Origin of the sequence: Enterobacter cloacae complex sp. 277I4, assembly GCF_050031465.1 — a bacterium.
In the GTDB taxonomy this organism is placed as follows: domain Bacteria; phylum Pseudomonadota; class Gammaproteobacteria; order Enterobacterales; family Enterobacteriaceae; genus Enterobacter; species Enterobacter cloacae.
The window spans coordinates 517,714-575,384 of the sequence record NZ_JBLGWC010000001.1 but is presented as its reverse complement, the minus strand read 5'-3'; the positions used below and the strand labels follow the sequence as shown (position 1 = coordinate 575,384).

The following is a 57,671-nucleotide window of genomic DNA, read 5'->3' as shown; positions in this document are numbered from 1 at the left end:
CTGCTATGGCTGGCGTGAACAAAACGCTCCTGACTGAAACGGATATCATTAGCAAATTTATCCTGCCTGCAGTGAAAGATGCTGGCTGGGATGATTTGGCGCAGATTCGTCAGGAAGTAAAACTGCGCGATGGCAAAATTGTAGTCCGTGGCAAACTGGCCTCACGTATCAAAGTGAAATCTGCCGATATCGTGCTGTACCACAAGCCGAACTTGCCGTTGGCAGTCATCGAAGCCAAGGCCAATAAGCACGCCATCAGCAAAGGAATGCAGCAGGGCCTGGACTACGCCAGCTTGCTTGATGTGCCTTTTGTGTTTGCCTCCAATGGTGATGGTTTTATCTTCCACGATAAAACCAATCCGCAGCAGCTCGAATCCGAAATTGCCCTCAGCGACTTCCCTACACCTGAGCAGCTCTGGCAAAAATACTGTACCTGGAAAGGGTTCACTCAGGAGCAATTGCCCGTTATTAGTCAGGATTATTACGATGACGGTAGCGGCAAATCTCCTCGTTACTATCAGATGCAGGCGATCAACCGAACGGTAGATGCCGTGTCGGCAGGAAAGAATCGCATTCTACTGGTGATGGCAACCGGTACGGGTAAAACCTATACCGCGTTCCAGATTATCTGGCGGCTGTGGAAGGCAAAAAATAAAAAACGCATCCTGTTCCTTGCGGACCGCAATATTCTGGTCGATCAAACGAAAAACAACGATTTCCAGCCTTTCGGTACGGCAATGACCAAAGTTACCGGACGTACCATTGATCCGGCGTACGAGGTCCATCTTGCGTTATACCAGGCTATTACCGGACCGGAAGAACATCAGAAAGCCTATAAACAGGTAGATCCAAATTTCTTCGACCTAATTGTGATTGACGAATGCCACCGTGGCAGCGCGTCTGAAGATTCAGCCTGGCGAGAGATTCTGGAATATTTCGGCAGTGCCACACAGGTTGGCCTGACGGCGACGCCAAAAGAAACGGAAGACGTCTCCAATATCGATTACTTCGGTGAGCCGGTTTACACCTATTCTCTCAAAGAGGGTATTGAAGACGGTTTTCTCGCCCCCTATAAAGTCGTGCGCGTTGACATCGATGTTGATGTTCAGGGCTGGCGGCCCGTCAAAGGCCAGCTGGATAAATACGGCGAAGAGATTGAAGACCGCATCTATAACCTGAAAGATTTTGATCGCAAACTGGTCATTGATGAACGCACCATGCTGGTTGCGCAGACCATCACCGATTACCTGAAGCGCACCAATCCGATGGATAAAACCATTGTTTTCTGCAACGACATCGATCACGCCGACCGCATGCGCCACGCGCTGGTGTTACTCAACCCTGAGCAGGTGTTGAAGAATGAAAAGTACGTGATGAAAATCACCGGCGACGATGACATCGGCAAGGCGCAACTCGATAACTTTATTAATCCTAAGAAAGCCTACCCCGTTATCGCGACAACATCAGAGCTGATGACAACCGGCGTTGATGCGCAGACCTGCAAGCTGGTCGTACTGGATCAGAACATCCAGTCGATGACTAAATTTAAACAGATCATCGGGCGCGGCACACGTATCAACGAAAGGCACGGCAAGCTGTGGTTCACCATTCTCGATTTCAAAAAGGCGACCGAGCTGTTTGCCGACCCACGCTTTGACGGTTTGCCGGAAAAAGTACTGGTGGTTAAACCCGACGATATCTCCGATGAAAGTTCCGACTTCAATGAGCGGCTGGAAGAAGAAACCCTTAATGATGATGTCGATAAACCTGCCAGTGAAGTGCGAGAAGACGCTGCTGAGTATCACGTTAACCGCGACAACCATTCCGGAAACGGTGAATTTCATAGCGATGATGCAGACAAAGTCCGCAAATTCTATGTGAATGGCGTGGCAGTGAAAGTACTGGCGAAGCGCGTTCAGTATTACGATTCTGACGGCAAGTTGGTCACTGAATCCTTCCAGGATTACACCCGCAAAACGATGCTGAAAAACAGCGAGTACGCCTCGCTGGATAGCTTCGTGCGCAAATGGCAGGAGGCGCCTCGCAAGCAGGCGATTATTGAAGAACTGGCACAGCTGGGAATTCTGTGGGATGTGCTGGCCGAAGAGGTGGGTAAAGATCTCGACCCGTTTGATTTGCTCTGCCATGTGGTGTACGGTCAGCCACCGTTAACCCGTCAGGAGCGCGCGGCCAACGTACGTAAGCGTAACTATTTTACGAAATACGCCGAACCGGCTCAGCAGGTTCTCAATACCCTGCTGGACAAATACGCCGATGAAGGCGTGCAGGAAATCGAGGATGTTCAGGTGCTAAAACTGAAGCCGTTCGATGCACTGGGTCGCCCAATTGAGATCATCAAAACCCGCTTTGGCGACAAAAAGGCGTATGAGCAAGCCGTTAACGAACTGGAAAACGAAATCTACCAGCTTCCGCCGCGCTCAGCCTGATAACACGTAAATTTATTGCCACTGGCCGCAACTGCGACCGGTGGCATCCTTTTTAAGTATGGAAAGAAAACATGTCGATTAGTTCAGTCATTAAATCTCTTCAGGACATTATGCGTAAAGACGCCGGTGTGGACGGCGATGCCCAGCGTCTGGGGCAGCTTTCATGGCTGCTATTTTTGAAGATTTTTGATACCCAGGAAGAAGAGCTGGAACTGGAGCAGGACGACTACCAGTTCCCGATTCCTCAGCGCTACTTATGGCGTAGCTGGGCGGCGAACAGCGAAGGTATCACCGGTGATGCGTTACTGGAATTTGTGAACGACGACCTCTTCCCAACGTTGAAAAACCTCACCGCGCCGATCGATAAAAACCCGCGTGGTTTTGTGGTCAAACAGGCGTTCAGCGATGCCTACAACTACATGAAAAACGGTACGCTGCTGCGTCAGGTGATCAACAAGCTCAACGAAATCGACTTCAGCAGCAGCCAGGAGCGCCACCTGTTTGGCGATATCTACGAGCAGATCCTGCGCGACCTGCAAAGCGCCGGAAATGCGGGTGAGTTCTATACCCCGCGTGCGGTGACGCGTTTTATGGTCAACCGTATTGATCCGAAACTGGGCGAGTCGATTATGGACCCGGCATGTGGTACCGGCGGCTTCCTTGCCTGCGCGTTCGACCATGTGAAAGAGCATTACGTTAAAACGACCGAAGACCATAAAACGCTGCAAAAACAGATTCACGGCGTAGAGAAAAAGCAGCTCCCGCACCTGCTGTGTACTACCAACATGCTGCTGCACGGCATTGAAGTGCCGGTGCAAATCCGTCATGACAACACGCTCAACAAGCCTCTCTCTTCCTGGGATGAGCAGGTTGATGTGATTGTCACCAACCCGCCGTTTGGCGGCACCGAAGAAGACGGTATTGAGAAAAACTTCCCGGCAGAGATGCAGACTCGTGAAACCGCCGATCTGTTCCTGCAGCTGATTATCGAAGTGCTGGCAGACAAAGGCCGCGCGGCGGTAGTGTTACCGGACGGCACGCTGTTTGGTGAAGGTGTCAAAACCAAAATCAAAAAGCTGCTCACCGAAGAGTGCAACCTGCACACCATCGTGCGTTTGCCGAACGGCGTGTTTAACCCCTACACCGGCATCAAAACCAATATTCTGTTCTTCACCAAAGGCCAGCCAACCAAAGACGTCTGGTTCTACGAGCATCCGTACCCGGACGGCGTGAAGAACTACAGCAAAACCAAACCGATGAAGTTTGAAGAGTTCCAGGCGGAAATCGACTGGTGGGGTAATGAAGCCGACGGTTTTGCCAGCCGCGAAGAGAACAATCAGGCGTGGAAAGTGGGCATCGGCGACATCATCGCCCGTAACTTCAACCTTGATATCAAGAACCCGTACCAGGGTGAAACCATCAGCCACGATCCGGATGAGCTGCTGACGAAGTACCAGAAACAGCAGGCAGATATCAGCGAGCTGCGTAACCAGTTGCGCGATATTCTTGGTGCAGCTCTGGCGGGCAACAAGGGGGCGAACTGATGACCGTAGAGAAGCTGATCACCGACCATATCGATATCTGGTCCTCTGCGCTGCAAACCCGCTCCACGGCCGGGCGTGGCAGTAACGGCAAAATCGACCTTTATGGCATTAAGAAACTGCGCGAGCTGATTCTTGAGCTGGCGGTGCGCGGCAAACTGGTGCCGCAGGATCCGAGTGATGAACCGGCGTCTGAGTTGTTAAAGCGTATTGCTGCTGAGAAAGCGGAACTGGTGAAGCTGGGTAAAATTAAAAAGCAGAAGCCTTTGCCTGAGATTAGCGAAGATGAAAAGCCGTTTGAGCTGCCGGTGGGATGGGAGTGGGTACGACTGGGGGATCTTACAAGTAAAATAACAGATGGGGTTCATCACACTCCCAAATATCTTAATGAAGGTGTTGCATTTATTTCTGTTAAGGATATTGATGGAAATAAAATTTCATTTAATAATTGTAAGTTTATATCCCGAGAACAACATGAGGAAATAAACCAAAGATGTAATCCAGAGAAAGGTGATTTACTAATTTGCAGGATTGGCACTCTGGGGCGTGTAACAATTGTTGATACAGATCGACCATTTAGTTTGTTTGTTAGCGTTGGGTTAATTAAGACTTTGTTAAATGCATTTAGTGTTGATTATTTGCATAAAGCTTTTTATAGTCCTTGTCTATTATCACAAATGGAAGAAATTAAAGTTGGTGGTAGCCATACAAATAAATTAAATTTAGGTGATATCCCTAATTTATTGATTCCATTTCCTGCGGAGAAAGAACAGGAAAAAATTGTAGTAAAGATTGCAAAACTAATGTCCCTCTGCGACAAACTGGAACAGCAATCCCTGACCAGTCTGGAAGCCCATCAGCAACTGGTGGAAACTCTGCTTACAACGCTGACCGAAAGTCAGAATGCCGAAGAACTTGCAGAAAACTGGGCGCGAATTAGCCAGCATTTCGACACACTGTTTACCACTGAAGCGAGTATCGACACGTTTAAGCAAACAATTCTGCAACTGGCGGTAATGGGTAAACTGGTGCCGCAAGACCCTAACGACGAACCTGCGTCTGAACTGCTTAAACGTATTGAGCAGGAAAAAGCGCAATTGGTGAAAGAAGGTAAAATTAAAAAACAAAAACCGTTGCCGCCTGTGAGTGATGAGGAAAAACCGTTTGAGTTGCCACAGGGATGGGAATGGTGCCGTATAATCGAAATAGCTCAAGTCGGTACTGGGGCAACACCATCCAGAGATAATCCTGATTATTGGCAGTATCCTGAGCTCAATTGGGTTACAAGTGGTGAAACTTCTTTACCATTTATATTCAATACTGCTGAGAAAATTTCTCTAAAAGCGGTAAAAGAAACAAATGTATCCATTTACTCTCCAGGCACACTTATTATTGCAATGTATGGCCAAGGCAAAACTCGCGGCCAGATAACGGAGTTGTGTATTTCGGCGGGCACAAACCAAGCTTGTGCAGCAATTCAGCTTTTTAATACAAATGAATATCATCGTCGCTATATAAAATTGTTTTTCGAGAAATCTTATAAAGACTTAAGAAATTTGGCGGCAGGTGGAGCACAGCCAAATTTAAATTTGGCAAAAGTATCGAATACGTTAATTCCGATGCCACCTTTCAGTGAGCAAATAAAAATAGCCACTAAGATTGAGGAGCTATATAAGGTTTGCGACACACTCAAATCACGCCTCCAAGGTGTTCAACAAACTCAACTCCACCTTGCGGATGCGCTCACAAACGCAGCATTAAACTAAGGAACAGATGATGCCGGTTCATCATGCAATCTGGCGGATAGGGGAGAATCCCCAGCCGCTAACCATCAGCAAACTCCCCAGCGAGCAACTGCTGGAGAAGATGATTTTAAACGATCCCACCATCCTCTCCGATCAATGGATGATCATCGGTCATCAGGAAAATACGCTCGATAAAGGGCGTATCGATCTGCTGGCTATCGCGCCCGATGCCTCGCTGATCCTGATTGAGCTTAAGCGCGATCGCACACCGCGTGAGGTAGTCGCGCAGGCGCTGGATTACGCCTCCTGGGTGGATGACTTAACCGCCGACCGCCTGTCGCAGATTTATGAAAAATTTTCTGGTGGCGGAAATCTAGGTGAGGCATTTAAGCAACGCTTTAATGCCGAACTGGAAGAGGAGTCGCTTAACCAGTCGCATCAAATCATTATTGTGGCAGCAGAGCTGGATCCCTCCACTGAGCGGATCGTCGACTATCTGAGTAAGAATGGTATTTCGATTAACGTCCTCTTCTTCAAAGTATTCCAGCACGGTAACGAGCAGTTCCTGAGTCGTGCCTGGCTTATCGACCCGAGCGAAACGCAAACCAATGCCGCGCAGGCCACTGCCGGAACGAGTGCCAATGCGAAGGAGCCCTGGAATGGCGAGTTTTATGTCTCGTTCGGCGATCCGCAAAGTCGCGTCTGGGAAGAGGCACGTCGATATGGATTTATCAGTGCGGGTGGTGGGAGCTGGTATAGTCAGACGTTAAAACAGCTTCAGCCGGGCAACCGCGTTTGGGTAAAAATCCCAGCAACGGGTTACGTTGGAGTCGGTATTGTTCAGAGCGCAGTTGAACCAGCCAGCAGCTTTACGATCAAAACGGAACACGGCGAAATGCCGGCAATAGATATTCTTAAATACAGCGATCTGTATCGCCAGAATGCAGACGATCCCGACAAATCAGAATATTTTGTTCCTGTGAAATGGCTGGAAACCCGATCCGAACTCGAAGCAGTGAATGAGGTAGGTTTCTTTGGCAACCAAAACACCGTGTGTAAGCCTACAACGCCGAAATGGCGCTTTACTGTTGAGAAATTGAAGCGCTATTTCATTCAATGGGACACAGAGAAGTAAATACTAAGAGAGCAATAATTTAGAGTACAAAATTCCTTTCGGTACTAATATGGTAGAAAAGTAAGGTGCATTCAGTTCCTTACTTTTCTAATGAAATCATCAAATATTTCACAATACATGTCATATTATATTTAACTTTGCAATACGCTATGCTATATGAGTTCACAGTAATGTCGGAGCATGAAGCAATAATGCTCGGGTTCAATAATGACCTCAAAACAGTTTAAGACAGGGGACAGAAAAAATCTTCCAGAGAGCGGAAGTTAAACAATTAAATGTTAATAGAGTCGCTTTTGCAATCACACAAATATTTATCAACCTGATGTATCAGCCAGTTAACGCGATCTCCTTGGGTCGGACACTTCATCTAACCAACACATAATGCGACAAAAGCATTGTCGCAGCCTTTTCAGGATATTCTAGCTTAATGCTAGTTAGTATAAATATATACATAGCTCGCAATATGTAATCAATAGAATAATAAACACTTCAAATAATTCAAAAAGCAAGTAATATAAAATATATCATTGACTTGCCTTTGAACATTTCAATAACAGAATGCAATTAATTTGACAATGATCACATATATATTCTATGCATCATTATAAAAATGAGTGGACTTATTTATAGAATACGTCTATCAATATCTATGCATACAGCAAAAAACTAACTTATTAGAATAAAGGAGTTGAAATGACTAATGCTTTTTCTTCGAAAACCGTAAATATTCACGGCAATGATAAAATCAGGACACCCCAAATAGAAGCTTTTCAAGCGCTTGAATCCCATTACCAAGACCCTAATAAAACGCAGAAAGAGGTAGGGGTAATTCTCCCGGTAGGATGTGGTAAATCGGGGTGTATAACAATCACCCCTTTTGCATTTAAATCCAAACGCACGCTAGTAATCGCACCTGGTTTAAATATATCTTCACAACTACTTAAAGATTTTGATCCAAGTAATCAATCAATGTTTTATCGGAAATGTAAGGTTATATCTGATAATAACTTTCCCGAACCAGTTGAAATTAGAGGCGATGATGCAAATTTTTCTGATTTAGAAGAATCAGAAGTTGTTATAACAAATATACAGCAACTACAAGGTGGAAGTGAAAATAGATGGTTAAAAGATCTACCAAATGATTTCTTCGACTTAATTTTGTTCGATGAAGGGCATCATAGCATAGCAAGCAGTTTTATGTCGTTAAAACAACATTTTCCTAAAGCATATATAGTTAATTACAGTGCCACACCTTTACGTTCTGATGGCCAATTAATGGCAGGCGAAATTGTATATACATATCCCATATTCAAAGCAATAAAAAATGGATATGTTAAAAGGCTCAAAGCTGTTCAATTAAATCCAAAGACATTAAAATTTGTAAGAGATGATAGTGGCCTAGAAGTAGAAATAACCTTAGAAGAAGTAAAACGATTAGGAGAGGAAGACCCTAAATTTAGAAGGGGTATAGTAACATCAAAAGAAACATTAACGACTATAATTGATGCTTCTATCCATGAGCTTACACGTCTAAGAGAAGAAACCAGTGAGAGCAGGATAAAGATAATCGCATCGGCATTAAATTATGATCATTGCCGTCAAGTTGTTGAAGCTTATAGAGCAAGAGGTTTAAGAGCTGATTACGTTCACTCCAGAGAAGATAGTGCATTTAACCAAAGAGTAATGAATAAACTCAATCAACACGAACTAGATGTAATCGTTCAAGTCAGGAAGCTTGGAGAAGGATTTGATCATCCATATCTTTCTGTTGCAGCTATATTCAGTATATTTAATAACCTATCACCCTTCGTTCAGTTTGTAGGACGGATAATGAGAGTTATTGAGCAAAATAATCCTCAAAGTATGCTAAACCAAGGAGTTGTAGTCTTCCATGCCGGAGCTAACATTGCTAAACAATGGGGCGACTTTCAGCAATTTAGTGAAGCAGACAAAGAATTTTTTGACCAATTATTACCTCTTGAAGATTTTACACCTGATGCAGGTGGAGATACAAAAACAATAGAGCCTATACTTCGAGACGAAACAGATAAAATCGAAGTAAAATCACAAACTGAAGTGACACTTGAAGAAATTAGTCTATATGAAGATAAGGAAGCTCTTGAAGCCTTAAAGACTTTACAAAGAAAAGGATATTCTGAAGATGAAGTAAGTAAAGCATTTAAATCTCTAGAGCCAATTTATGTAACAAAACAAAGAGAGAGACAAGCTAAACGGAGCAGTTTAGATACTCTTGCAATGAATGAAGCCAGAAAATTATTGGCCAAATACAATATCAATCCTGCTGCAAAAGGATTAGATCCTACATTCCAGAAATCAAACTTAATTTTTATAAAAAGTCAGATAGATAAAAAAATAAACACCTTTGTAAGCATGCCTGCCGGAAGTCGCTCCGATTTTAGCCGACAGCAACTGGAATTAATTGACTCACATATTGAGAAAATCATTGCAGAGGTTAGCGAGGATATTAAAAATGGGAAGAATTAAATCTTTAATAATATCATCATCTTTTGACATGGCAAAGAAAAGCCATAAATGTCAAAGTAATGCTGGCCACATCCTGATACAAGGTAGCCCGCGTTTAAAAGTTAAAAATGGGATGGGTTGGGATTATTATTGCAATGAGTGTGCAAAAAAAATAATTGATAGTGATATTCAAAGATTATTTGATTTAAGAAAAAAATTCCAATAAACCCCATAGGGTAAAGAATTTGTTCCTTTACCCTATTCAATTATTTTTCAGAAAATATAGAGTCATAGTAATGACTTCCAACCATTAAGTTAAAATGAATAGACTTAGACTTAGACTTAGGCTTAGGCTTAGGCTTAGGCTTAGGCTTAGGCTTAGGCTTAGGCTTAGGCTTAGGCTTAGGCTTAGAAAGTTGCTTATCCTAAGAATGCAAGACTCAGACACAAAAAAGCCGCCCTTAAGCGACTTTGATTTGCATCTTATGGTGCCGAAGGCCGGACTCGAACCGGCACGTATTTCTACGGTTGATTTTGAATCAACTGCGTCTACCGATTTCGCCACTTCGGCACTGAAGGGGATGCGGAAACGTTGTGGATTATACCTGTCGCGCGCCGCCATGCAAGCGACGACGCGCGAAACCCGCGCTAAGTGCCCAAAAAACCAGCGCTACCGTCACTCCAGCTCAGACACCGCAAGCCGAATCACCCTTGCCGCCTTCTGCTCCGGCAGCGCCAGCACCTTGGCCCACATCTCCTGCACCATATCGCAGGAGAGCTTCTCTTTGCCCACCGCCTTCTCCGGCATCTGCAGCAGCTGGATGTCCTCGCCGTACTTATCGGCAAGTGCCTTCATAATCGGCCGCACATCTTCGACAGCCGCCTCGCGCTCGGCCTGGGTCACGATGTGGCGGTTTTTGCCGTAGGCTGCGCGCATCATGTCGGCGTCGGCCTGCATGCGACGCGCCATCAGGTCTTTATCCAGCATGCGCATCGGGTTGATGCCGCCCTTGACCATCGGGTAGAGGAAGCGGAAGCAGGCGTCGTCGCTCACCTTCTGGATGGCGGCGGTCTGCTCCATGTTGATGGTCATGTAGTTCACCACGTTGGCGTCCGGGGCGTTTTGCAGGCGCGTCATCTGCAGATGCAGGATCTGCGGCTGGATGGTGTCGATAATCTGCTGCTCCGGCTCGCCCGCTTTTTGCAGGGCGGCCATCTGGTCGAGGATACGCTGATGCAGCGCGGGCTCCTGCTCCTTAATCACCTGCCAGGCGGGCATCGCGTTGAGGGCGTTATCCATCTGCCGTTCCGGGGCGCGCTGCCTGTCGAAAAACACCCAGAACGCCACGGCGGCAGCCGCAATGACGACAATCACAATACGGGTCCACGTTTTATTCATCTCGCATCCTTATCCTTGAATTATGCCGGTTTACACCGGCACGCCGCTGTGGAAGCGAAACTCGTTGTCCGGTGTCGAGATAAGTGTGGCTTCAATTTCGCCAAAAAGCTTTATGCGCGGTGAGATATCGTCGTCGCTCACCTGCTGGGCCAGCGTCAGGTAGTCCTGATAATGGCGCGCTTCCGAGCGCAGCAGCGAGAGATAGAACTTCTGCAGGTCGTCGTCGAGGAACGGGGCCAGCGCGGCGAAGCGTTCGCAGGAGCGGGCTTCGATGTAGGCGCCGCAGATGAGCTTGTCGATCAGCGTCAGCGGCTCGTGGGTGCGCACTTCCTTCAGCATCCCTTTGGCATAGCGGCTGGCGGTGATTTTGACGTACGGAATGTCGCGGACCAGCATCGCCTCGCGCACCTGCCAGAAGTGGTGCAGCTCCTCTTTAATCAGCAGCACCATGCTGTCGATGAGCGCCTGGCCCCACGGGTCGTCGGTTTTGGGCATCACGCTTTTGCCAATCTGCCTGTGCAGGGCGATGAAGTCCGGCTCCGGGCCGTCGCGGAAGGTGAACAGCTCGTAGGGTTTGAGCCAGTCGAGCAACGCGTCGGCACCGCTTTCGTCGGCGACGTATTTACGCACCAGCAGCAGCGCGGTCTGGGCGGCCTTGAGCTCGCACACCATGTGGTCGGTGAGCAGCAGCGGCAGGTTCGCCGGGTCGCGGGCTTTATCAATCCATGCTTGCGGGGTCGGGCACTGGAGGAAGTTAAGTACAGGGGCGAGTATCTGCGGGTAATCCATGGTTCTGCCTTGAAAAAGCGGTGGCGTGCGCCACCGCCTGAAACGCTTAGTGACGCACGCCGTCGTCGTCTTCGTCGACGTAATCTTCGTCGTCGCCTTCTTCGCCGTCTTCACCGTTCGGATCTTCGAAGTAGGTTCCCCAGCCGTCGTACTCCACGTCAAACTTCTCGGCCAGGTTCATCAGCTGTTCTACCTGCGCGTCGATAAGCTCCGCCTTCAGCGCGCCCTCGCTCAGGATGTCGCAGCAGATGACGGTGTCGCCCTCTTCCACTTCCAGCTCTTCCGGCTCGGTCACTTCGTAACCCAGTTTAAAAGCTTCCACCGCCAGTTTTTCCAGCGCGTCGAAATCATCCGCAGAGAAATGATGCTCGATGGTGTACAGCGCGTCCGGATCGCTACCGTCTTCCAGCAGCTCTTCAATAATCAGACGCGTCTCTTCGCGTTGTTCTTCCAGGTGTTCCGGGTTTGCCATGGCTCATTCCTCTTTAAAGTGCGGCAGATACTTCTATTTTCACACACGGACGTGTTTGCCTCCACCTTTGTGAGAAAGATTTGTTAAACGGGGTTGCAAATGAATAATTACACATATAAAGTGAATTTTAATTCAATAAGTGGCGTTCGCCATGTGAGGATAAAATGTCTGATCTATACAAGAAACACTTTCTGAAATTGCTCGACTTTACCCCTGCACAGTTCACTTCTCTGCTGACTCTTGCCGCACAGCTCAAAGCCGATAAAAAAAATGGCAAGGAAGTACAAAAGCTTACTGGCAAAAACATCGCGCTCATCTTCGAAAAAGACTCAACCCGTACACGATGCTCTTTCGAAGTTGCCGCATTTGACCAGGGCGCGCGCGTTACCTATTTAGGGCCGAGCGGCAGCCAGATTGGGCATAAAGAGTCAATTAAGGACACCGCGCGCGTGCTCGGGCGGATGTACGACGGCATTCAGTATCGCGGCCACGGGCAGGAAGTGGTCGAGACGCTGGCGCAGTACGCGGGCGTGCCGGTGTGGAACGGGCTGACCAACGAGTTCCACCCAACGCAGCTGCTGGCGGACCTGCTGACCATGCAGGAGCACCTGCCGGGCAAGGCGTTTAACGAGATGACGCTGGTCTACGCGGGCGACGCGCGCAACAACATGGGCAACTCAATGCTGGAAGCGGCAGCGCTGACCGGGCTGGATCTGCGTCTGGTAGCCCCGAAGGCCTGCTGGCCGGAAGAGAGCCTGGTGGCAGAGTGCAGCGCGCTGGCGGAGAAGCACGGCGGCAAAATCACCCTGACGGAAGACGTGGCGGCGGGCGTGAAGGGTGCGGACTTTATCTATACCGACGTGTGGGTGTCGATGGGCGAAGCCAAAGAGAAGTGGGCGGAGCGGATTGCGCTGCTGCGTGGGTATCAGGTGAACGCGCAGATGATGGCGCTGACCGGCAACCCGAACGTGAAGTTCCTGCACTGTCTGCCCGCGTTCCATGACGACCAGACCACGCTCGGCAAGCAGATGGCGAAGGAGTTCGATCTGCACGGCGGGATGGAAGTGACGGACGAGGTGTTTGAGTCGGCGGCGAGCATCGTGTTTGACCAGGCGGAAAACCGGATGCATACGATTAAGGCGGTGATGGTGGCGACGCTTGGGGGTTGATTGGATCCTCTGCGCGCTGGTGCCCTCACCCCGGCCCTCTCCCACAGGGAGAGGGGGAAAACACTAAAAAACGACAACCTTGTTGTCGTTTTTGCTTTTACCTCCATTTCATTGATTTTTCACCCCGAAAAAGGTACGTTTTCGCCTTAATTCCAGCGTGGACATACCAGCATTATGCCGATTATTCAGTCTGTTGAACGTGCGTTGCAGATCCTCGACCTGTTCAACGAGCAGGCCACCGAGCTTAAGATCACCGACATCAGCAAACTGATGGGGCTGAGCAAGAGTACCCTCCACTCACTGCTGAAAACCCTGCAGCTTCATGGCTATATCGATCAGAACCCGGAGAACGGCAAATATCGCCTCGGCATGAAGCTGGTTGAGCGCGGTCATTTCGTTGTGGGCTCCATCGATATTCGTCAGAAGGCGAAAGGCTGGCTGACGGAGCTGTCCCAACGGACCGGGCAGACCACCCATCTGGGGATCCTCGACGGGCGTGAAGGGGTTTATATCGAGAAGATTGAAGGCAAGCTGGCCGCCATCGCCTATTCGCGCATTGGCCGCCGCCTGCCGGTTCACGCCACCGCCATCGGCAAGGTGTTGATTGCCTGGCTGGGCGAGACCGAGCTGAACGCCCTGCTTGAGGGCTATCAGTACACCACCTACACCCCTTCCACCCTCGCCTCTCGCGAAGCATTAATGGCCGCTCTGGCGCAGACCCGCGAGCAGGGCTATGCCCTGGATAGCGAAGAGAACGAGCAGGGCGTGCGCTGCGTGGCGGTGCCGGTGTGGAACCATGAATCCCGCGTGATTGCCGCCCTGAGCCTGTCGACGCTGACCTCGCGCGTGGACGATGCCGGGCTGGCTGATTTCCGCGAACAGCTTCAGCAGGCCGGGCTCCAGCTTTCACGCGCGCTGGGCTACCCGGCCTGAGCCGTTATGCCAGCTCGTAGGTGAAGTAGTCGAAGTCCGCGTGGCAGCCGTCGCCGCTGATGTCCTCGCAGTGCAGCCCCACAAACGCGCCGGTGAAGAAGCCGCGCCCGCCGATGTAGTCATCCGACAGTTTCCACGCCTCATACGTTACCGGCACGGTGTGCCACGTCTCGCCGTCGAACGAGTAGCTGTAGCGGTAGGCCAGCGTATCCACATCCACCCGCAGCCAGATGTTCTCCGCACTCTCCGGCACCGGAATCGGCTGCTCGTGCAGCGGCCATGACGGCACGTTGTGGTCGAGTTGAATAACCTTGATGGTTCTCCCCTGCCCCTCCTCGTAGTCCACAAAGCAGTAGCTCCAGTTTTTACTGTTGTAGTAGCAGGTCAGTCCGGCGCTTTGCTGGAAGTGAACCGGCGAGAACTGCATCCGCGTTTCTGAGCGGAAGACGAAGTGCTGCCAGCGGCGCGCCACGGTCGACTGGGTGAAGGTCGAGTTGAGCGAGTCGTTGCCGTAGAGCCGTAAATAGCCGGGGCGCGTGGTGAGCGAGCCGAGGGTGTCGTCGAACGGGATGCGCAGAGTCTGCAGTTCCGGGTCAAGCGTGCTGCCGTCAAAGTCCTCCCGCCAGTTGCCCTGAACGGATGCAGGCTGTTCCGCCATCTGCGGGCCTTTCACGGTCAGCTGCGCGTGCTTGCCGCCTTCCACGTACGGCCAGCCGTCGCGCCATTCAATGCGGGCGATGCCGGTCTCGCGCCCCAGCGGACAGTAGCCGCGTCCGCCGGAGGCCAGCAGCGGCACGCCGGGCAGGCGCAGCGGGCGGCTGGTGAGATAGGCCATGTACCACTCCCCGGTGTGGGTCTGCAGCAGCGAGCCGTGGCCGCTCTTCTGCAGCGGGTTCTCCGGCAGGTGCCAGCTGGTCATCATCGTCACCTCCGGGTGCAACTCGTACGGCCCGTCGATGGTTTTTGAACGCAGCACCACAACCGCGTGCTCGTAGCTGGTGCCGCCTTCGGCGACCATCAGGTAATACCATCCCGCGTGGCGGTACAGGTGCGCACCTTCGGTGTAGCAGAGCGGCGTGCCGGTAAACAGCGTTTTGCGCTCGGGCGAGAGGGTGCCGGTCTGCGGATCAAACTCCTGCATCACAATGGTGTTGTGCGGGTTGCTGTGGTGGCGCGGCCCCCACGGACGATAGAGGTAGTACTTGCGGCCATCGTCGTCGTGGAACAAGGACGGGTCAAACCCGCCGTTGCCCATCGGGATCGGCTCGCTCCACGGCCCCTCGATGGACGGCGCGGTGACGAGGAAGTTACGGCCATTTTTCCACGGCGAATCAACAATCTTTACGTCGGTGTAGAGCAGCCAGAATTTGCCGTCGGCGTAGCTCAGGCACGGCGCCCAGATGCCGCCGGAGTCCGGGTTGCCCTTCATGTCCAGCATCGACACGCGGTCCAGCGGGGTGCTGACCAGCGACCAGTTTTTCAGGTCACGGGAGTGATAGATGCGCACGCCCGGGAACCACTCGAAGGTCGAGGTGGCGATGTAGTAGTCCTCGCCCTGACGACATAAAGACGGATCCGGGTTGAAGCCGGTGAGTATTGGGTTGGTGATTTCCATATTGCCTCCGGTTACTGGGATGCGGCTGTCGCGGCGTCGGGAAGGGCCTCGCCCTGCGCCGCGCGGTGTTTGATCAGCTGCTGGCTGATGGCCTCCACGCGGGCATCGGTGAGCTTATAGAACGACAGCATGATGAACATGCCCACGTAGAGCACCACCGGCACCACGCAGAACAGAATTTTGATGGTGGTCAGCACCTCCACCGGCTGCACGCTGCTGCTGGCGGAGTAGTTGACGTACGCCAGGATCCAGCCCACCACCGCCCCGCCAATTGCCAGGCCAATCTTCAGGCTGAACAGATAGGTGGAGAACACCAGTCCGTCGAGGCGTCGCCCGCTGCGGCTTTCTTCGTAATCCACCACGTCAGAGGCCATCAGCCACTGCAGCGGCGTGGTGGTGTTAAAGACGAACAGGAACAGGATGTTGAGGGCGAAAATCAGGGCAATATGCTCCGCCGGGGTGACGAAAATCAGCAGGCTGATCAGCGAGTAGGCGACGATGATCCACTTGAAGGCTTTTACCCGGTCAAAGCGGCCCAGCAGACGGGAGGAGCAGAGCGAGCCGAACATGGTGGCGAGGCTGCCGTAGAGTAAAAACTGGGTCGCCATCTCCGGGTGATCCATCACGTATTTGACGAAGTAGAGCGTGGCCCCGCCGCGTACCACGTTAGAGCAGGTCGCCATCATCTTGAACGCGCACATGATCCGCCACTGGCCGTTGCCCAGCAGCAGCTTAAGGTCTTTCGCCACCGACGAGCCCGGCTGCACCTCAAAGGTGTAACGCTCTTTGGTGGTAAAGAAGCAGACGTAGAGCAGCACCACGCCGGTCAGCCCCAGCACACACATGGCGCCGAAATAGCCCACCTGCTCGTCCCCTTTGCCGATAATGCTCACCAGCGGCAGCGCGATGCCGCTAATGGCAAGCGAGCCCGCCGCCGCCAGGAAGAAACGCCACGACTGCAGGGCGTGACGCTCTTTCGGGTCGGCGGTAATCACGCCCGGCATGGCGCAGTACGGCACGTTAACGAAGGTGTAGACCAGGGTCAGCAGAATGTAGGTTACGCAGGCGTAGATGATTTTGCCCTGCGCAGAGAAATCCGGCGTGTAGAAGGTCAGCATGCAGACGATGCCAAACGGGATCGCCCCCCACAGCAGGAACGGGCGGAACTGGCCGTAGCGCGTGCGGGTGCGGTCCACCAGCAGCCCCATCAGCGGGTCGGTCACGGCGTCGAGCACGCGGGAGACCAAAAACAGCGTGCCCATAATGCCCGCCGACAGGCCAAACACGTCGGTATAAAAGTAGGCCAGCAGGAACATGGTGGCCTGCCAGACAAAGCCGCAGGCGGTGTCACCCAGCCCGTAGCCAATTTTATCTTTCATGGTTAATTGCATCATCATCGCACCTTTATTTTCGTATGCTGATTTCACAACATCGTGTTAATGGAGTGTAATGAGCTGTTCAATTAACCAGCAATGGTCATATCTTATTTCCGAATTACGATATTTTGCTTTTGTGACGCCACCGATATATCGCAACGCATTGTTTAGATTGATAAATTTAAGATACGCGAAAACCGTCCACGGGATATTTCCCGTAGACAGTATCGCTCAGAAAATAATTAAAGTCCGAGTGCTTTTTTACCGGCGTTAATTACCTCGATAATTTTATCGGTGTCATAAATACAGCCTTTCCAGGTGCCGCCGCTCACCGACTGCAATGCCGCCCACAGGCGGGTATCATCCGGCAAAAAGTCGTGAGGGTGCAGGTCCTGGTGCGTCTGTCTTACTGCCAGCTCGCGCGCGCCCTCTTCCGGCGTCAGCGGGTTTTCTGCGGTGCCGATAAAGTTGACGCTGCCCGTCAGGGTCAGGCGATCCACGGCAATCTCAATGATGTCGTTGTCGCGCAGCTTTCCAATCGGCCCGCCTGCCAGCGCTTCCGGCGACACGTGGCCGAAGCAGGCGCCCGTCGACACGCCAGAGAAGCGCGCATCGGTGATTAACGACACCGTCTTGCCCCATGAGATATGCTTCAGCGCAGAGGTGAGCTGGTAGGTCTCTTCCATGCCGGTACCGGACGGCCCACCGCCGATCACCACCATGATATCGCCCTGTTTAATCTCTTCCTGCTTGATGGCTTTAATCGCCTGTGCTTCCGAGACAAACACCCTTGCCCGGCCCGTATGACGGTAAACGCCATCATCACCCACCACCGACGGGTCAATGGCCGTGGCCTTGATCACCGAGCCTTCCGGCGCGATGTTGCCCGTCGGGAAGCAGACCGTCGAGGTCAGCCCTCTCGCTTTTGCCTTCTCCGGCGGGAGGATCACGTCATCCGGATCCACGCCGTCCTGCTCGCGCAGGCACTGGCGGAAGCGTTTACGGCGCTCGGACGCCTGCCACCAGTCGAGGTTCTCGCCCACCGTCTGGCCGGTGACGGTCATGGCATCCAGGTGCAGCAGGCCGAGATCGCGCAGGTGGAGCATCACCTCCGGCACGCCACCCGCGAGGAAGGCGCGCACGGTTGGGTGATAGTCCGGGCCGTTGGGCAGCACGCTGACCAGGCGCGGCACCCTGCGGTTGACGCGTGTCCAGTGTTCTACGTCCGGGATCGTGCAGCCCGCCGCGTGGGCGATGGCCGGGATGTGCAGCAGTAAATTGGTGGAGCCGCCGAACGCCGCGTGGATCACCATGGCGTTTTCGATGGCTTTATCGGTGAGGATATCGCGCGTGGTGATGCCGCGGTTATCCAGCTCGCTCACCGCCCGCGCCGACTGGCGGGCAATTTCCAGCCACACCGCCTGCCCGGACGGCGCCAGCGCGGAGTGCGGCAGCGCCAGACCCAGCGCTTCGGCCACCACCTGCGAGGTGCCCGCCGTGCCGAGGAACTGACATCCGCCGCCCGGCGACGCGCAGGCGCGACAGCCCAGCTCGGCGGCCTCCTGCAATGACAGTTCGTGGTTAGCAAAGCGCGCGCCGATGGTCTGCACCTTGCCCGCGTCTTCCCCCACGGTCGGCGGCAGCGTCGCCCCGCCCGGCACCAGAACGGTCGGCAGATTGTGCATCGAGGCCAGCGCAATCATGGTGGCAGGCAGCCCTTTATCGCAGGTCGCCACGCCAATGACCGCCCGGCGCGTCGGCAGGGAGCGAATCAGACGACGAAACACAATCGCCGCATCGTTGCGGTACGGCAGGGAGTCGAACATCCCGTGTGTGCCCTGCGAGCGCCCGTCGCACGGATCGCTGACGAAGGCCGCAAACGGGATCCCGCCGTTGCGGGTGATCTCCTTCGCCGCGGCCTGCATCTGCATGCCGATCTCCCAGTGCCCGGTGTGGTAGCCCAGCGCAACCGGCCGTCCGTCACCGGCGCGGATGCCGCCCTGGGTGCCAATAATCAGCACCTCTTTGCCGGTCAGCTTGTTGGCGTCCCAGCCCATCCCGGCGTTCTGGGTCATGCCGAACAGGTTGCCGCTGGGGGATTCCATCAGCATCTGCGGAGTCAGCGGCAGCGCGCCCTGCGGCCCCGCCGCATGGGTGATGACGGCATAAAACGCATCATCCTGCGGGGTGTAAATTTTCTCGATGGTCATGGTTATCGTCCGGCTCAGCAGAGCTTGAGCTGTTGCAGCAGGGTTTTCAGCTGCGCCTTACGCGGCTCGTCCAGCGCAGAGGCGGGCGGCAGCACGTGGGTAGAAATCGGGCGGCCGCAGAGCACAATCGCCTCTTTAATGACGTTCACAAACGGCGTATCCAGCTGATACATCTGCGGTATTTGCAGTAAGGTCTGATGATACTCAGCCGCTTTCGCCACGTCTTTATCCCGCCAGGCTTTCAGAAGATTCACCGACACCTGCGGAGCAAAGTTGCCGCTGGCCGAGATCGCCCCATCGCCGCCGAGCAGCAGGGTATTAAACAGATGATCGTCGTAGCCGCACAGCACGGTGAAGTGCGGATGGGCGGTTTTGACGGTGTGGATCATGCTGCGCAGATGGGCCACGGAGTCGATGGTGTCTTTAATGCCGACGATGTTGCTGCGCGAGTCGGCCAGGGTTTTCACCAGCGCCGGCGTCAGATCCTGCCCGGTCAGCGCCGGGAAGTTATAGAGGATCACCGGCAGCGTGACGCTGTCGGCCACCTGCTCGAAATAGCGGATCAGGTTCGCTTCAGACACCTTCCAGTAGTAGGGGTTGATCACCACGATACCGTCCGCCCCCGCCTGCTGGGCATGCTGGCTCAGTTCAATGGTTTCCCGGGCGTTGGTGCCGCCGGTGCCGATCAGCACCGGCACACGACGATCGACGTGATCGATAGCAAAGCGGGCAATGGTTTTACGCTCTTCGGCGCTGAGCTGGGAGAACTCACCGCCGCTGCCCAGGAAGAACAGGCCGTCAACGCCTGCCGCGATCAGATCGTCTATCAGCGCGGCGGTGCCCTGCTTATCAAGCTGGCCATCGGCGGTAAAAATGGTGGAGACAGGGGGAATGATTCCCGTGAACAACGCGGACTGCGGCATGAGATCTCCTTGCTGAATCATTTTGTTCTATATTATAGAACAGCGTTCATTAATTTAACGATCATACTATGACGCAGAAAAAGCGCAGGTAAATGAGAAGGGAAGAGGGAGTGCGGGAAATTTAAGCTGGATCACATTATGCGTGGGTGCGGTCTGGTGCCCTCACCCTAACCCTCTCCCACAGGGAGAGGGAACTTTTACACCCTCTCCCCTTGGGAGAGGGCCGGGGTGAGGGAAAATTACCCCACCAACATCTTAACAACCACTTTCCTGACCTTAGCAGGCGCCCCCACCGCGCACAGCGGCTTATGCACTTCACCCGGCCAGAACACCACGAAATCCCCTTCGCTCAGCACCACGGTTTTCTCCTGCTCGCCTTCCGGCAGGAACGCGATGTCTTTATCCGCCAGCCAGTCGGTGTCCGGCGTGCCGTGTGGCAACGTACTGAACGTCATCCCTTCCTGCCCTTTGAGCACAATCTGAATGTCCAGATAGCGCGCATGGTACTCCGCGCGGCGCTCGGCAAACGGCTGGGTCATGTCTTCGGAGACCAGATAAAACAGGTTGCTGCCGTTGATGTCGTGTTTGCCCGGCGGGGTGGCGTCGGTGACGTGGGCTTTAACGTGCTCGATGGCCAGACGCAGGGGTTCCGGTAGCCAGGCTTGCAGATGGTGGATGTTGCCGATAATCATAATTAAACCCTCATAATAAAACACTGTTTCATTTTCATCTTTTATACGAGAATTCAAACTGCCATACCAGCCCTTTTTCGCGGAGAGTTGCGCGAACGCATGTTTATCGGGAAAGGTGTTAATCTGCTGTTAATCCCTCACAGGCATTTATGCAGTTGTTATGCATAACCTCAGCGCGTCGTGACGATGCCGTGACGCTAACTCACTGATTGTACTGCCTTCATCATAAAACTCGCGCCAGCTTCACACTTTATCATTTTGAGTATTTGCTATTAAATTCCATAATTATTTATTGATTTTTCTTAAGTCAAAAATAGTTAATTGGCTATTCTGCATAGCCATTCTGCACAGGAAATAAAATCATTTAAAATCAATGTGATAACCAAATATGTCAAAACATGAAATTCTACAAAATAATAACAACCTCAAATAATGCCAACGGATCCTGCTTAGCTATTCACCGGCTAATAATATCAAATTAATCATTATCTGATGCGAATCATGCAAATGAAAACAAACCACCCAATACCTAATTTCACGTGAGCAACGTCACAATACGGTTTATTTAAGCGCCTACTATTGACCACGAAATCAATTGAGCTTAGCCGCCATATCATTACACGAATATGGCGCATGCCCTTTTTATTCTGAAAAACAGTTAAAGGAATAATTATGGAAAAGCATTATGTCGGTTCTGAAATTGGTCAATTGCGTAGCGTGATGCTGCACCGCCCTAATTTAAGTCTTAAACGCTTAACGCCATCAAACTGTCAGGAGCTGTTATTTGATGATGTGCTCTCGGTTGAGCGGGCGGGTGAGGAGCATGACATTTTCGCAAACACGCTGCGCGAGCAGGGTGTGGAAGTCCTGCTGTTGACCGACCTTCTCACTCAAACGCTTGATATTGCAGAGGCGAAAGCCTGGCTGCTGGAGACGCAAATCTCTGACTACCGTCTCGGCCCAACCTTTGCCAGCGACGTGCGCGGCTGGCTGGCAGATATGCCGCACCGGGAACTGGCGCGCAGACTGAGCGGCGGATTAACCTACGGTGAAATTCCGGCGGCGATTAAAAATATGGTGGTGGATACCCACACGGCGAATGATTTTATTATGAAGCCGCTGCCAAACCATTTATTTACCCGCGATACCTCGTGCTGGATTTATAACGGCGTCTCCATTAACCCGATGGCCAAACCGGCCCGCCAGCGTGAAACCAATAACCTGCGAGCCATATATCGCTGGCACCCGGCATTCGCCGATGGCGAATTTATTAAGTATTTCGGCGACGAGAATATTAATTATGACCACGCCACCCTGGAGGGCGGCGACGTATTAGTGATTGGCCGCGGCGCAGTATTAATTGGCATGTCTGAACGCACCACCCCGCAGGGCGTGGAGTTCCTCGCTAATAGCCTGTTTAAACATCGCCAGGCCGAGCGTGTGATTGCCGTTGAGCTGCCAAAACACCGCTCCTGCATGCACCTCGACACCGTCATGACCCACATCGACGTAGACACCTTCTCCGTCTACCCGGAAGTGGTGCGTAAAGACGCCCAGTGCTGGACGCTCACCCCGGACGGACGCGGCGGCCTGCTGCGCACCCAGGAAACCGACCTGCTGCACGCCATCGAGAAAGCGCTCGGTATTAATCAGGTACGCCTGATCACCACCGGCGGCGACGCCTTTGAAGCCGAGCGCGAGCAGTGGAACGACGCCAATAACGTGCTCACCATCCGCCCGGGCGTGGTGATCGGCTACGAGCGCAACGTCTGGACCAACGAGAAATACGACAAAGCGGGGATCACCGTGCTGCCTATCCCGGGCGACGAACTGGGACGCGGTCGCGGCGGCGCGCGCTGCATGAGCTGCCCACTGGAACGCGACGGAATTTAAGGAGCCACTATGGAACGAAAACCCACTCTGGTTGTGGCCCTGGGCGGCAACGCATTGCTCAAACGCGGCGAACCGCTAGAAGCCGAGATCCAGCGTAAAAATATCGACCTCGCGGCCCGTACCATCGCCGGGCTGACGGAGCAGTGGCGCGTGGTGCTGGTGCACGGCAACGGGCCGCAGGTCGGGCTGCTGGCGTTGCAGAACAGCGCCTACGACAAAGTCGCCCCCTACCCGCTGGACGTTCTCGGCGCCGAAAGCCAGGGGATGATCGGCTACATGCTCCAGCAGGCGCTGAAAAACAGCCTGCCCCAGCGCGAGGTGAGCGTCCTGCTCACCCAGGTGGAGGTGGACGCCGCCGACCCGGCCTTCAGCAACCCGACCAAGTACATCGGCCCGGTCTACAGCGAAGCCCAGGCAAAAACGCTACAGGCAGAGAAAGGCTGGGTGTTCAAGGCCGACGGCAGCTACTTCCGCCGCGTGGTGCCCTCTCCGCAGCCGAAACGCATCGTTGAGAGCGATGCCATCGCGGCGCTGATCCAGCGCGACCACCTGGTGATTTGCAACGGCGGTGGCGGCGTGCCGGTGGTGGAAAACGCCAATGGCTATCACGGCATTGAGGCGGTGATCGACAAAGACCTCTCCGCCGCCCTGCTGGCGCGCCAGATTGAGGCGGATGCCCTGCTGATCCTCACCGATGCCGACGCGGTGTACCTCGACTGGGGCAAACCAACCCAGCGTCCGCTGGCACAGGTGACGCCGGAACTGCTCAAGGGCATGGCGTTCGACGCCGGCTCGATGGGACCGAAAGTGGCCGCCTGCCGCGAGTTTGTTGAGGCCTGCAACGGGATTGCCGGGATCGGCGCGCTGGCTGACGGCGCGGAGATCCTCGCGGGCGAGAAAGGCACGTTGATTCGTAACTGAATAACTTCCCCCTCACCCGACTCTCCCTCTCCCCGTGGGAGAGGGCCGGGGTGAGGGCACCAGACAGCAAAATTTTAAAAAGGATTTCCCACATGACCATCAACCTGAAAAACCGCAACTTCCTCAAACTGCTGGACTATACCCCGGCGGAGATCCAGTACCTGATCGACCTCGCCATCGAACTGAAGGCCGCCAAAAAAGCCGGACGTGAGAAGCAAACCCTGGTCGGGAAAAACATCGCCCTGATTTTTGAGAAAACCTCTACCCGCACCCGCTGCGCCTTTGAAGTGGGCGCATTTGACCAGGGCGCGCAGGTCACCTACCTCGGCCCAAGCGGCTCACAGATTGGTCATAAAGAGTCGATGAAAGACACCGCCCGCGTGCTGGGCCGCATGTATGACGGCATCGAGTATCGCGGCTACGGCCAGGCCATCGTTGAAGAGCTGGGCGAGTACGCGGGCGTGCCGGTATGGAACGGCCTGACTGACGAGTTCCACCCCACTCAAATCCTCGCCGATCTGATGACCATGCTGGAGCACTCGCCGGGCAAAACCCTGCCGGAGCTGAGCTTTGCCTATCTGGGCGACGCGCGCAACAACATGGGCAACTCGCTGATGGTCGGTGCGTCCAGGATGGGAATGGATATCCGCCTGGTGGCACCAAAGTCCTTCTGGCCGGAAGCGGGGCTGGTTGAGCAGTGCCGCGCCATCGCAAAAGAAACGGGCGCACGCATCACCCTTACCGACGACGTAGAAGAAGGCGTGCAGGGGGCCGATTTCCTCTACACCGACGTGTGGGTCTCCATGGGAGAGCCGAAGGAAGCCTGGGCCGAGCGCGTCAGCCTGATGAAGCCGTATCAAATCAATGCGCAGGTGATGAAGGCCACCGGCAACCCGAACGTCAAGTTTATGCACTGCCTGCCGGCGTTCCACAACGAACACACCAAAGTGGGCCGCGAAATTGAGATGGCCTACGGCCTGAAAGGGCTGGAGGTGACGGAAGAGGTCTTTGAATCACCAAACTCTATTGTCTTCGACGAAGCAGAAAACCGTATGCACACCATAAAAGCCGTCATGGTGGCGACACTCGGCGACTAATCACCGCCCGGCGCGCCACGGGTGCGCCGGGGTTCAGGAGAACATCATGGGCAAGTTTAAGTTTCCCTCCGCTTACACCATTCTCTTTTTTCTGATTGCCGTCGTGGCCGTGCTGACGTGGATTATTCCGGCCGGACAGTACCATATGGCAATGAACGAGGCGCTCGGCAAGGACGTGCCGGTTGCCGGAACCTACGCGCACGTGGCGGCCCACCCGCAGGGGCTGGTTTCCGTACTGATGGCTCCCATTGCCGGGCTGTACGATCCGGAGTCCGGTCAGGCCGGGGCGATCGACGTAGCGCTGTTTATCCTGATCATCGGGGGATTTCTCGGGATCGTCACCAAAACCGGGGCGATCGACGCCGGGATCGAGCGCGTCACCACGCGATTACGCGGGCGTGAAGAGTGGATGATCCCGATCCTGATGGCGCTGTTCGCCGCAGGCGGCACCATCTACGGCATGGCCGAAGAGTCACTGCCGTTCTACACCCTGCTGGTGCCGGTAATGCTGGCCGCCCGTTTTGATCCGGTTGTTGCGGCCTCCACCGTGTTGCTCGGCGCGGGGATCGGCACGCTCGGCTCTACCATCAACCCCTTCGCCACGGTGATCGCCGCCAACGCCGCCGGGATCCCCTTCACCAACGGGATCGCCCTGCGCGTGGCGCTGCTGGTCATCGGCTGGATCATCTGCGTGGCGTGGGTAATGCGTTACGCCCGTAAGGTACGCCAGGATCCGTCTCTTTCCATCGTTGCAGACAAACAGGAAGAGAACCGCGCCCATTTCCTCGGTAACAAGGACGCACAGACGCTGGAATTTACCCCGGTACGCAAAATCATCCTGGTCATTTTCGCCCTCGCCTTCGCGGTGATGATTTACGGCGTGGCGGTGCTGGGCTGGTGGATGGCGGAGATCTCGGCGGTGTTTCTCGCCAGCGCCATTATCGTGGGGCTTATCGCCCGCATGAGCGAAGAGGAGCTGACCTCAACGTTTATCAACGGCGCACGAGATTTGCTGGGCGTCGCGCTGATTATCGGCATCGCCCGCGGTATCGTAGTCATCATGGATAAGGGCATGATTACCCACACCATTTTGCACAGCGCGGAAGGGCTGGTCAGCGGGTTATCCACGGTGGCGTTTATCAACGTGATGTACTGGCTGGAAGTGGTGCTGTCGTTTCTTGTGCCTTCTTCATCCGGCCTGGCCGTTCTGACGATGCCGATCATGGCACCGCTTGCCGATTTCGCTAACGTCAACCGCGACCTGGTAGTCACGGCTTACCAGTCAGCCTCCGGTATCGTTAACCTGGTGACGCCCACCTCCGCGGTGGTTATGGGCGGGCTGGCTATCGCCCGCGTGCCCTATGTGCGCTACCTGAAATGGGTGGCGCCGCTGCTGGGGATACTCACGGTGGTGATCATGGTGGCGTTAAGCCTGGGGGCAGTATTGTGATGTTTTGACGTTGTAGGCCCGGTAAGCGTAGCGCCACCGGGCGTTTTGTTTCAGCCACTTACATGGGAAATAGTTATGACGGAATATGGTGATTACTCTCCAAAAGAACAGCTACAGCTGACGGTCTGTCAGCGCCTGATCGCAGAAAAAAGCTATCTCTCCCAGGAAGAGATTCGCCGCGATTTGCAGGAGCGTGGTTTTGAGACCATCAGCCAGTCCACCGTTTCACGTCTACTCAAGTTGCTTGGTGTCATAAAAATTCGAAATGCCAAAGGGCTAAAGATTTATTCGTTGAATCCTCTTCTGCGCCCTGCCCCCGACGCCGCGCGTACCGTTTCCGAAATGGTGGTCAGCGTGGAGCATAATAGCGAATTTATCCTTATTCATACCGTGGCCGGATATGGCCGCGCGGTGGCGCGCATTCTGGATTATCACCAGTTACCGGAAATTTTAGGCGTGGTTGCCGGAAGCAGTATTGTCTGGGTCGCCCCCCGGGTGGTGAAGCGTACCGCGCTGGTGCATAAGCAAATTAATTATTTACTCAGAACGCATTAATATTCACAAAGAACCGTTTGCATTGAGTAAAGCGTGCATTAAATTGCTTGATCCGGACATCGGGGTGCGTATAATGCCCGACAATTTGCCGGGAGGAAGCATGGTCAAGCGTGTTCGACATAACGTCTTACCGCGTCTGAAATCAGACGCTGGCCTGCCGTTTTTCTTCCCGTTGCTAAACCTATTCCCAGAGCCCCTCATTTGAGGGGCTTTTTTTTGCCCGGCGTCAGGAGATAAACATGAATCCGCTTTATCAAAAACACATCATTTCCATAAACGACCTCAGCCGCGAAGAGCTGGAACTGGTTCTGGAAACCGCGGCAAAACTGAAGGCCAATCCGCAACCGGAGCTGCTGAAGCACAAGGTGATTGCGAGCTGCTTCTTTGAAGCCTCGACCCGCACGCGCCTCTCCTTTGAAACCTCCATGCACCGCCTGGGCGCGAGCGTGGTGGGCTTCTCAGACAGCAGTAACACGTCGCTGGGTAAAAAAGGCGAAACCCTGGCGGATACCATTTCAGTGATCAGCACCTACGTTGACGCGATTGTAATGCGTCACCCGCAGGAGGGCGCGGCCCGTCTGGCGACCGAGTTCTCCGGCGGTATTCCGGTGCTGAACGCCGGTGACGGTGCCAACCAGCATCCGACGCAAACCCTGCTGGATCTGTTCACCATTCAGGAGACCCAGGGCCGTCTGGAAAACCTGAACATCGCCATGGTAGGTGACCTGAAATATGGCCGCACGGTTCACTCCCTGACCCAGGCGCTGGCGAAATTCAACGGCAACCGCTTCTTCTTCATCGCCCCGGACGCGCTGGCGATGCCACAGTACATTCTCGACATGCTGGATGAAAAAGGCATTCCGTGGAGCCTGCACGCCAGCATCGAAGAGGTGATGGGCAACGTGGATATTCTGTATATGACCCGCGTGCAGAAAGAGCGTCTGGATCCGTCCGAGTACGCCAACGTGAAGGCGCAGTTTGTGCTGCGCGCCAGCGACCTCGAGGGCGCGCGCGACAACATGAAGGTGCTGCACCCGCTGCCGCGCATCGATGAGATCACCACAGACGTGGATAAAACGCCGCACGCCTGGTACTTCCAGCAGGCCGGAAACGGCATCTTCGCCCGCCAGGCGTTACTGGCACTGGTTCTGAATCGCGAATTGGCTCTGTAAGGGGAAACGACAATGACACACGATAACAAACTCCAGGTTGAAGCCATCAAACGTGGCACCGTGATTGACCACATCCCTGCGCAGGTCGGCTTTAAGCTGCTGACGCTGTTCAAACTGACCGAAACCGACCAGCGCATCACCATTGGCCTGAACCTGCCGTCAGGCGAAATGGGCCGCAAGGACCTGATCAAGATCGAGAATACTTTCCTGACCGACGAGCAGGTTAACCAGCTGTCGCTGTACGCGCCGGACGCCACCGTTAACCGCATCGACAATTACGACGTGGTGGGCAAATCACGCCCAAGCCTGCCGGAGCGGATTGAGAGCGTGCTGGTTTGCCCGAACAGCAACTGCATCAGCCACGCGGAGCCGGTCTCCTCCAGCTTCGCAGTGAAAAAACGCGCCGATGACATCGCACTCAAATGCAAATACTGCGAAAAAGAGTTTTCTCATTATGTGGTGCTGGCCAACTAATTGAGGTTGGTAAAGGATCCCGGCCTCCCTATAATGGCCGGGACTCTTAAATCAGCTGTTATTCTGGAGAAATCATGACCAAAGTACTCGCGACGGAAAATGCACCAGCGGCTATCGGCCCATACGTTCAGGGCGTTGATCTGGGTAGCATGATTATTACCTCTGGCCAGATCCCGGTGAACCCGAAGACCGGTGAAGTGCCAGCCGACGTAGCGGCGCAGGCGCGTCAGTCGCTGGAAAACGTGCAGGCGATCGTGGAATCCGCAGGCCTGAAAGTGGGCGACATCGTGAAAACCACCGTTTTCGTGAAAGATCTGAACGATTTCGCCACCGTTAACGCTACTTATGAAGCATTCTTTACTGAGCATAACGCCTCTTTCCCGGCGCGCTCCTGCGTGGAAGTGGCTCGTCTGCCAAAAGACGTGAAAATTGAAATCGAAGCGATTGCCGTACGTCGCTGATTGATAGCAGCAGAGAATGGGCGGCTTCGGCTGTCCATTTTTTTTGGTTATTTTTCCTCTCACCACAGCATGACCTTCCCCACCCGCCATTAATAACATCACCCTGCGTATTTATTATTAATGGACTAACAATGAAATTATCAAAGATTGCCCTTGCGATGGCGACCCTGACCGTTGCCTCATCCGCTTTAGCGCACGGATATATTGAGTCTCCTGCCAGCCGCGCTTATATGTGCAAGCTCGGTCAAAACATTGACTGTGGCTCCGTTCAGTATGAACCGCAGAGCGTGGAGAAAACCTCCGGCTTCCCGGGCGGTGCGATGCCGCCAGACGGCCAGCTTGCCAGCGCGGGGATTGCGAATTACTCCCAGCTGGATAAACAGAGCCTGAACGCGTGGACGAAAAGCCCCATGACCGCCGGCCCGCATGAGTTTGTCTGGTATCACACCGCGCCGCACAAAACCACCAACTGGCGTTACTACATCACCAAACAAAACTGGGATCCGAATAAACCCCTGACCCGCGATCAGTTTGAATTAACCCCGTTCTGTACCGTGAATGGAAATGGCCAGGCCCCCGCGATGCGCAAAGCCATGACCTGTAATGTACCCGCGCGAACGGGTTACCAGGTGATTTATGGCGTCTGGGAAATAGCGGATACCTCAAACAGTTTCTACCAGGCCATTGACGTTGATTTTGGTAACGGCGGCAATGTTACCCCGGATGACGGTGCCGGTATCGAATCAGAGTGGAGCAAGGTCCTCAGCGGCCAGATTGCGGGAAATAACCTGAACGTCGGCGATAAGGTCATTGCCCGCTTCTTCGATGCGCACGGTGAAGTGACGTCCCTGCGCACGGAAATAACGATCGCCACGGCCGCGCAGGGGGATGCCAACCAGTGGTCGTACGATCTGGCGCAGAAAATTAACACCGCGCACCAGGACATTCGCGTCGGCGTGAAGGATGAGGGCGGCGAGATTAGCCCGGTCCATGGCGCGAACAGCGTATTCGTCAAAGAGGGCAGCGCCCTGCAGTCCGTTGCGATTTCGTACGAAGAGCAGAAGGCAGAGGTCAATGAAACCATCGCCGTCAGCAATTTGCACTACAGCAAAATCGAGAACGGCAATGCGACCGTCACCTTCCATGTGAATACCCACGGTAACGTCGATTTCGAAGCCCACGTCATGAACCATCACGGGGCGGAAAAAGGGTACCTGAAGCAGGAGATGAATAACGTGAATCAGGACGTCACCCTGACGCTGACCGGCGTTGAGGCGGGTCACCACATGCTGAAGTACTACGCCACCAATAAAGACGGCACGCTGTTTGCGCAGGATGTGCTGAACCTGATGCTGGAAGAGGAAGCCGCGGCGGACAACAGCACCGGTCAGCATGATTACATCTTCCCGGATAACATCGCGTCGTACAAAGCAGGCACTGTGGTGCTGCAGCCAAAAGACGGTAAGACCTACCAGTGTAAGCCTTTCCCGTACAGCGGCTACTGCGTGCAGTGGAGCAAGTATGCGACCCAGTTTGAGCCGGGCACCGGTTCACACTGGAAAGAGGCGTGGGTGCTTAAGCACTGAGTCGTCTGATTCCCTCACCCCGGCCCTCTCCCAAAGGGAGAGGGTGTATTAATTCCCTCTCCCCCTGGGAGAGGGTTAGGGTGAGGGGGTCTACTGATTCCGCGTCGCGCGCAGCAGCGTCTCCAGCGGGTACACCGCCGCAATCACCACTTCGTCCTGAACCTTCGCCGCGTTATCCAGCTCGCTCTGAATTGAGGCGATCTCTTTATCGTCCAGCGTGCCCTGACGCGCCACCAGATCGGTGAGCCTCAGGCCAATCGAGGACAGCTTGTCCACCTCCTGAATCACCGGCTTGATCGCCTTCAGCTGATAGCTGTTTTCACTCAGTGCCAGCGCGTCGCTGGTATTGCTCTGCCAGCGGTTAAACACATGGCGCAGCGCGTCGGCACTTTCGGTATCCTCGGCGTCGCTCACCAGACGGTCGGCCCATTTGTTCATCTGGCGCACGGTGGCGCTTTCGGCATTCAGCGCATCCGCGAAGCGGTTAAGCGGCTCAAACTGATGGTAGTTTCCGGCCTGGAATTTGAGATGCTGACGGGTGTAATACTGCGCAGGCTCCACCGCCTGGGCGAGGATTTGCAGCGGCAGCGTATCGGCATTCCCGGCAAGGCGCGTGAACTGCACCTGCTGCTGGGTGTGCTGCTGCAGCCCGACCGAGACCGTCGACCAGCTGTCCATCGCCTGCAGGCGGGTGTACATGTTGTCGACATCGGTAACATCCTGCGCGGACCATAACCGCTCCGCCACCGCAAAGGTACGCGGCCACAGACGGATATCCAGCACCGGTGCCACCACGTTTTCCGCCCACAGCGCGGCTTCTCCGCCAAGCAGATTAACCTGATGCGCGATATCCGGCACCACCGGCGGAGTGCCTTTAGGGACCTCATCCAGACGCGTGCCGCTGATCAAGTAGCGGACATTCCCCACCAGGAAATAACCCGTGAGCTTATCGTTATCAACCGACACCACCGGGCGCGTTTCGCCCATCCAGGTATCAACGGTAAACGTCACCTGATTGTCATCGCGCCACGCAATGTTATCCACCGCGCGGCGGGACTTGCCGGCAAAATCAATAAATCCGCGCCAGCCGGACTCCCCTTTCACCAGCGTAAAGCTGCCTTCGACCGGCTTGCCTTTCAGACGCGGCATGGAGAAGGCCCAGCTCTGGGCGCTGTCGGTGTCGGCAATCACGTCCACGCCGTTTAAGGCCTGCGGCACGATCTCATTGCGGTAGTGGTAAGCGGTGGACTGCGGCTGATCGAGATAGAAGCCCGTCGAGAGGATCCCTTTGTAGCCGTTCTGCGCCACCAGTCCCAGCGCATCCTGCCCCTGCCAGGACTGGATCAGAATGCTTTTGGGCAGATCGGGATGGTAGATCTCATCCCAGCCCACCATCTGCCGGTGGTGTTTTTCAAGGATCGTTTCCAGCTTGCGGTTGAAATACGCCTGCAGCGCGTGGCTGTCCGCCAGCTTGTGGTCGCGCATAAACTGCTGAATGGCCGGATTCGCTTTCCACTGGCTGTCGTCCACCTCATCGCCACCGATATGAAGATAAGGATCGGGGAAGATCGCCGCCAGTTCGCTGACCATCGCGTCAGCAAACGCGTAAGTGGCCTCTTTGGTCGGATCCAGCACCGGCTTTAAGACTCCCCAGTGGCGCTCCATTTCGTACGGCCCCGGCGCGCTCATCAGCGCCGGGTAGGCCACGGCAATGGCCGAGGCGTGGCCCGGCATATCGATCTCCGGCACGACGCGGACACCGCGCTCGGCAGCATAGCGGACAATCTCGCGCATCTGCTCTGGCGTGTAGAACAGCCCGTCGCTGGCAAGGAGGGTCAGCTTAGGATAGCGCTTTGAGCTGAAGCGCCAGCCCTGATCGTCGGTTAAATGCCAGTGCAGCACGTTGAGTTTTGCCGCGGCCATACCGTCGATCTGGCGTTTGATATCCGCCAGCGGGATAAAGTGGCGCGCCGAGTCCAGCAGCAGCCCGCGCCACGGGAAGCGCGGGGAATCTTCAATGGTCACCCACGGTACAGAGGTGTTTTCCGCGCCGTTTTGCACCAGCTGGAGCAGCGTTTCCATGGCACGCAGCGCGCCGAAACGGGTATTGGCGGAGATATCCACCCCGTTGGCATCCACCGTCAGCCTGTAGCTTTCGTCGCTGTCCGGCAGCGGCTGCGGCTTCACTTTTTTGGCGATGGCAATGCGGATGGTCGGTTTTTCGGGTTTGTCGGCCTGCGGCTGCAGCGTCCAGCCGGTTTGCAGGGCAATGCGCTGGCGCAGGCGGTTAACGGCGTCACCGAGATCGTCTCCGCTGACGCTTACGGAGAGTTGATTATTGAGCACCAGCGCGCCCTGAGTGGTCGGGCGTTCAACCTTCGCAGGCCAGGGCATCAGGGGAAGATCGCCTGCCGGGGCGGCAAACGCTGACGCGCCGAGCAGCAGCCCGGCGGTTAAGAGGCTGTACCGTAACATGAATGTTCCTTATCTGACGGGCCAAATATCCCCGTCATACTTCAAGTTGCCTGTGCGTTGGCTGCACTCGTTCACCCCGGTCACTTACTTATGTAAGCTCCCGGGGATTCACTCCCTTGCCGCCTTCATGCAACTCGAATTATTTAGGGTATAAAGGCAAAACATTCTGTTAACATGCGCTCAATTTGTCGTCAAGCGAATGCGCCGACGGAGATCACAGGTTGTTGAATTTGAGAGAAAAGCTATTGCCCGGTGGCGCTGCGCTTACCGGGCCTACGTTTCGGGTAGTAGGCCGGGTAAGGCGAAGCCGCCACCCGGCTAACATAACTTACTGCCAACCATACCGACGCGCGTAAAACCCTTTCACCATCTGCGTCAGCACCATATAGCCCGCGAGGATCGCCACCAGCCACGGGAAGTAGCTCAGCGGTAAGGCCTGCAGCTGCAGGTAGCTGGCCAACGGTGAGAACGGCAGCGCGATGCCGAGCGCCATCACAATCCCCGTCATCACAATCAGCGGCCAGGCGGCTCGGCTCTGGATGAACGGAATACGACGTGTGCGGATCATATGCACAATCAGCGTTTGCGACAGCAGCCCCACCACGAACCAGCCGGACTGGAACAGGGTCTGATGTTCCGGTGTATTGGCGTGGAACACAAACCACATCAGGCAGAAGGTCAGGATGTCAAAGATGGAGCTGATCGGGCCAAAGAAGAGCATAAAGCGCCCGAGATCCGCCGGGTTCCAGCGCTGCGGCTTCTGGATCTGCTCGTCATCGACGTTATCAAACGGGATCGCCACCTGAGAGACATCGTACATCAGGTTCTGGATCAGCAGATGCAGCGGCAGCATCGGCAGGAACGGCAGAAACGCGCTCGCCACCAGCACGCTGAAGACGTTACCGAAGTTGGAGCTGGCGGTCATTTTGATGTATTTCAGCATGTTGGCAAAAGTCCTACGCCCTTCGATCACGCCCTCTTCCAGCACCATCAGGCTCTTTTCCAGCAGGATGATGTCTGCCGCTTCGCGGGCGATGTCCACCGCCCCGTCCACGGAGATGCCAATATCCGCCGCACGCAGCGCGGGCGCATCGTTGATACCATCGCCCATAAAGCCCACCACGTGCCCTTCGCGACGCAGCAGGGTGACGATACGCTCTTTGTGCATCGGCGTCAGGCGGGCAAACAGCGTGGTGTGCCGGGCAAGCTGAGCCAGCTCGTCGTCACTGAGGTGTTCGATATCGCTGCCTACCACCACGTCACCCGCGTCCAGCCCCACTTCGTGGCACACTTTGGCGGCCACCAGCTCGCTGTCGCCGGTAAGGATTTTCACGGTGATCCCACTGGCCTTCAGCGCTTTCAGCGCCGGAGCGGTGGTCTCTTTCGGCGGATCGAGGAATGCGATATAACCCTCGAGGATCAGATCGGATTCGTCGATACGCTGATAGTCCCCCTCGCGTGCAGGCAGGAATTTGCTCGCCACCGCCACCACCCGCAGCCCCTGACGGTTCAGGTTATCCGTGACGCGTTTGATGCGACGCAGCATGGTGTCGTCCAGCGGCACGATGTCGCCGTTGTAATGCACCTGGGTGGAAACATTGAGGATCTCCTGCAACGCGCCTTTGCAGATCAGCTGGTGCACATCCGGCTGCTCGCTGACCACCACCGACATCCGGCGGCGCTCAAAATCGAACGGGATCTCATCCACCTTCTGCCAGCGGCCAGAGAGTGAGCGGGCAGACTCTTCATCCACCCCTTCCAGCACCGCAACATCAAGCAGATTTTTCAGCCCGGTCTGGTAGTGGCTGTTCAGCCAGGCGCTGTGCAGCACGCGTTCGCTGGTTTTACCGGCGATATCGGTGTGGTTCTCCAGCACGATTTTATCCTGCGTCAGCGTGCCGGTTTTGTCGGTGCAGAGAATGTCCATCGCGCCAAAGTTCTGAATGGCGTCGAGGTGTTTGACGATTACCTTCTGTTTTGACAACTTCACCGCCCCGCGCGCCAGGGTGGAGGTGACAATCATCGGCAGCATTTCCGGCGTTAAGCCAACCGCCACGGAGAGCGCAAACAGCGCGGCTTCCCACCAGTCGCCTTTGGTGTAGCCGTTGATCAGCAGCACAATCGGCGTCATCACCATCATAAAGCGGATCAGCAGCATGCTGACGCGGCCAATCCCTTTCTGGAACGCGTTCGGCTCGCTCTCCTGCTCTGTCACACGTCCGGCAAGCTGGCCAAACCAGGTATTGCCGCCGGTGGCGGTGACAATCGCCTGCGCCGTGCCGCTGACCACCGTGGTGCCCATAAAGCACAGGGTGTCGCACTCAAGCGGGTTCATCTGCTGCGGATCGCGAGTTCGCGCCACCTTTTCCACCGGCAGGGACTCCCCGGTGAGCGAGGCCTGGGCCACGAACAGATCGCGCGCCTGGATGATGCGTAAATCCGCCGGGATCATATCCCCGGCGGCGAGCTTCACCAGATCGCCCGGCACCAGCTGGTCGATGGGCAGTTCGACCCAGGCGTTTTCACCCAGATCGTTAATGACTCGCGACACGGTCGCGGTGTTGCTGACCATCGCCTTCAGGGCATCCGCCGCTTTGGTGGAGCGCGCTTCCTGGATAAAGTTCAGCAGCGTGGAGATCCCCACCATCAGGGCGATAACGCCTGCGGCAAACAGATCTTCAGTGGCATAAGAGATAATGCCCAGCACCGTCAGTAGCAGGTTGAAGGGGTTGCGGTAGCAGATCCACAGATGCACCCACCACGGCGCCGGTTTTTGCGCCGGGATAAGGTTATCACCATGCACGGCCCGGATTTTTTGCACTTCAGCCGCATTCAGCCCTTCCGGGTGTCCGTTAAAGGCGCGCCAGACTTCGTTCTCATCCATCGCCGCCACGTTAAGGCAACGCTCGGTCAGGCTGGCGGGAATAGTGGCGCCGGAGAAATTTTTGCCGTTTGGCAGTGGATCGCGCTGAACCAGACGGTGTGGCAGGTGGCGGCTCAGCAGCGCCTGCAGCTGCCGGGTGATATTTTTAAACATAGTCATTCCCCCGCATCCGCCTGGGCGGACGCAGTCATTCCTGCAGGCGTGGCAAAGCCGTACCTGACAGGCACTTAAATTTTCAAGCAGGAACGTTCAGAACGTTGCTGCCTCACATCACCGGTGAGACAGCACAAGGCTGGCTTACCGGAAAGAAGGGGTTCTCCTGGTCAGGAGAGGTGTGGGATCGGGATCCATGTCGCCTCCGGTAAGTAAAAATAAGGGGTACGCCGCGCAGTATAAGGATTTAACCGTACCCTAAGCGGCGCGTCGGGCGGTATTATACCCACCCTCAAATAAACCGAACGTAAACCAGACTTTGCCCATAGCGAATTAGCGCTATAGCATTAGGCTCATTTGACACCGTTATCGTTGTTACAGGGAATACAGCATGCAAAACCGCCTTACGATTAAAGACATTGCGCGTTTAAGCGGCGTGGGGAAATCCACCGTGTCGCGCGTGCTGAACAACGAGAGCGGTGTCAGCGAACGCACGCGCGAGCGCGTCGAGGCGGTGATGAATCAGCACGGGTTTTCCCCTTCCCGTTCCGCACGCGCCATGCGCGGACAGAGCGATAAAGTGGTCGCCATTATTGTCTCGCGTCTGGATTCCCTCTCTGAAAACCTCGCCGTACAAACCATGCTGCCCGCCTTCTATGAGCAGGGTTACGATCCAATCATGATGGAGAGCCAGTTCTCGCCACAGCTGGTGGAAGAGCATCTGGGGATGCTGGCGCGACGCAACATCGACGGGGTGGTCCTGTTTGGCTTTACCGGCATTAAAGAGGAGATGCTCAAACCCTGGCAACCCTCGCTGGTCTTGCTGGCACGCGATGCCCACGGATTTGCGTCCGTCTGCTATGACGATGAAGGGGCGATTATTACCCTGATGCAGCGCCTGTACGAAAAAGGCCATCGTCATATCAGCTATCTTGGCGTACCGCACGCGGACGTCACCACCGGCAAACGCCGTCATGAAGCCTATCTGGCGTTTTGCAAAAAGCATAACCTCTCTGCCGTGGCTTCCCTGCCCGGGCTTGGCATGAAGCAGGGCTATGAACAGGTCGCCAGCGTGCTGACCCCGCAGACCACCGCTCTGGTGTGCGCGACCGACACCCTGGCGCTGGGTGCGAGCAAATATTTACAGGAACAGCGCATCGACGAGCTGCAGGTCGCCAGCGTAGGCAGTACCCCGCTGATGAAGTTCCTGCACCCGGAGATCATCACCGTCGATCCGGGCTACGCTGAGTCCGGCCGTCAGGCGGCCGCACAGCTGATTGAGCAGATCAACGGGCGCGCAGAACCCCGCCAAATCGTCATTCCCGTCCACCTTTCATAACCACCATAAATCGGTTTATTGTGATCTTCGCCCGATTTCGGGAACGTTCCCATTTTCGCCGTCCCGCTGAAGGAGTAGGCTTGCGCTCAGGTCATTACACCCCTCCCATCTGTCATGAGGTTTCATGATGAGTAAAGTCAAACAAGCAGATATCGATCAGCTGATCGTCCTGGTGGGCGGTCGCGAAAACATCGCGACGGTCAGCCATTGCATTACCCGCCTGCGCTTCGTGCTGAACGATCCGGCCAAAGCCAATCCGAAAGCGATTGAAGCGCTTTCGATGGTGAAAGGCTGCTTCACCAACGCCGGGCAGTTCCAGGTGGTTATTGGTACCGAAGTGGGCGATTACTATCAGGCTCTGCTCGCCACTACCGGGCACAACGCGGCAGATAAAGAGCAGGCCAAAAAGGCCGCGCGCCAGAATATGAAATGGCACGAGCAGCTTATCTCCCACTTCGCAGAGATCTTCTTCCCGCTGCTGCCGGCGCTGATCAGCGGGGGCTTAATTTTAGGCTTCCGTAACGTCATCGGTGATGTGCCGATGAGCGACGGCAAAACCCTGGCGCAGATGTACCCGGCGCTGAAAACCATTTACGACTTCCTGTGGCTGATTGGCGAAGCGATCTTCTTCTATCTGCCGGTGGGGATTTGCTGGTCCGCCGTGCGTAAAATGGGCGGTACCCCGATTCTGGGTATCGTACTCGGCGTAACGCTGGTTTCTCCGCAGTTAATGAACGCTTACTTACTTGGCCAGCAGGCGCCGGAAGTATGGAACTTTGGCCTGTTCACCATCGCCAAAGTGGGCTATCAGGCGCAGGTTATCCCGGCACTGTTGGCGGGTCTGGCGCTGGGCTTTATTGAGACGCGCCTGAAACGCATCGTGCCAGATTACCTCTATCTGGTGGTGGTGCCGGTCTGCTCGCTGATCCTGGCGGTGTTCCTGGCACACGCCTTTATCGGTCCGTTTGGCCGCATGATCGGCGACGGCGTGGCCTTTGCCGTCCGTCACCTGATGACCGGCAGCTTCGCGCCGATTGGTGCCGCGCTGTTCGGCTTCCTGTACGCCCCTCTGGTGATCACCGGCGTACACCAGACCACGCTGGCGATTGATATGCAGATGATCCAGAGCCTTGGCGGCACGCCGGTCTGGCCGATTATCGCGCTGTCTAACATCGCTCAGGCATCTGCCGTAACGGGCATTATTCTGGTCAGCCGTAAGCATAATGAGCGTGAAATTTCCGTTCCGGCCGCCATCTCCGCGTATCTCGGGGTCACCGAACCGGCGATGTACGGTATCAACCTGAAATACCGCTTCCCGATGCTCTGCGCCATGATCGGCTCTGGTCTGGCGGGTCTGGTGTGTGGTCTCAACGGCGTGATGGCGAACGGCATCGGCGTCGGTGGCCTGCCGGGTATTCTCTCCATTCAGCCCGCCTTCTGGCAGGTGTTTGCCCTGGCGATGGCCATCGCGATCATCGTCCCTATGGCGCTCACCACCGTGGTTTACCAGCGTAAGTTCCGTCAGGGCGCGCTGCAGATTGTTTAACTTCATCTTTCGGGGCGCAGTTGCGCCCCTTCGCATTTGCAGGAACGCATTATGAATACCCTTCCTCACTGGTGGCAGAACGGAGTCATCTATCAGATTTACCCAAAAAGTTTTCAGGACACGACCGGCAGCGGCACCGGCGATTTGCGCGGCGTGACGCAGCGGCTGGACTACCTGAAAACCCTCGGTATTGACGCCATCTGGCTGACGCCGTTTTACATCTCCCCGCAGGTGGATAACGGCTACGACGTGGCGAATTACACCGCCATCGACCCGGCGTACGGCACGCTGGATGACTTTGACGAGCTGGTCGCCCGGGCGCATGAACGCGGCATTCGCATCGTGCTGGATATGGTGTTTAACCACACGTCAACCCAGCACGCCTGGTTCCGTGAATCACTGAATAAAGCCAGCCCGTACCGCCAGTTTTATATCTGGCGCGACGGCACGCCGGAGCAGCTTCCCAACAACTGGCGCTCCAAATTCGGCGGCAACGCCTGGCGCTGGCACGCCGAGAGCGAGCAGTATTATCTGCACCTCTTCGCCCCGGAGCAGGCGGATCTCAACTGGGAGAATCCGGCCGTGCGCGCCGAACTGAAAAAGGTGTGCGAGTTCTGGGCCGATCGCGGCGTGGACGGCCTGCGTCTGGATGTGATTAACCTGATTTCGAAAGACCAGGCTTTCCCGAATGACGATATTGGCGACGGTCGCCGCTTCTACACCGATGGGCCGCGCATTCATGAATATCTCCAGGAGATGAGCCGCGACGTCTTTACGCCGCGTAATCTGATGACGGTGGGCGAGATGTCCTCCACCTCGCTGGAGAACTGCCAGCAGTATGCGTCTCTCGACGGGCGCGAGCTGTCGATGACCTTTAACTTCCATCATCTGAAGGTGGATTACCCCGGCGGCGAAAAATGGACGCTGGCAAAACCGGATTTCGTGGCGCTGAAAACCCTCTTCAACCACTGGCAGCAGGGGATGCATAACAAAGCGTGGAACGCGCTGTTCTGGTGTAACCACGATCAGCCGCGCATTGTGTCGCGCTTTGGCGATGAAGGCGAATACCGCGTACCGGCGGCGAAGATGCTGGGCATGGTGCTGCACGGGATGCAGGGCACGCCGTATATCTATCAGGGTGAAGAGCTTGGCATGACCAACCCGCACTTCAGCCGCATCACCGATTACCGCGACGTGGAAAGCCTGAACATGTTCGCCGAACTGCGGGCTAACGGCCGCGATCCGAACGAACTCCTGGCGATTCTGGCGAGTAAGTCGCGCGATAACGGGCGCACGCCGATGCAGTGGGATGCCTCGCACAATGCGGGTTTTACCGAAGGTGAGCCGTGGATTGGCGTCTGCGACAACTACGAGACGGTGAACGCCCGCGCGGCGCTGGACGATCCCGATTCGGTGTTTTATACCTACCAGTCGCTGATTCGCCTGCGCAAAACCCTGCCGGTGCTGACGTGGGGCGATTATCAGGATCTGCTGCCGGAACATCCGTTCCTGTGGTGTTATCGCCGCCAGTGGCAGGGGAAAACCCTGGTGGTGGTGGCTAACCTCAGCCATCAGTCTCATGAATGGGAATCTGATGTTCTCAGCGGTGAGTGGCAGGCCGTCATGAGTAATTACCCGGCCCCACATACCACCACGCTACGTCCGTTTGAAGCCGTCTGGTGGCTACAGGCGTAATCTCCCGCCGGGCGTAACAGCAGCGCCCGGCTTACTTTACTGTTTTTGTTGAATAATTAATCAGATTTTTCCTTTGCGGATTTACATTCGCTCCAGCGCCCGCCGTTTGTACTCTCGTCTTTTTACTTTGTTCTGAATCAAAAAAATCGCAAACATGTTTGATGCAAATCACTATATGTAGCACTTAAAATGCTGGCCAACCCAACATCTTGTATTTATCGTCTACTATTCCAACAACAACACGGCGACTCCGCTCTCCGGGATTGTGGATAACAAGGGTCGGGAACGCGGGAAGTCATTGGGCTGGCTGATAATCCACCCGGTGCATACTTCCCCACCTCTGTGGATAACCTGTTTTTAAAATGGAGTGATCATGACACCGCATGTGATGAAACGTGATGGCTGTAAAGTGCCGTTTAAATCAGAGCGCATTCAGGAAGCCATTCTGCGTGCAGCTAAAGCAGCGGGAGTCGATGACGCAGATTACTGCGCCACCGTCGCAGACGTCGTTAGCCGCCAGATGAACGAACGCAGCCAGGTGGATATCAGCGAGATCCAGACTGCGGTTGAGAACCAGCTGATGTCTGGTCCTTACAAGCAGTTAGCGCGCGCTTATATTGAGTACCGCCACGACCGCGACGTCCAGCGTGAGAAGCGCGGTCGTCTGAATCAGGAAATCCGGGGTCTGGTCGAGCAGACCAACTCCGCCCTGCTCAATGAAAACGCCAATAAAGACAGCAAGGTGATCCCGACCCAGCGCGACCTGCTGGCCGGTATCGTGGCTAAACACTACGCCCGTCAGCATCTGTTGCCGCGCGACGTGGTATCGGCGCACGAGCGCGGTGAGATCCACTACCACGATCTCGACTACTCGCCGTTCTTCCCGATGTTTAACTGCATGCTGATCGACCTCAAAGGCATGCTGACCCACGGTTTTAAAATGGGTAACGCCGAGATTGAGCCGCCGAAGTCCATCTCCACAGCGACGGCCGTCACGGCGCAGATTATCGCCCAGGTCGCGAGCCACATTTACGGCGGCACCACCATTAACCGCATTGATGAAGTGCTGGCCCCGTTTGTTACCGCCAGCTTTAAGAAGCACCGTAAAACGGCGGAAGAGTGGCAGATCCCCGATGCTGACGGCTACGCCCATTCCCGCACCGAGAAAGAGTGCTATGACGCGTTCCAGTCGCTGGAGTACGAGGTGAACACGCTGCATACCGCGAATGGTCAGACGCCGTTTGTCACGTTCGGCTTTGGTCTGGGAACCAGCTGGGAATCGCGTCTGATTCAGCAGTCCATTCTGCGTAACCGTATCTCCGGTCTTGGCAAAAACCGCAAAACGGCGGTGTTCCCGAAACTGGTATTCGCCATCCGCGACGGCCTGAACCATAAGTTTGGTGACCCGAACTACGACATTAAACAGCTGGCGCTGGAGTGCGCGAGCAAGCGTATGTATCCGGACATTCTGAACTACGACCAGGTGGTGAAAGTCACCGGTTCGTTTAAAACCCCGATGGGCTGTCGCAGCTTCCTCGGCGTGTATGAGGACGAAAATGGTGAGCAGGTGCATGACGGCCGCAACAACCTGGGCGTGATAAGCCTGAACCTGCCGCGCATCGCGCTGGAAGCCAAAGGTAATGAAGACACCTTCTGGGCGCTGCTGGATGAGCGTTTACACCTGGCACGTAAAGCGCTGATGACCCGCATAGCCCGTCTGGAAGGGGTCAAGGCACGCGTGGCACCGATCCTCTATATGGAAGGGGCCTGCGGCGTACGTCTGAAAGCGGACGACGATGTGTCTGAGATCTTCAAAAACGGTCGTGCGTCGATCTCGCTGGGCTATATCGGCATTCACGAAACCATCAACGCCCTGTTTGGCAACACGCATATGTATGACAGCGACGCGCTGCGCGAGAAAGGCATCGCCATTGTTCAGCGCCTGCGCGATGCCGTTGACCAGTGGAAAGAAGAGACCGGCTACGGCTTTAGCCTGTACAGCACGCCGAGCGAAAACCTGTGTGACCGTTTCTGCCGTCTGGACACCGCCGAGTTCGGTATTGTGGAAGGGGTGACTGATAAAGGTTACTACACCAACAGCTTCCACCTGGACGTGGAGAAAAAGGTTAACCCGTACGACAAGATTGACTTTGAAGCGGCTTATCCCCCTATCGCCAGCGGCGGCTTTATCTGCTACGGCGAATACCCGAACATCCAGCACAACCTTAAAGCGCTGGAAGACGTGTGGGATTACAGCTATCAGCACGTGCCGTATTACGGCACCAACACGCCTATCGACGAGTGCTACGAGTGCGGCTTTACCGGCGAGTTTGAGTGTACCAGTAAAGGCTTTACCTGCCCGAAATGCGGCAACCACGATGCGGCCCGCGTATCGGTAACCCGCCGCGTGTGCGGCTATCTTGGCAGCCCGGATGCGCGTCCGTTCAACGCCGGTAAGCAGGAAGAGGTGAAACGCCGCGTGAAGCATTTAGGGAATGGGCAGATCGGGTAAGTTCCGTGTTCTCCCCCTCACCCTAGCCCTCTCCCTCAAGGGAGAGGGAACTCTTCCCCCTCTCCCCGTGGGAGAGGGCCGGGGTGAGGGCATCAGCGCGCATACATTCTCTGGACATTTCTATGCGATATCACCAGTACTACCCCGTCGACATCGTTAACGGCCCCGGCACCCGCTGCACTCTTTTTGTCTCAGGCTGCGTGCACGAATGCCCTGGCTGCTACAACAAAAGCACCTGGCGGCTCAATTCCGGCATGCCGTTTACTGCCGAGGTGGAAGACCGGATCATTAACGACCTCAACGACACCCGCATCAAACGCCAGGGGATTTCGCTCTCCGGCGGCGATCCGCTGCATCCGCAAAACGTGCCGGAGATCCTGAAGCTGGTGAAACGCATTCGCCGCGAGTGCGCAGGAAAAGATATCTGGGTCTGGACGGGCTATAAGCTGGACGAGCTGAACGCGCAGCAAAGGGAAGTGGTGGATCTGATTAACGTGCTGGTCGACGGCAAATTTGTACAGGATTTAAAAGACCCGGCGCTTATCTGGCGCGGCAGCAGTAACCAGGTTGTGCATCATTTGCGCTGAACGCTATAGCCGTTTGTTAGCATCGTGATATACGGTTAATTTCTCTCTTTTCCCAATAGCGATGACAACTACCGTTACCACGTTGTCCTGAACCTGATAGACCAAACGGTAACCCTGGGATCTGAGTTTTATTTTGTAGCAATCAGGCAGGGTATGCAGACGGGCCGATTCGATCCGGGGGTTTACCAACACCTCGGCAAGTTTCTTCCTGAACTGCTTTTTTACAGTCTCCCCCAGCTTGCTCCACTCTTTTAACGCCCTCGGGTCAAATTCCAGTTCATAAGTCATCCAGACTAACCTTAATTCCCTTTTGCGGATTAGCCAGTCGCTCCCGGACTGTCTGTATCAGCGCATCTTCGCTGTCGCTAATCGTGACCGTTTTCACCGGCATGCGCCCCGTCTCCGCAACGTACTGAAAAAGGAGTCGCACGGCTTCTGTTGGGGTGATATTGAGTTTTTCCAGCACGGCATAAGCCTCGTTTTTGAGTTTGTCATCCAGACGGACGTTAAGCGTAGCCATTATGCCTCCAGGCGAATCGAATGTGTAATGCAGTTTAGCATTACATTCGCATTACATCGAATTCTGGATAACGCCTCTCAAAACCGGCTCAAACTCTCCATCGCCACCGCCTTAAACTCGGCAAAATCTCCGCAGCTACAGAGCCGTGACATCGCACGTTCGCGCAGGAAGGTGACGAAAATATCGTAGATCGCCATCGCCTCTTCGTATTCGCTTTTGCTGATGGCGAGCAGGAAGATAACGTGGGCGGTTTCGTCGCCCCACTGGACGCCGTGCGGGGCGAGCACGGTATAGACCACCGTTTTCTGTGCCAGCAGGCCAAGGGAGTGCGGCAGCGCGATGCCGTCGCCGAGCATGGTGCTGACGATGGCTTCACGCTCAACGACCGAGTCGAGGAACTCAGCCCCCACAAAGCCCTCCTCTTCAAGCTGGACGCAGAGCTCGCGGAACAGCGTTTGCTGGTCCACAGGGGCGTTGAGAATACGGAAATGCGCAGCGTCGAAGTATTTGTCCAGCATCCACGGACGGGTTCTGTCAACCAGCACCAGCTTGCCAATCTGCTCCAGCTGGTAGTCCGTCGGGAACGGGGCGATCATCACCACCGGCTTAGACTTTTCACTGACGCGGGCAGTTGAGATCACAAAGTCTTCGTTAATGGATTCCGTCTGCTCGTACTCGCGAAGCGTAAGCGTGCGTGTGACCTCAATCTGCGGGTATTTGCGCTGCAGCACCGCCTCAATCATACGCACCATGGCATTACCGGCATCGCACACCAGCAGCACGCGCGGCTGGCGCTGGTAGCCAATGTTGTAGTGGCGCTCCAGCCCGACGCCAATATGCAGCACCAGGAAGCCAATCTCGTTTTCGCTGATCACATACGGCGTGTATTTGCCCCAGCTTGAGACTGCCGCCAGCGTCATATCCCACGCCATCGGATAGTGTTGCTTGATGTTATCCAGCAGCGGATTCGGGATCATGATTTGATACCGCACGCGGGTGATCATGGTTTTGATATGGGTAAGCAGATCCGCATGCAGCTGCTCGTCGCTGAGCAGGTTGTAGTTATAGTGGGTGTTGATATAGCGCAGGATGTAGTTGACCAGCGCTTCGTCGTCATCCGCATTGATGGCGCTCGGCGCGATATCCTGGATCTGCCGCGCGGCGATATGCACGCACAGCCAGCTCTCTTCCGAAGGGGACAGCGCTTTGCCCGCCAGTTGCTGAATGGTCACCGCGATATCTTTCGCCGCGTCACGCACATTCTCTTCCACATCTTCGGCGTGGAATTCCGGCAGTGGATACCCCTCGCTGATCCGGCGCACCGACACCGCGCAGTAGAGTCGCAGGAACAGCTCGCCTTCGTCGGTCAGGCGGATGTGATGCCGCGTCAGCGCCTCGTGCAGTACGGGCACCATCTGCTCTGCTACTCCGGCATTGAGCGCCACGTCGGTCACCAGCGGGTTCAGGCTGTCCTGCTGGGCCAGCTCCCAGAGCAGATCGGTCAGACAGGCGCGGGTCGCCATCTCACTGCCAAACAGCTTCATGCCGTGGCGTGGACGCGTTTCCAGCGTCAGGTTGTAGCGGTGGAACCACTCCCGCACCTCCACCATATCGCTCTGCAGCGTGGCGCGGCTGACGAACCACTCATCGGCCAGGTCTTCCAGCTTGAGTGAAAACGCCGAGGTGAGAAAACGCACCACCAGATAATGCACGCGCTCCGGCCCGGTACGGGGAATGCGCAGCGCGCGCGGATGGGAAGCCTGTAGCTGCTGATAACGTACCGCATCGTCAATTTTGAGCTGGTAGCCATTGCCGCGGCTGAGAATAAACTGCGCGCCGTGGCTTGCCAGCAGCGCGTTCAGGGCGGAAATATCCGCCCGGACGGTTCGCGTGGAGACCGACAGCCGCTGCGCCAGCTCGTCCTGCGGCAGCGTCTCGTTTTGCAACAGATCAAAAAGTTGCGCTAAACGTTGGTTCGGAAATCGCACGTCGTTGTCCTCTTACTGCTCAGGGTGAAATGACCATCTGGGATGGGCTGCCGACCGGGGTGTAGTCTGACTCAAAGCTTAGCTTGCCGTCCTGACCGACGCGGAAACGGGTAATGTTGTCGCTGCGCTGGTTCATGACGTACAGCCAGCGCCCCTGTTTATCGAGCGTCAGGGTGCGCGGGTAGTCGCCACGCGTCCAGACATCGTCCTGATGCGTCAGCGTGCCCTCCGCTGTTACGGTAAAATGCCCGATGCTGTTATGCAAACGGTTAGCCACGTACAGCTGTTTACCATCTGCACTCAGCGCCAGTCCGGCCGCAAAACTGGTGCCTTTGTAACCTTCTGGCAGCGCGGAGAGCGTTTTGCCCTCTTTCAGCCTGCCGTTGCTGTCCAGCGTATAATGGGTGAGCGTAGACGCCTCTTCGTTAATCAGCCACAGCGCATCCCCCTTCGGCGTAAAGGCAAAGTGCCGCGGCCCGGCTCCTTTTGAGGAGGCGCTGATAAACGGCGGATCGTTCGGCGTCAGCTTGCCGGTTCGATCGTCAAAGCGGTACTGATAGATACGATCCAGCCCCAGATCGGTGGAAAACACATATTTCCCGCTCGGATCGGCGGCGATCATGTGCGCATGGGGGCCATTATGATCGCTGATAGCAAAACTGCCTTCTGCTGCCGCCTCCGGTTTCGCAGCGCCTGGCTCACCCTGATCCTGATGCCGATCCGTGGCGTCACCCAGGCTGCCATCGGCTTTGATCGGCAGCACTGCGATCGATCCGCTTACGTAGTTCGCCACCAGCAGATGCTGACCGTTCGGCGTGAGCGAAAGATACACCGGCCCCGCACCGCCGGAGGAGACCTGATTCAGCTCGCTCAGCTCGCCGTTATCATCTATCCGCAGCGCCTGCACCACGCCCTGCTCCACTTCGCTTGCCAGATACAGCGTTTTGCCATCGTGCGAGACGGCCAGCTGCGCGGCGTTCGGCAGCTGACTCACCAGCGTTTTATCGCCGAGCGCACCGGTGCTCGGGTCGACGGTAAAGCGGTACAGCCCTTCCCCGTTGGGGTTATAGGTGCCGACCCAGGCGTACTGCGGCTGGGCGATAGCGGCGTTAGCCAGTAAAGAGAGTGAAGCGACAAGCAGGGTACGGGTGTGCATGGTGGCTCCTTTGGGGTTATGCGGTGTGTTCCCCCCTCACCCTAACCCTTTCCCCAAAGGGGAGAGGGGACGATTACACCCTCTCCCCTTTGGGGAGAGGGCTGGGGTGAGGGGTAAGGTTTTGTTTTACTTCACCAGCTTCTTCGTCATCGCAAGCAGCGTACGCACATCTTCCGGACGCGTATCGCCGCTGGCTTTATCGATAATCGAACTATAAATATGCGGAATGATTTTGCTCACGCCCGCGTCCAGGGCGATCTGCAGGATCGCCTCGTAGTTTTCCAGATCGATTCCCCCGGTCGGCTCCAGCCAGAAGTCGTGACGGGCGCAGGCTTCCGCCACGGCCAGGTATTCGTCACGGCACTTCAGGCCGCCCATCGGAAAGTATTTGACTGAACTGCCGCCAAAATCTTTCAGCAGGGCGATCGCCGTTTCAACCGGCACAATGCCGTCCGGTGCCGCGCTGCTCAGCGGGCCGGTGGAGATTTTTACCATCCCGACGGTGCCGGTCGGGGAGACCAGACCGTTGACCACCGAATCATTCTGCCCCAGCAGCGCACGGCTGGTGGCTACACCAGTGAAAACCTGGTTAACGTGCTGCGGCTGCACCTGACGGGAGATTTCGCTCACCATCGCCGACTGGTTCGGGTCACCCGCCCCCAGGCCTACCGAGAGCGCGTTATCAATCAGCGCCGCGTACTCGCGCATATCAGCAACCGCGCTGGGCACGTCCGGGTAATTTTTGGAGAGCACGCCCACCAGCACATGACCTTCCGCCGCCTCGTAAATGGCGCTGGCGTTCGCTTTTGAGCCTGCCAGCACGTTCAGGCAGACGCGGTCACGGTAAAAATTGGGGGTCAGTTTCATGCCTTTTTCTCCTGTCCTAACACTTCGCTTATGCGGCGGTAAACAATGTTCAGCTGGTCAGCGTTCACGCTGCGCACGTCCGCTTCGATAATCCCTTCGTTGGCCTTGTAGCCGCGGAAATAAATGGCGTATTCGCCCTGCTTCAGGGCATTCACCAGCTCGCCGGTGCCGATGCCGGTTACGGCTTCGTCGAACTTAATCTCGGTACGCGCGATATCGCGACCGGCGCTGTCCCAGACCACGCGCGCGGTAACGCCGTTCAGGGTGTTGAGCGCGTCGATAAACGGCGTCATCTTCGCCACCATCTCCGCCCCGCTCTCTTTAGTCGCCGTCAGGTAGTGTTCGATGGCGCAGGTCAGGCCGAGGATCCCCTCTTTACCCACCTTCATGGCGCGGCCAATGCCCGCCGTCTGGCGCTTCACCCACTCAACGTACTGGGTCTTGCCGATCACCAGGCCGCTGGTGGGCCCTTCGATCGCTTTCGCGCCGCTGTAGATCACCAGGTCGGCGCCGGAGCGGTAATAGGTATGCAGATCTTCTTCCGCTGCGGCATCGACGATCAGGGGCAGATCGTGTTTGCGCGCCACGACCGCTGCCTGCTCAACGCTGAGCATGCTTTTCTGCACGCAGTGGTGCGATTTGATGTAAAGGATCGCCGCGGTGCGCGGGGTGATGGCCGCCGCCAGCTGCTCGGCTGAGCATTCGTTAGCGTAGCCCGCTTCCACCAGCTTGCCGCCGCCCAGCGCCACCATGGTGCCCACCGGCGCGCCAAAGTTAACGTTGTGCCCTTTCGGCAGCACGATTTCGTTGTTCTCAATTGGGGTAACGTGCAGGTTTTCCAGCAGCCAGTCGCTGTCTTTCACCAGCACCGCCGCCACGGACTGGGCGATGCCCGCGGATGCGCAGGAGACCACCGTCGCGCCCTCCACATCCAGCAGCTTCGCGATGTATTCCCCGGTTTTATTGACCAGATCTTTCATCTCGAAATAGTGATTCATGCCGTCCATCGCCGCCTGCACCACCTCCGGGCGCGGCGTGGAGACACCCAGCGCCGTCATGCGGCCGGAGGTGTTGATAACCTGCTTTAAGTTGTACTTCTCATAAATCGAAGGCATGTTCCGTGCTCCCTTGTTCGGTCATGTAGCCCTTGCCCGCGCGGATCGCGGCAAGCGGCACCAGAATGTGTTCAGCCTGCAGGCTGTCGTTTTCAGCATCCGTCAGCACCGTCGGCTGACGTTTAAGGGTGAACAGCGTCAGGTCGGCGTCGAGGCCGGGTTCGATACGCCCTTTGCGCGTCAGGCGCAGGCCGTCGGCGGCGTTGGCGGTGACGCAGTCAATCACCTGCGGCAATGACATGCCGATGGCGAGGAATTTCGACATCACGCTCGAAAGCGAGCCCACCGGGCCGTTGATGCGGTTGCGGCAGTAGATATCCGAGCTGATGGTGTGCGGCAGAATGCCCATCGCGATGGCGCGTTTCGCCACTTCAAAGCTGAAGCTCGCCGTACCGTGGCCTACGTCCAGCCGCACACCGCGTTTCAGGGCGGAGGTGATGGAGGCGCGCAGCTCGCCGGAGGGCGTCAGAATGCGGTTTGGCTTGCCGTTGTAGCAGTGGGTAATGATGTCGCCCGAACTCAGCAGCTCGGCAATTTCGTCGAGGTTAGGCGGGTTATTGCCGATGTGCACCATCAGCGGCAGGTCGCCGTTCTCTTTCTGAATGGCTTTCGCGCGCTCCAGCGGCGTAATACCATTTTCACCCACCACGCTGCTGCTCATGCGCGCTTTCAGCCCGACGATAAAATCAGGATGCCGTTTCACCGCCTGCTTCACGGCATCGGCATCAATATTCGCCATATTGGCCAGCTCGTTCTGGGCAATCAGCCCCACGCGGGAGATATTCAGCAGGGCAAAGACCTCGGTTGAGGCTTTGCGGGTGATTTCGTAGAAATCGTCCACGTCGTCGGCACCGGTACTGCCCGCATCCACCACGGTGGTGACGCCAGTGGCAATACCCACGCTGTCCGGTTCGTCGTGGTAAATAGGGGAGTTCGGGTAGCAGTGGACGTGGGAGTCGATCCAGCCTGCGCTGACGAACACGTCACCGTTCAGCTCCACCGTTTTGCGGGCGGGAGCGTCTATATCGCCTGTTGCGGCAATTTTCCCGTCCAGAATGGCGATATCGGTCAGGGTATCGTCGCTAAGGCGCGCACGGCGCAGGAGTAAATCAAACATGGGGTTCTCCTGATAAGGCGGGCGCCAGCGCGCCCGCAGGTATTAAAGGGCGACCGGGAACAACCAGCCTAAAATCATGGCGCCAAGGATGGCACCGCCGGTGATCGGCTTCTGCCAGATGTAGAACAGCAGCGCGCCCAGCAGGGAACCGACGCCAATCGGAATGGAAGCGGTCATGGCGCTGAGGATAATCAACGGCCCCAGAAAACGACCGGAGGCATTGCCCGCGCCCATCATCACGTCCGCCCCGTAGGTGGAGTTGCTCTGGTTGATGGTGAACTTACGCGCCAGGATGATGACGTAGCCGATCGCCAGACCAATCACCAGGCCGGTAATCAGCGAGGCAATGAAGTTGGTCACCGGGAACATGATCCCCGCGCCCAGCAGCAGTGCTGGCACACCCAGACCCACGCCGGTCTGGATCGCCCCGCCGATGTCGAGGATCCCTACCAGCGATCCTTCGATGATACGGGCGAACAGGAAGCTTGCGCCGAACGCCGCCACTGCGCCGTATACGCCGGTATCAATTCCCGCCTTCAGCATCGCCACGAAGGCCACTTCGTTAAACGCGCCGATGCCGTAGAGGTAGTACATGTGCGTCCCGGCAAACACGCCGGAGGAGAGCAGGCCAACGAAGATCGGGAACGACCAGTCGGCATACCAAAAACCTTTATTCTGTTCCATGTAGAGGCTCCTGTTATTTACCGCTGAGCGAGTTGTGGATCATGTCGAGCCAGTTCGGCACGGTCAGATGGAAGGATTCAATCATCTTCATGTCGAAGCCGCGGAAGAAGCCGCTCAGCACGAAGAGCAGAACGATGGCCGCCATCATCACTTTGGTGACGTGGTTCCAGCCGCTCTCTTCCACGCCTTTACCGATCAGGATCCCCAGTACCAGGCCCGGTACGGCGTTACCCATAATCAGCTGCGCCGCGCCGCCGAAGATGGTCGCCCAGAAGCCGGATTTTTTACCCGCGTCGATGGCCGCCAGCCAGAAGATCACCGGCATCACGGTGTTCACCAGCAGGTTTGCCGCCGGTACCAGCACCTTCACGGCGGTGACCTGCAGTGCGGCCGGAACAGACGAGGCAGTCAGGTTAAGGAAGGTGACGACAATCATGCCGATGATGCCGCAGGCAATCGCCATCTTGCGGGGATCGTGCAGCGTTTCGCCGACGTTACGGTTTTTGATCATCAAGGCTGCAGCACCCCAGTTTGGGATGATGCGGTGGTCTACGTCCTGTGTGAAGGCACCTGCGGCCACGGAAGAGGCCCAGGCGTTAAAGAAGAAGCCTAACCCAAAGGAGAAGTGAGAAGCCGGATCCCCTTCGCAGGAGTTCAGTTCCCCCAACGTACGAAACGCGCCCATACCCTGAGTGGTAGGCGCATGAAACATGCGTGCAGCCCCGGCTCCAACACCGACGCCTACCAGGCCGCCAATGATGAGCGATTTTATTAATATAATTAAGAACATCAGTCTGCCCTTTTATGAATAATCAGCGTTGCGTGACGAAATCCACCTGGTCGAGATTGATGGCGGTCACGTTGACGGTCACATCCAGCTCCACGCTGTAGGTGCGTCTTTCCCGGCGCAAAAAGAAGAACAGAAACGCTTCTTTACGCACCGCTTCTTGCGCCTGAACGACCTGCACATCCTGTGGCTCAATACGCAGTAAGATATGCGGTGAGGCTTTCATCACCGCGGCCTGAACGTGGTTGAGTGCGTCGGCAAAGGCGCGCGCTTTGGCGTCGCCCTTCCCCTTCACTCTCACCGTGGTTGTGAACTGTTCTTTCATGCTTATGCGCCGTGCTTCTTCTGCCACGCCTGCACCAGACGCTCGCCCAGCTCTTCTTTATCCATAAAGCCAAAGCCCAGCACGTTGCAGCCTTCGTTGATGGCGGTCACCCCCTCATCCACGGAGCGCATGCCGTATTTCGCTTTGTAGCCATATTTGGTTTGCGCCGTGATGGCCCCCGCGCCGCCGCTGCCGCAGAAGGAGATGCCGAAGGTGGCGTTTTCCGCTTTCATGACGTCGCCGAGTTTCATATCTGCCGCCATACCCGGCACGACAACCGCACGTCCACCCGCTTTTTCCACACCGGCAGCCACTTTCTGGCCTTTACCCAGGCGATCGCCAATCACGACTGTAATCTGTTCCATGTGTTGCTCCTTAAAGGTTGTCTTTCGCGACTTCAAAGTGAACGGAGAGCAGCCAGGCTTCTTCATCAGGAAGGTTGCCAAACTGCGCTACCACTTCACGGGCGAGCCGCATTGAATCCGGTGAAATTTCGTCGAACAGCTCTGCCTCCACTTCCGGCAGCGGCTCGCCGGTCACGGACCGGTGCGCCATCGCGCGGACATGGGAGGTGAGCATCTGTTCCTGTACTGCATTGGGGATGATGTTGTGCCGGGCCAGCAGGGCATAAACCTGCTGCAGCATGGTGTTCGCGAGCTTTTCTGTTTGCTCCGCCTGATCCCCAACGTCGTTCATTACCGCTCCGTTACTCACTGGTCTTACCCCGTTAATGGCTCTGGAATAAAACTAACGTTGGCGATGGCGGGTTTGTAGCGAGTTGTTTTCCACTTCGAAGTGGAAAGGCGAGCCGCAGCAGTGATCTGTGCCACATAAATAGGCTGAATCTGGATAAATCGCTGTATTTGCGTGATGAATATCACGTTATCTGACGGCAAATACAGGGAGAGCGAAGCGGAAAAGATTACGAGCCGACTCGTAGAAATGTGACGTAGATAAGGTTTTCTTATGGGGATTCGCTAGAGTGGCGGCGGGTGCTTGAGACTGACCGTCTCAGGCATGGGACGGAAAGTGGAAAGCCCCGCCTGATAAAAAATCAGGGCGGGGGCTCGAAACGACACGTCACGACCGTGGAGTTCGCTACCTCGCCCGCTTTAAAGCAAGGAGGCATCCATGAAACGCCAATCCCCAATTATCCGGGTTTTGATGATTATTGCTTTGACAATAATCATCTTAACGCTGGTGACGAGGAAAACACTGTGCGAGATCCGTTTTCGAAACGGCTCGCTTGAAGTGACAGCGCGGATGGAGTGTCGCTCCGGCCAGTAGGGAGCAAAGATGCGGGGGCGCTAACTGCGCCCCCGCATACGGGAAAGGACGTACAGCTCAGGCACCCAATTAACGATACTTTTTGTGATACGTGTTACGCGTCGCGACAAACTGGTCGGCTGCCGCCTGTGCTTCCTTCACTTTGCCTTCGTTAGCGAGCTTCAGCGCGCCGTCAATCTGACCGACCAGCACGTCAAAGCCGTGGCGATAGTCCTTCATCTCTGCGCTGTCTGCCGCTTTGCTTTCCAGCTTTGGCGGGGTCGCTTTTTGCGCGTCCAGCGCCGCTTCACGCATTTTGGTCAATGCGCTTTTCATTTCTGCCGCATTGTCCGTTTTCTGAACGACCTTCAGGTTTTGACTGAGGATGTCCATGTTGTCTTCGAGATCGGCAGCAAACGCAGAAGAGCCAAGAACCAGCGTTGAAGCCGCGACGATCGCTAACAGGTGTTTACGCATTGCTCACTTCCTTTTTTATTATTAAAACGCTTTTCGGGTATTACTGGCCGGCGATTTTCATTTCCGGCAGTAATACAGAACCACACTGTATATTGCTACGTGTTTCAATATCGTTACCGACCGTAACGATATTGCGCCACATGTCCTTCAGGTTGCCGGCGATGGTAATTTCGCTCACCGGATACTGAATCTCGCCGTTTTCGACCCAGAAGCCTGCCGCACCGCGAGAGTAGTCTCCGGTAATGCCGCTCACGCCCTGGCCCATCAGTTCTGTCACCACCAGGCCGGTGCCCATCTCTTTCAGCATCTGCTCGAAGTTCAGGCCCTGTCCGGCAATGCGCCAGTTATGGATGCCCCCCGCATGTCCGGTGCTTTTCAGCCCCAGCTTGCGCGCGGAGTAGTTGGTCAGCAGCCACTGGGTCAGAATGCCGTCCTTAACGATATCGCGGCGTTCCGTGCGCACGCCTTCGCTGTCGAATGGCGTGGAGGCCAGCCCTTTCAGCAGATGCGGGTGCTCTTCAATGGTCAGCCATTCCGGCAGGATCTGTTTGCCCAGTGAGTCGAGCAGGAAGGTCGATTTACGGTAAACTGAGCCGCCCGCGATAGCGCCCACCAGATGGCCAAACAGGCCGGTCGCCACTTCATTGGCAAAAATAACCGGGGCTTTCATGGTGGAGAGCTTACGCGGTGACAGGCGAGACAGCGTGCGTTCAGCACACGCTTTGCCCACCCACTCAGGGGACTGTAAATCCCCCAGCGCGCGGCCGATGGTGTAAGCATAATCCCGCTCCATATCGCCGTTTTCTTCGGCGATCACGCAGCTGGAAAGCGAGTGACGGGTGGAGCAATAGCCCTGCAGCATGCCGTGACTGTTGCCGAAGACTTTGATGCCGTAGTGGCTGTTGAAGCTGCCGCCTTCGGTATTGGTGATGCGTTTATCCGCCTGCAAAGACGCCTGTTCGGCACGCGCGGCCAGCTCAATGGCTTCGTCCGGGGTGACTTCCGCCGGGTGGAAAAGATCGAGATCCGGGGCATCAAACGCCAGCAGATCTTTATCCGCAACGCCTGCATAAGGATCCGGTGAGGTGTAACGCGCAATATCCAGCGCCGCCTGCACGGTACGGGCAATGGCATCGGGGCTGAGATCGGTAGACGACGCGCTGCCTTTGCGGTTCTGGTGATACACCGTGATCCCCAGTGCGCCATCGCTGTTAAATTCTACATTCTCCACTTCGCCATAGCGGGTGCTCACGCTAATGCCGGTGGTTTTGCTGACCGCCACTTCGGCGCCATCTGATTTACCTGAAGCGAGCGTCAGCGCGGTGGAGACGGCTTCTTCCAGAATCTTACGCTGCGCTTCAACTTGTGAGGTTACTTTCATCGCAAATGCCATACTGTAAGAGAGAGTTAACTGAAGTCTAACAGAGAACCGTTTTTCAGTGCGCGTCTTAACTGGTAACATTAGCCTCTTTTTTTAAGGAGCCTGACATGACTAAGCAGCCCGAAGACTGGCTCGACGACGTTCCCGGTGATGACATCGAAGACGAAGATGATGAGATCATCTGGGTCAGTAAAAGTGAAATTAAACGCGACGCCGAAGAGTTAAAACAGCTTGGCGCAGAAATGGTGGAACTGGGTAAAAACGCGCTGGATAAGATCCCGCTCGACCAGGATCTGCGTGATGCCATTGAACTGGCACAGAAAATCAAAAAAGAAGGCCGTCGTCGCCAGCTTCAGCTTATCGGTAAAATGCTGCGTCAGCGCGACGTCGATCCGATCCGCCAGGCGCTGGATAAACTGAAAAACCGCCACAACCAGCAGGTTGCGCTGTTCCACAAGCTGGAGCAGATCCGCGACCGTCTGATTGAACAGGGTGATGATGCGGTACCGGAAGTATTGAACCTGTGGCCGGATGCCGACCGCCAGCAGCTGCGTTCATTGATCCGCAACGCGAAGAAAGAGAAAGAAGGGAATAAGCCGCCGAAGTCCGCGCGTCTGATTTTCCAGTATCTGCGCGAGCTGTCTGAGAACGAAGAGTAATCCGTGCGGTTTTGCGCCGGATGGCGGCGTAAACGCCTTATCCGGCCTACAAGGTCGTGCAATGAGTAGGCCCGGTAAGCGCTAGCGCCACCGGGCTTTTTTTACTCTGCGGCCTCAGCCTTTTTCGCCAGACCGTCCAGCAGCTTCTGATGGATCCCACCAAAACCGCCGTTACTCATCACCAGGATATGGTCACCCGGCTGAGCGGCTTTCACCACCATATCCGCCAGAGCATCAACATCCGCACTCCAGTGCGCAGGCTGAATGCAGGCATCGGCCACTTCAGCTACCTGCCACGGAATATGCTGTGGCTGCAGCAGGAAGACTTCGTCGGCACGCCCTAAGGATGGCGCGAGATCGTCTTTGCAGATGCCCATTTTCATGGTGTTAGAGCGTGGCTCCAGCACCGCCAGAATGCGCGCGGTACCGCCGACCTTGCCGCGTAACGCTGCAAGCGTCGCCAGAATAGCAGTTGGGTGGTGCGCGAAATCGTCATACACGGTTACGCCGTGGGCTTCACCGCGCAGCTCCAGACGGCGACGGGCATTGATAAATGAACCCAGCGCATTCGCCGCGTCCGCAGGCTGAACACCCACATGGCGTGCGGCAGCGATTGCCATCAGGCCGTTATGCATGTTGTGTTCGCCAACCAGGCCCCATTTCACCTCACCCACTTTCTCGCCGTCGAGCCACACTTCCCACTCCGAGGCATCCACGTTGAGTTTTTTCGCCTGCCAGTGGCCCTGCTCACCCACCAGCTCCTGCTCGCTCCAGCAGCCCATCGCCATGGTCTGCTTAAGATTGATGTCGTTCTCCGGCAGGATGATACGGCCCTGACCCGGAACGATGCGCACCAGGTGGTGGAACTGTTTCTGAATGGCTTTCAGATCGTCAAAGATATCCGCATGATCGAACTCAAGGTTGTTGAGGATCAGCGTGCGCGGGCAGTAGTGTACAAACTTGGAGCGCTTGTCGAAGAACGCACAGTCGTACTCATCGGCTTCGATCACAAAGAACGGGCTCTCCCCCAGACGCGCAGACACGTCGAAATTGCCCGGAACACCACCGATCACAAAGCCCGGCTTGTAACCACAGGCTTCAAGGATCCAGGTCGCCATACCAGCGGTGGTGGTTTTACCGTGCGTACCGGCCACGGCAACAACCCAACGGTCACGCAGGACGAAATCATGCAGCCACTGTGGGCCAGACATGAACGGAATATTGCGTTCCAGTACCGCCTCAACGCACGGATTACCTCGCGTCATGGCGTTGCCAATGATCACCAGATCCGGCGCGGGATCCAGCTGGCTGGCATCATAACCCTGAATCAGAGAGATGCCCTGCTTCTCCAGGAGCGTGCTCATCGGCGGATACACATTGGCGTCCGAACCTGTCACTTCATGGCCCAGCGAGCGCGCCAGCATTGCCAGTCCGCCCATGAAAGTGCCACAAATCCCCAATATATGAATGCGCATACGTCACTATCCTTCTTCAATGTGGCGCACATTTTACTCACATGTTAGCGGGTGTGAAACGCATTTCAGGTAAATCCGTATATTGCTGGCGCGATTCACCTCTGCGCTACTATTTGAATATTTG

Annotated in this window: 51 protein-coding genes and 1 tRNA gene; 26 read left to right on the top strand and 26 right to left on the bottom strand. The window is 55.7% G+C overall.

The genetic code is table 11. From position 1 onward, the window contains the following. Positions 1-5 precede the first annotated feature (5 nt). The 6 genes from hsdR to ACQG19_RS02710 all read left to right on the top strand — a co-directional run bounded on the left by hsdR (position 6) and on the right by ACQG19_RS02710 (position 9,578). Positions 6-2,447: an EcoAI/FtnUII family type I restriction enzme subunit R gene (hsdR, locus tag ACQG19_RS02735; RefSeq protein ID WP_246932081.1), complete on the top strand. Its 2,442-nt coding sequence runs from the start codon at positions 6-8 to the stop codon at positions 2,445-2,447. 71 nt (positions 2,448-2,518) lie between these two features. Beyond that, positions 2,519-3,991: an N-6 DNA methylase gene (locus tag ACQG19_RS02730; RefSeq protein ID WP_246932083.1), complete on the top strand. Its 1,473-nt coding sequence runs from the start codon at positions 2,519-2,521 to the stop codon at positions 3,989-3,991. Then, on the top strand, positions 3,991-5,754 hold the full coding sequence (locus ACQG19_RS02725) for a restriction endonuclease subunit S (protein ID WP_246932085.1): 1,764 nt from the start codon (positions 3,991-3,993) through the stop codon (positions 5,752-5,754). Before ACQG19_RS02730 ends, ACQG19_RS02725 begins: the two co-directional genes overlap by 1 nt. Positions 5,755-5,764: 10 nt before the next feature. Beyond that, positions 5,765-6,868 (top strand): nuclease, encoded by a 1,104-nt coding sequence (locus ACQG19_RS02720; protein WP_246932143.1) that lies wholly within the window; start codon positions 5,765-5,767, stop codon positions 6,866-6,868. Positions 6,869-7,561: 693 nt separating this feature from the next. Next, on the top strand, positions 7,562-9,373 hold the full coding sequence (locus tag ACQG19_RS02715; RefSeq protein WP_246932087.1) for a DEAD/DEAH box helicase: 1,812 nt from the start codon (positions 7,562-7,564) through the stop codon (positions 9,371-9,373). Beyond that, entirely contained in the window at positions 9,360-9,578 is a 219-nt protein-coding gene (locus ACQG19_RS02710; RefSeq protein WP_154818743.1) for a hypothetical protein, read from the top strand. Before ACQG19_RS02715 ends, ACQG19_RS02710 begins: the two co-directional genes overlap by 14 nt. Positions 9,579-9,838: 260 nt before the next feature. On the opposite strand, the gene ACQG19_RS02705 is transcribed toward ACQG19_RS02710, so the two are convergent. From ACQG19_RS02705 to rraB, 4 genes are all read right to left on the bottom strand, one after another. Further along, positions 9,839-9,923: transfer RNA gene (locus ACQG19_RS02705), tRNA-Leu, on the bottom strand. Between the two features lie 105 nt (positions 9,924-10,028). Continuing rightward, positions 10,029-10,751, bottom strand: coding sequence for a topoisomerase II (locus tag ACQG19_RS02700; protein ID WP_246932089.1), 723 nt, complete (start codon positions 10,749-10,751; stop codon positions 10,029-10,031). A 30-nt stretch (positions 10,752-10,781) separates the two neighbouring features. Beyond that, the gene (gene miaE / locus ACQG19_RS02695; protein ID WP_246932091.1) at positions 10,782-11,540 is read right to left on the bottom strand and encodes a tRNA isopentenyl-2-thiomethyl-A-37 hydroxylase MiaE; all 759 of its coding nucleotides are present in this window, start codon (positions 11,538-11,540) and stop codon (positions 10,782-10,784) included. A gap of 46 nt (positions 11,541-11,586) precedes the next feature. Beyond that, on the bottom strand, positions 11,587-12,012 hold the full coding sequence (gene rraB, locus ACQG19_RS02690) for a ribonuclease E inhibitor RraB (protein WP_023334329.1): 426 nt from the start codon (positions 12,010-12,012) through the stop codon (positions 11,587-11,589). Between the two features lie 99 nt (positions 12,013-12,111). Between rraB and argL the strand changes: the two genes are divergently transcribed. The 3 genes from argL to xynR all read left to right on the top strand — a co-directional run bounded on the left by argL (position 12,112) and on the right by xynR (position 14,114). Further along, entirely contained in the window at positions 12,112-12,207 is a 96-nt protein-coding gene (gene argL, locus ACQG19_RS02685; protein WP_246932093.1) for a putative translational regulatory protein ArgL, read from the top strand. Next, the gene (argF, locus tag ACQG19_RS02680; protein ID WP_014830469.1) at positions 12,177-13,181 is read left to right on the top strand and encodes an ornithine carbamoyltransferase; all 1,005 of its coding nucleotides are present in this window, start codon (positions 12,177-12,179) and stop codon (positions 13,179-13,181) included. Before argL ends, argF (ACQG19_RS02680) begins: the two co-directional genes overlap by 31 nt. Before the next feature lie 174 nt (positions 13,182-13,355). Further along, on the top strand, positions 13,356-14,114 hold the full coding sequence (gene xynR, locus ACQG19_RS02675; protein ID WP_040020432.1) for a DNA-binding transcriptional repressor XynR: 759 nt from the start codon (positions 13,356-13,358) through the stop codon (positions 14,112-14,114). A 4-nt stretch (positions 14,115-14,118) separates the two neighbouring features. Here the strand turns inward: xynR and ACQG19_RS02670 are convergent, their stop codons facing one another. The 5 genes from ACQG19_RS02670 to ACQG19_RS02650 form a co-directional block, all read right to left on the bottom strand. Further along, entirely contained in the window at positions 14,119-15,729 is a 1,611-nt protein-coding gene (locus ACQG19_RS02670) for a glycoside hydrolase family 43 protein (RefSeq protein WP_246932095.1), read from the bottom strand. An 11-nt stretch (positions 15,730-15,740) separates the two neighbouring features. Further along, positions 15,741-17,123 (bottom strand): MFS transporter, encoded by a 1,383-nt coding sequence (locus ACQG19_RS02665; RefSeq protein WP_086528211.1) that lies wholly within the window; start codon positions 17,121-17,123, stop codon positions 15,741-15,743. 224 nt (positions 17,124-17,347) lie between these two features. Beyond that, the gene (yagF, locus tag ACQG19_RS02660; protein ID WP_062934823.1) at positions 17,348-19,315 is read right to left on the bottom strand and encodes a xylonate dehydratase YagF; all 1,968 of its coding nucleotides are present in this window, start codon (positions 19,313-19,315) and stop codon (positions 17,348-17,350) included. A gap of 14 nt (positions 19,316-19,329) precedes the next feature. Next, positions 19,330-20,238, bottom strand: a complete 909-nt coding sequence (gene yagE / locus ACQG19_RS02655; protein WP_038418567.1) for a 2-keto-3-deoxygluconate aldolase — start codon at positions 20,236-20,238, stop codon at positions 19,330-19,332. A 239-nt stretch (positions 20,239-20,477) separates the two neighbouring features. Continuing rightward, a complete protein-coding gene (locus ACQG19_RS02650; RefSeq protein WP_045902578.1) occupies positions 20,478-20,930 on the bottom strand; it encodes a YhcH/YjgK/YiaL family protein in 453 nt (150 codons plus the stop codon). A gap of 672 nt (positions 20,931-21,602) precedes the next feature. On the opposite strand from ACQG19_RS02650, the gene arcA reads away from it, so the two are divergent. The 10 genes from arcA to gbpA all read left to right on the top strand — a co-directional run bounded on the left by arcA (position 21,603) and on the right by gbpA (position 30,539). Continuing rightward, entirely contained in the window at positions 21,603-22,823 is a 1,221-nt protein-coding gene (gene arcA, locus ACQG19_RS02645; protein WP_013095371.1) for an arginine deiminase, read from the top strand. A 9-nt stretch (positions 22,824-22,832) separates the two neighbouring features. Next, on the top strand, positions 22,833-23,744 hold the full coding sequence (locus ACQG19_RS02640) for a carbamate kinase (protein ID WP_013095370.1): 912 nt from the start codon (positions 22,833-22,835) through the stop codon (positions 23,742-23,744). Positions 23,745-23,836: 92 nt separating this feature from the next. Next, on the top strand, positions 23,837-24,841 hold the full coding sequence (gene argF, locus ACQG19_RS02635; protein ID WP_219248991.1) for an ornithine carbamoyltransferase: 1,005 nt from the start codon (positions 23,837-23,839) through the stop codon (positions 24,839-24,841). 46 nt (positions 24,842-24,887) lie between these two features. Next, entirely contained in the window at positions 24,888-26,291 is a 1,404-nt protein-coding gene (locus tag ACQG19_RS02630; protein ID WP_029883481.1) for a YfcC family protein, read from the top strand. A 75-nt stretch (positions 26,292-26,366) separates the two neighbouring features. Further along, positions 26,367-26,846 carry an arginine repressor gene (locus ACQG19_RS02625; protein ID WP_013095367.1) on the top strand — a complete coding sequence of 160 codons (480 nt, stop codon included), beginning with the start codon at positions 26,367-26,369 and terminating at the stop codon, positions 26,844-26,846. Between the two features lie 100 nt (positions 26,847-26,946). Then, positions 26,947-27,051: a pyrBI operon leader peptide gene (locus ACQG19_RS02620; RefSeq protein ID WP_022646880.1), complete on the top strand. Its 105-nt coding sequence runs from the start codon at positions 26,947-26,949 to the stop codon at positions 27,049-27,051. 34 nt (positions 27,052-27,085) lie between these two features. Further along, a complete protein-coding gene (gene pyrB, locus ACQG19_RS02615) occupies positions 27,086-28,018 on the top strand; it encodes an aspartate carbamoyltransferase (RefSeq protein ID WP_014830458.1) in 933 nt (310 codons plus the stop codon). 12 nt (positions 28,019-28,030) lie between these two features. Next, complete coding sequence (gene pyrI / locus ACQG19_RS02610; RefSeq protein ID WP_013095364.1) at positions 28,031-28,492, top strand: aspartate carbamoyltransferase regulatory subunit; 462 nt, start codon at positions 28,031-28,033, stop codon at positions 28,490-28,492. A gap of 74 nt (positions 28,493-28,566) precedes the next feature. Further along, the gene (gene ridA, locus ACQG19_RS02605; RefSeq protein ID WP_006810315.1) at positions 28,567-28,953 is read left to right on the top strand and encodes a 2-iminobutanoate/2-iminopropanoate deaminase; all 387 of its coding nucleotides are present in this window, start codon (positions 28,567-28,569) and stop codon (positions 28,951-28,953) included. A gap of 131 nt (positions 28,954-29,084) precedes the next feature. After that, the gene (gbpA, locus tag ACQG19_RS02600; RefSeq protein ID WP_038418565.1) at positions 29,085-30,539 is read left to right on the top strand and encodes an N-acetylglucosamine-binding protein GbpA; all 1,455 of its coding nucleotides are present in this window, start codon (positions 29,085-29,087) and stop codon (positions 30,537-30,539) included. A gap of 90 nt (positions 30,540-30,629) precedes the next feature. Here gbpA and ACQG19_RS02595 read toward each other — a convergent pair whose 3' ends face one another. Both ACQG19_RS02595 and mgtA read right to left on the bottom strand, forming a co-directional pair. After that, positions 30,630-33,014 carry a beta-N-acetylhexosaminidase gene (locus tag ACQG19_RS02595; protein ID WP_246932097.1) on the bottom strand — a complete coding sequence of 795 codons (2,385 nt, stop codon included), beginning with the start codon at positions 33,012-33,014 and terminating at the stop codon, positions 30,630-30,632. Between the two features lie 328 nt (positions 33,015-33,342). Continuing rightward, complete coding sequence (mgtA, locus tag ACQG19_RS02590) at positions 33,343-36,051, bottom strand: magnesium-translocating P-type ATPase (RefSeq protein ID WP_094085424.1); 2,709 nt, start codon at positions 36,049-36,051, stop codon at positions 33,343-33,345. Positions 36,052-36,442: 391 nt separating this feature from the next. Between mgtA and treR the strand changes: the two genes are divergently transcribed. The 5 genes from treR (at position 36,443) to nrdG (ending at position 43,730) form a co-directional block, all read left to right on the top strand. After that, positions 36,443-37,390 (top strand): trehalose operon repressor TreR, encoded by a 948-nt coding sequence (treR, locus tag ACQG19_RS02585; RefSeq protein WP_020688716.1) that lies wholly within the window; start codon positions 36,443-36,445, stop codon positions 37,388-37,390. Between the two features lie 127 nt (positions 37,391-37,517). Next, positions 37,518-38,936 (top strand): PTS trehalose transporter subunit IIBC, encoded by a 1,419-nt coding sequence (gene treB, locus ACQG19_RS02580; protein ID WP_038420863.1) that lies wholly within the window; start codon positions 37,518-37,520, stop codon positions 38,934-38,936. Positions 38,937-38,987: 51 nt separating this feature from the next. Beyond that, complete coding sequence (gene treC / locus ACQG19_RS02575; RefSeq protein ID WP_246932098.1) at positions 38,988-40,631, top strand: alpha,alpha-phosphotrehalase; 1,644 nt, start codon at positions 38,988-38,990, stop codon at positions 40,629-40,631. 373 nt (positions 40,632-41,004) lie between these two features. Beyond that, a complete protein-coding gene (nrdD, locus tag ACQG19_RS02570; protein WP_246932100.1) occupies positions 41,005-43,143 on the top strand; it encodes an anaerobic ribonucleoside-triphosphate reductase in 2,139 nt (712 codons plus the stop codon). Positions 43,144-43,265: 122 nt separating this feature from the next. Beyond that, positions 43,266-43,730, top strand: a complete 465-nt coding sequence (nrdG, locus tag ACQG19_RS02565; protein WP_013095356.1) for an anaerobic ribonucleoside-triphosphate reductase-activating protein — start codon at positions 43,266-43,268, stop codon at positions 43,728-43,730. Between the two features lie 3 nt (positions 43,731-43,733). On the opposite strand, the gene ACQG19_RS02560 is transcribed toward nrdG, so the two are convergent. The 12 genes from ACQG19_RS02560 to ACQG19_RS02505 form a co-directional block, all read right to left on the bottom strand. Beyond that, a complete protein-coding gene (locus ACQG19_RS02560; protein ID WP_222169090.1) occupies positions 43,734-44,018 on the bottom strand; it encodes a type II toxin-antitoxin system RelE family toxin in 285 nt (94 codons plus the stop codon). Next, a complete protein-coding gene (locus ACQG19_RS02555) occupies positions 44,008-44,250 on the bottom strand; it encodes a type II toxin-antitoxin system RelB/DinJ family antitoxin (protein ID WP_008501400.1) in 243 nt (80 codons plus the stop codon). Before ACQG19_RS02555 ends, ACQG19_RS02560 begins: the two co-directional genes overlap by 11 nt. A 77-nt stretch (positions 44,251-44,327) precedes the next feature. Then, the gene (locus tag ACQG19_RS02550; RefSeq protein ID WP_151347751.1) at positions 44,328-46,238 is read right to left on the bottom strand and encodes a BglG family transcription antiterminator; all 1,911 of its coding nucleotides are present in this window, start codon (positions 46,236-46,238) and stop codon (positions 44,328-44,330) included. A gap of 19 nt (positions 46,239-46,257) precedes the next feature. Next, positions 46,258-47,394, bottom strand: coding sequence for a lactonase family protein (locus ACQG19_RS02545; protein WP_222169091.1), 1,137 nt, complete (start codon positions 47,392-47,394; stop codon positions 46,258-46,260). Positions 47,395-47,520: 126 nt separating this feature from the next. Then, the gene (gene dagF / locus ACQG19_RS02540) at positions 47,521-48,261 is read right to left on the bottom strand and encodes a 2-dehydro-3-deoxy-phosphogluconate aldolase (RefSeq protein WP_013095353.1); all 741 of its coding nucleotides are present in this window, start codon (positions 48,259-48,261) and stop codon (positions 47,521-47,523) included. Continuing rightward, the gene (locus tag ACQG19_RS02535; RefSeq protein WP_222169092.1) at positions 48,258-49,376 is read right to left on the bottom strand and encodes a DgaE family pyridoxal phosphate-dependent ammonia lyase; all 1,119 of its coding nucleotides are present in this window, start codon (positions 49,374-49,376) and stop codon (positions 48,258-48,260) included. Before ACQG19_RS02535 ends, dagF begins: the two co-directional genes overlap by 4 nt. After that, positions 49,360-50,493: an amidohydrolase/deacetylase family metallohydrolase gene (locus tag ACQG19_RS02530; protein ID WP_038418558.1), complete on the bottom strand. Its 1,134-nt coding sequence runs from the start codon at positions 50,491-50,493 to the stop codon at positions 49,360-49,362. The genes ACQG19_RS02535 and ACQG19_RS02530 overlap by 17 nt, the downstream gene beginning before the upstream one ends. Before the next feature lie 42 nt (positions 50,494-50,535). Beyond that, complete coding sequence (locus ACQG19_RS02525) at positions 50,536-51,177, bottom strand: DUF4310 family protein (protein ID WP_013095350.1); 642 nt, start codon at positions 51,175-51,177, stop codon at positions 50,536-50,538. A 13-nt stretch (positions 51,178-51,190) separates the two neighbouring features. Beyond that, positions 51,191-51,967: a DUF4311 domain-containing protein gene (locus ACQG19_RS02520; protein ID WP_006810337.1), complete on the bottom strand. Its 777-nt coding sequence runs from the start codon at positions 51,965-51,967 to the stop codon at positions 51,191-51,193. Between the two features lie 22 nt (positions 51,968-51,989). Beyond that, the gene (locus ACQG19_RS02515) at positions 51,990-52,289 is read right to left on the bottom strand and encodes a DUF4312 family protein (RefSeq protein ID WP_006810338.1); all 300 of its coding nucleotides are present in this window, start codon (positions 52,287-52,289) and stop codon (positions 51,990-51,992) included. A gap of 2 nt (positions 52,290-52,291) precedes the next feature. Then, positions 52,292-52,654, bottom strand: coding sequence for an SFCGS family glycine-rich protein (locus tag ACQG19_RS02510; RefSeq protein ID WP_006179053.1), 363 nt, complete (start codon positions 52,652-52,654; stop codon positions 52,292-52,294). Positions 52,655-52,664: 10 nt separating this feature from the next. Further along, positions 52,665-53,003: a glycine dehydrogenase gene (locus ACQG19_RS02505; protein WP_028027887.1), complete on the bottom strand. Its 339-nt coding sequence runs from the start codon at positions 53,001-53,003 to the stop codon at positions 52,665-52,667. Between the two features lie 417 nt (positions 53,004-53,420). Here ACQG19_RS02505 and ACQG19_RS02500 point away from each other — a divergent pair, with 417 nt between their 5' ends. Next, entirely contained in the window at positions 53,421-53,576 is a 156-nt protein-coding gene (locus tag ACQG19_RS02500) for a Hok/Gef family protein (RefSeq protein WP_020688727.1), read from the top strand. Positions 53,577-53,645: 69 nt separating this feature from the next. Here ACQG19_RS02500 and cybC read toward each other — a convergent pair whose 3' ends face one another. Both cybC and pmbA read right to left on the bottom strand, forming a co-directional pair. Next, positions 53,646-54,032, bottom strand: a complete 387-nt coding sequence (gene cybC / locus ACQG19_RS02495; RefSeq protein ID WP_013095348.1) for a cytochrome b562 — start codon at positions 54,030-54,032, stop codon at positions 53,646-53,648. 40 nt (positions 54,033-54,072) lie between these two features. Then, positions 54,073-55,425, bottom strand: coding sequence for a metalloprotease PmbA (gene pmbA, locus ACQG19_RS02490; protein WP_032618803.1), 1,353 nt, complete (start codon positions 55,423-55,425; stop codon positions 54,073-54,075). Positions 55,426-55,520: 95 nt separating this feature from the next. Between pmbA and yjgA the strand changes: the two genes are divergently transcribed. Next, positions 55,521-56,072 (top strand): ribosome biogenesis factor YjgA, encoded by a 552-nt coding sequence (gene yjgA / locus ACQG19_RS02485; protein ID WP_008501414.1) that lies wholly within the window; start codon positions 55,521-55,523, stop codon positions 56,070-56,072. Positions 56,073-56,173: 101 nt separating this feature from the next. Here the strand turns inward: yjgA and mpl are convergent, their stop codons facing one another. Beyond that, positions 56,174-57,547, bottom strand: coding sequence for a UDP-N-acetylmuramate:L-alanyl-gamma-D-glutamyl-meso-diaminopimelate ligase (mpl, locus tag ACQG19_RS02480; protein ID WP_013095346.1), 1,374 nt, complete (start codon positions 57,545-57,547; stop codon positions 56,174-56,176). Positions 57,548-57,671: the final 124 nt, after the last annotated feature.

What these genes read in the sequence shown, in the direction of transcription:
- ACQG19_RS02545 (WP_222169091.1), bottom strand. Translation starts at nt 47,394, where the DNA reads ATGCACACCCGTACCCTGCTTGTCGCTTCACTCTCTTTACTGGCTAAC.
- pmbA (WP_032618803.1), bottom strand. Translation starts at nt 55,425, where the DNA reads ATGGCATTTGCGATGAAAGTAACCTCACAAGTTGAAGCGCAGCGTAAG.
- ACQG19_RS02515 (WP_006810338.1), bottom strand. Translation starts at nt 52,289, where the DNA reads ATGAAAGAACAGTTCACAACCACGGTGAGAGTGAAGGGGAAGGGCGAC.
- cybC (WP_013095348.1), bottom strand. Translation starts at nt 54,032, where the DNA reads ATGCGTAAACACCTGTTAGCGATCGTCGCGGCTTCAACGCTGGTTCTT.
- yagF (WP_062934823.1), bottom strand. Translation starts at nt 19,315, where the DNA reads ATGACCATCGAGAAAATTTACACCCCGCAGGATGATGCGTTTTATGCC.
- ACQG19_RS02595 (WP_246932097.1), bottom strand. Translation starts at nt 33,014, where the DNA reads ATGTTACGGTACAGCCTCTTAACCGCCGGGCTGCTGCTCGGCGCGTCA.
- mgtA (WP_094085424.1), bottom strand. Translation starts at nt 36,051, where the DNA reads ATGTTTAAAAATATCACCCGGCAGCTGCAGGCGCTGCTGAGCCGCCAC.
- treC (WP_246932098.1), top strand. Translation starts at nt 38,988, where the DNA reads ATGAATACCCTTCCTCACTGGTGGCAGAACGGAGTCATCTATCAGATT.
- ACQG19_RS02560 (WP_222169090.1), bottom strand. Translation starts at nt 44,018, where the DNA reads ATGACTTATGAACTGGAATTTGACCCGAGGGCGTTAAAAGAGTGGAGC.
- ACQG19_RS02530 (WP_038418558.1), bottom strand. Translation starts at nt 50,493, where the DNA reads ATGTTTGATTTACTCCTGCGCCGTGCGCGCCTTAGCGACGATACCCTG.
- xynR (WP_040020432.1), top strand. Translation starts at nt 13,356, where the DNA reads ATGCCGATTATTCAGTCTGTTGAACGTGCGTTGCAGATCCTCGACCTG.
- ACQG19_RS02520 (WP_006810337.1), bottom strand. Translation starts at nt 51,967, where the DNA reads ATGTTCTTAATTATATTAATAAAATCGCTCATCATTGGCGGCCTGGTA.
- treR (WP_020688716.1), top strand. Translation starts at nt 36,443, where the DNA reads ATGCAAAACCGCCTTACGATTAAAGACATTGCGCGTTTAAGCGGCGTG.
- argL (WP_246932093.1), top strand. Translation starts at nt 12,112, where the DNA reads ATGAATAATTACACATATAAAGTGAATTTTAATTCAATAAGTGGCGTT.
- nrdD (WP_246932100.1), top strand. Translation starts at nt 41,005, where the DNA reads ATGACACCGCATGTGATGAAACGTGATGGCTGTAAAGTGCCGTTTAAA.
- yjgA (WP_008501414.1), top strand. Translation starts at nt 55,521, where the DNA reads ATGACTAAGCAGCCCGAAGACTGGCTCGACGACGTTCCCGGTGATGAC.
- ACQG19_RS02650 (WP_045902578.1), bottom strand. Translation starts at nt 20,930, where the DNA reads ATGATTATCGGCAACATCCACCATCTGCAAGCCTGGCTACCGGAACCC.
- treB (WP_038420863.1), top strand. Translation starts at nt 37,518, where the DNA reads ATGAGTAAAGTCAAACAAGCAGATATCGATCAGCTGATCGTCCTGGTG.
- ACQG19_RS02715 (WP_246932087.1), top strand. Translation starts at nt 7,562, where the DNA reads ATGACTAATGCTTTTTCTTCGAAAACCGTAAATATTCACGGCAATGAT.
- gbpA (WP_038418565.1), top strand. Translation starts at nt 29,085, where the DNA reads ATGAAATTATCAAAGATTGCCCTTGCGATGGCGACCCTGACCGTTGCC.
- pyrI (WP_013095364.1), top strand. Translation starts at nt 28,031, where the DNA reads ATGACACACGATAACAAACTCCAGGTTGAAGCCATCAAACGTGGCACC.
- ACQG19_RS02730 (WP_246932083.1), top strand. Translation starts at nt 2,519, where the DNA reads ATGTCGATTAGTTCAGTCATTAAATCTCTTCAGGACATTATGCGTAAA.
- ACQG19_RS02510 (WP_006179053.1), bottom strand. Translation starts at nt 52,654, where the DNA reads ATGGAACAGATTACAGTCGTGATTGGCGATCGCCTGGGTAAAGGCCAG.
- nrdG (WP_013095356.1), top strand. Translation starts at nt 43,266, where the DNA reads ATGCGATATCACCAGTACTACCCCGTCGACATCGTTAACGGCCCCGGC.
- ACQG19_RS02720 (WP_246932143.1), top strand. Translation starts at nt 5,765, where the DNA reads ATGCCGGTTCATCATGCAATCTGGCGGATAGGGGAGAATCCCCAGCCG.
- ACQG19_RS02620 (WP_022646880.1), top strand. Translation starts at nt 26,947, where the DNA reads ATGGTCAAGCGTGTTCGACATAACGTCTTACCGCGTCTGAAATCAGAC.
- ACQG19_RS02555 (WP_008501400.1), bottom strand. Translation starts at nt 44,250, where the DNA reads ATGGCTACGCTTAACGTCCGTCTGGATGACAAACTCAAAAACGAGGCT.
- hsdR (WP_246932081.1), top strand. Translation starts at nt 6, where the DNA reads ATGGCTGGCGTGAACAAAACGCTCCTGACTGAAACGGATATCATTAGC.
- ACQG19_RS02710 (WP_154818743.1), top strand. Translation starts at nt 9,360, where the DNA reads ATGGGAAGAATTAAATCTTTAATAATATCATCATCTTTTGACATGGCA.
- ridA (WP_006810315.1), top strand. Translation starts at nt 28,567, where the DNA reads ATGACCAAAGTACTCGCGACGGAAAATGCACCAGCGGCTATCGGCCCA.
- ACQG19_RS02535 (WP_222169092.1), bottom strand. Translation starts at nt 49,376, where the DNA reads ATGCCTTCGATTTATGAGAAGTACAACTTAAAGCAGGTTATCAACACC.
- ACQG19_RS02700 (WP_246932089.1), bottom strand. Translation starts at nt 10,751, where the DNA reads ATGAATAAAACGTGGACCCGTATTGTGATTGTCGTCATTGCGGCTGCC.
- ACQG19_RS02630 (WP_029883481.1), top strand. Translation starts at nt 24,888, where the DNA reads ATGGGCAAGTTTAAGTTTCCCTCCGCTTACACCATTCTCTTTTTTCTG.
- ACQG19_RS02670 (WP_246932095.1), bottom strand. Translation starts at nt 15,729, where the DNA reads ATGGAAATCACCAACCCAATACTCACCGGCTTCAACCCGGATCCGTCT.
- mpl (WP_013095346.1), bottom strand. Translation starts at nt 57,547, where the DNA reads ATGCGCATTCATATATTGGGGATTTGTGGCACTTTCATGGGCGGACTG.
- ACQG19_RS02640 (WP_013095370.1), top strand. Translation starts at nt 22,833, where the DNA reads ATGGAACGAAAACCCACTCTGGTTGTGGCCCTGGGCGGCAACGCATTG.
- dagF (WP_013095353.1), bottom strand. Translation starts at nt 48,261, where the DNA reads ATGAAACTGACCCCCAATTTTTACCGTGACCGCGTCTGCCTGAACGTG.
- ACQG19_RS02500 (WP_020688727.1), top strand. Translation starts at nt 53,421, where the DNA reads ATGAAACGCCAATCCCCAATTATCCGGGTTTTGATGATTATTGCTTTG.
- arcA (WP_013095371.1), top strand. Translation starts at nt 21,603, where the DNA reads ATGGAAAAGCATTATGTCGGTTCTGAAATTGGTCAATTGCGTAGCGTG.
- argF (WP_014830469.1), top strand. Translation starts at nt 12,177, where the DNA reads ATGTCTGATCTATACAAGAAACACTTTCTGAAATTGCTCGACTTTACC.
- yagE (WP_038418567.1), bottom strand. Translation starts at nt 20,238, where the DNA reads ATGCCGCAGTCCGCGTTGTTCACGGGAATCATTCCCCCTGTCTCCACC.
- ACQG19_RS02525 (WP_013095350.1), bottom strand. Translation starts at nt 51,177, where the DNA reads ATGGAACAGAATAAAGGTTTTTGGTATGCCGACTGGTCGTTCCCGATC.
- rraB (WP_023334329.1), bottom strand. Translation starts at nt 12,012, where the DNA reads ATGGCAAACCCGGAACACCTGGAAGAACAACGCGAAGAGACGCGTCTG.
- ACQG19_RS02665 (WP_086528211.1), bottom strand. Translation starts at nt 17,123, where the DNA reads ATGATGCAATTAACCATGAAAGATAAAATTGGCTACGGGCTGGGTGAC.
- ACQG19_RS02725 (WP_246932085.1), top strand. Translation starts at nt 3,991, where the DNA reads ATGACCGTAGAGAAGCTGATCACCGACCATATCGATATCTGGTCCTCT.
- argF (WP_219248991.1), top strand. Translation starts at nt 23,837, where the DNA reads ATGACCATCAACCTGAAAAACCGCAACTTCCTCAAACTGCTGGACTAT.
- pyrB (WP_014830458.1), top strand. Translation starts at nt 27,086, where the DNA reads ATGAATCCGCTTTATCAAAAACACATCATTTCCATAAACGACCTCAGC.
- ACQG19_RS02625 (WP_013095367.1), top strand. Translation starts at nt 26,367, where the DNA reads ATGACGGAATATGGTGATTACTCTCCAAAAGAACAGCTACAGCTGACG.
- miaE (WP_246932091.1), bottom strand. Translation starts at nt 11,540, where the DNA reads ATGGATTACCCGCAGATACTCGCCCCTGTACTTAACTTCCTCCAGTGC.